Annotated in this window: 47 protein-coding genes and 1 pseudogene (1 of these 48 running past the window's edge); 26 read left to right on the top strand and 22 right to left on the bottom strand. The window is 58.2% G+C overall.

The genetic code is table 11. The features are described 5' to 3' along the window. Positions 1-1,411, bottom strand: the 5' portion of a protein-coding gene (mnmG, locus tag EKD05_RS08900; protein ID WP_129672086.1) for a tRNA uridine-5-carboxymethylaminomethyl(34) synthesis enzyme MnmG. 554 nt of this gene lie to the left of the window's left edge; the window shows 1,411 of its 1,965 coding nt (coding positions 1-1,411); it begins with the start codon at positions 1,409-1,411; the stop codon falls past the left edge of the window. A 72-nt stretch (positions 1,412-1,483) separates the two neighbouring features. On the opposite strand from mnmG, the gene EKD05_RS08895 reads away from it, so the two are divergent. After that, complete coding sequence (locus EKD05_RS08895) at positions 1,484-2,707, top strand: response regulator (RefSeq protein ID WP_165360653.1); 1,224 nt, start codon at positions 1,484-1,486, stop codon at positions 2,705-2,707. A 130-nt stretch (positions 2,708-2,837) separates the two neighbouring features. On the opposite strand, the gene EKD05_RS08890 is transcribed toward EKD05_RS08895, so the two are convergent. From EKD05_RS08890 to EKD05_RS08875, 4 genes are all read right to left on the bottom strand, one after another. Further along, positions 2,838-4,868 (bottom strand): PP2C family protein-serine/threonine phosphatase, encoded by a 2,031-nt coding sequence (locus EKD05_RS08890; protein ID WP_129672084.1) that lies wholly within the window; start codon positions 4,866-4,868, stop codon positions 2,838-2,840. A gap of 11 nt (positions 4,869-4,879) precedes the next feature. Next, positions 4,880-6,190: a GTPase ObgE gene (gene obgE / locus EKD05_RS08885; RefSeq protein WP_129672083.1), complete on the bottom strand. Its 1,311-nt coding sequence runs from the start codon at positions 6,188-6,190 to the stop codon at positions 4,880-4,882. A gap of 152 nt (positions 6,191-6,342) precedes the next feature. Then, positions 6,343-6,567, bottom strand: a complete 225-nt coding sequence (gene tatA / locus EKD05_RS08880) for a twin-arginine translocase TatA/TatE family subunit (RefSeq protein WP_129672082.1) — start codon at positions 6,565-6,567, stop codon at positions 6,343-6,345. A 114-nt stretch (positions 6,568-6,681) separates the two neighbouring features. Then, complete coding sequence (locus EKD05_RS08875) at positions 6,682-7,365, bottom strand: CoA pyrophosphatase (protein WP_240695698.1); 684 nt, start codon at positions 7,363-7,365, stop codon at positions 6,682-6,684. A gap of 374 nt (positions 7,366-7,739) precedes the next feature. Between EKD05_RS08875 and EKD05_RS08870 the strand changes: the two genes are divergently transcribed. From EKD05_RS08870 to EKD05_RS08860, 3 genes are all read left to right on the top strand, one after another. After that, on the top strand, positions 7,740-10,322 hold the full coding sequence (locus EKD05_RS08870; protein WP_129672081.1) for an MBL fold metallo-hydrolase: 2,583 nt from the start codon (positions 7,740-7,742) through the stop codon (positions 10,320-10,322). Between the two features lie 180 nt (positions 10,323-10,502). Next, positions 10,503-13,748 carry a PAS domain S-box protein gene (locus EKD05_RS08865; protein ID WP_129672080.1) on the top strand — a complete coding sequence of 1,082 codons (3,246 nt, stop codon included), beginning with the start codon at positions 10,503-10,505 and terminating at the stop codon, positions 13,746-13,748. Then, positions 13,745-14,683 (top strand): diguanylate cyclase, encoded by a 939-nt coding sequence (locus EKD05_RS08860; protein ID WP_129672079.1) that lies wholly within the window; start codon positions 13,745-13,747, stop codon positions 14,681-14,683. Before EKD05_RS08865 ends, EKD05_RS08860 begins: the two co-directional genes overlap by 4 nt. Before the next feature lie 339 nt (positions 14,684-15,022). Here the strand turns inward: EKD05_RS08860 and EKD05_RS08855 are convergent, their stop codons facing one another. Together EKD05_RS08855 and EKD05_RS08850 are read right to left on the bottom strand one after the other, a co-directional pair. Next, on the bottom strand, positions 15,023-16,201 hold the full coding sequence (locus tag EKD05_RS08855; protein ID WP_129672078.1) for an MFS transporter: 1,179 nt from the start codon (positions 16,199-16,201) through the stop codon (positions 15,023-15,025). A 1-nt stretch (position 16,202) separates the two neighbouring features. Continuing rightward, positions 16,203-17,444: a cysteine desulfurase-like protein gene (locus EKD05_RS08850; protein ID WP_129672077.1), complete on the bottom strand. Its 1,242-nt coding sequence runs from the start codon at positions 17,442-17,444 to the stop codon at positions 16,203-16,205. Between the two features lie 140 nt (positions 17,445-17,584). Between EKD05_RS08850 and EKD05_RS08845 the strand changes: the two genes are divergently transcribed. Beyond that, entirely contained in the window at positions 17,585-17,779 is a 195-nt protein-coding gene (locus tag EKD05_RS08845) for a hypothetical protein (RefSeq protein WP_129672076.1), read from the top strand. A gap of 54 nt (positions 17,780-17,833) precedes the next feature. Here EKD05_RS08845 and pknB read toward each other — a convergent pair whose 3' ends face one another. Continuing rightward, positions 17,834-19,645 (bottom strand): Stk1 family PASTA domain-containing Ser/Thr kinase, encoded by a 1,812-nt coding sequence (pknB, locus tag EKD05_RS08840; protein ID WP_129672075.1) that lies wholly within the window; start codon positions 19,643-19,645, stop codon positions 17,834-17,836. 278 nt (positions 19,646-19,923) lie between these two features. Here pknB and EKD05_RS08835 point away from each other — a divergent pair, with 278 nt between their 5' ends. Beyond that, the gene (locus tag EKD05_RS08835; protein WP_240695697.1) at positions 19,924-20,889 is read left to right on the top strand and encodes a nucleoside hydrolase; all 966 of its coding nucleotides are present in this window, start codon (positions 19,924-19,926) and stop codon (positions 20,887-20,889) included. Here EKD05_RS08835 and EKD05_RS08830 read toward each other — a convergent pair. Beyond that, on the bottom strand, positions 20,882-21,250 hold the full coding sequence (locus EKD05_RS08830) for a 2Fe-2S iron-sulfur cluster-binding protein (protein ID WP_129672074.1): 369 nt from the start codon (positions 21,248-21,250) through the stop codon (positions 20,882-20,884). The two genes, EKD05_RS08835 and EKD05_RS08830, sit on opposite strands and share 8 nt — an antisense overlap. A gap of 443 nt (positions 21,251-21,693) precedes the next feature. On the opposite strand from EKD05_RS08830, the gene EKD05_RS08825 reads away from it, so the two are divergent. From EKD05_RS08825 to acs, 3 genes are all read left to right on the top strand, one after another. Next, a complete protein-coding gene (locus tag EKD05_RS08825) occupies positions 21,694-22,644 on the top strand; it encodes a tyrosine-type recombinase/integrase (protein ID WP_240695696.1) in 951 nt (316 codons plus the stop codon). Between the two features lie 448 nt (positions 22,645-23,092). After that, positions 23,093-24,991, top strand: coding sequence for a propionate--CoA ligase (gene prpE / locus EKD05_RS08820; protein ID WP_129672073.1), 1,899 nt, complete (start codon positions 23,093-23,095; stop codon positions 24,989-24,991). A 30-nt stretch (positions 24,992-25,021) separates the two neighbouring features. Further along, a complete protein-coding gene (gene acs, locus EKD05_RS08815) occupies positions 25,022-26,956 on the top strand; it encodes an acetate--CoA ligase (protein ID WP_129672072.1) in 1,935 nt (644 codons plus the stop codon). 82 nt (positions 26,957-27,038) lie between these two features. Here the strand turns inward: acs and EKD05_RS08810 are convergent, their stop codons facing one another. The 6 genes from EKD05_RS08810 to EKD05_RS08785 form a co-directional block, all read right to left on the bottom strand. Further along, positions 27,039-28,619: a CHAD domain-containing protein gene (locus EKD05_RS08810; protein WP_129672071.1), complete on the bottom strand. Its 1,581-nt coding sequence runs from the start codon at positions 28,617-28,619 to the stop codon at positions 27,039-27,041. A 9-nt stretch (positions 28,620-28,628) separates the two neighbouring features. After that, on the bottom strand, positions 28,629-29,243 hold the full coding sequence (locus EKD05_RS08805) for an inorganic triphosphatase (protein ID WP_129672070.1): 615 nt from the start codon (positions 29,241-29,243) through the stop codon (positions 28,629-28,631). Between the two features lie 280 nt (positions 29,244-29,523). Continuing rightward, positions 29,524-30,720: a tRNA guanosine(34) transglycosylase Tgt gene (gene tgt / locus EKD05_RS08800; RefSeq protein WP_370374893.1), complete on the bottom strand. Its 1,197-nt coding sequence runs from the start codon at positions 30,718-30,720 to the stop codon at positions 29,524-29,526. A 16-nt stretch (positions 30,721-30,736) separates the two neighbouring features. Further along, on the bottom strand, positions 30,737-32,170 hold the full coding sequence (locus tag EKD05_RS08795; protein ID WP_129672068.1) for a cellulase family glycosylhydrolase: 1,434 nt from the start codon (positions 32,168-32,170) through the stop codon (positions 30,737-30,739). An 11-nt stretch (positions 32,171-32,181) separates the two neighbouring features. After that, positions 32,182-33,603: a cellulase family glycosylhydrolase gene (locus EKD05_RS08790; protein WP_129672067.1), complete on the bottom strand. Its 1,422-nt coding sequence runs from the start codon at positions 33,601-33,603 to the stop codon at positions 32,182-32,184. Positions 33,604-33,615: 12 nt separating this feature from the next. Continuing rightward, positions 33,616-36,495: a family 78 glycoside hydrolase catalytic domain gene (locus EKD05_RS08785; RefSeq protein ID WP_129672066.1), complete on the bottom strand. Its 2,880-nt coding sequence runs from the start codon at positions 36,493-36,495 to the stop codon at positions 33,616-33,618. Between the two features lie 60 nt (positions 36,496-36,555). On the opposite strand from EKD05_RS08785, the gene EKD05_RS25705 reads away from it, so the two are divergent. The 11 genes and pseudogenes from EKD05_RS25705 to EKD05_RS08745 all read left to right on the top strand — a co-directional run bounded on the left by EKD05_RS25705 (position 36,556) and on the right by EKD05_RS08745 (position 44,996). Further along, on the top strand, positions 36,556-36,723 hold the full coding sequence (locus EKD05_RS25705) for a hypothetical protein (RefSeq protein ID WP_165360652.1): 168 nt from the start codon (positions 36,556-36,558) through the stop codon (positions 36,721-36,723). 118 nt (positions 36,724-36,841) lie between these two features. Further along, on the top strand, positions 36,842-38,080 hold the full coding sequence (locus tag EKD05_RS08780) for a DUF445 domain-containing protein (protein ID WP_129672065.1): 1,239 nt from the start codon (positions 36,842-36,844) through the stop codon (positions 38,078-38,080). An 88-nt stretch (positions 38,081-38,168) separates the two neighbouring features. Next, complete coding sequence (locus tag EKD05_RS08775; protein WP_129672064.1) at positions 38,169-38,396, top strand: GlsB/YeaQ/YmgE family stress response membrane protein; 228 nt, start codon at positions 38,169-38,171, stop codon at positions 38,394-38,396. Between the two features lie 193 nt (positions 38,397-38,589). Next, positions 38,590-39,864, top strand: coding sequence for a cystathionine gamma-synthase family protein (locus EKD05_RS08770; protein ID WP_129672063.1), 1,275 nt, complete (start codon positions 38,590-38,592; stop codon positions 39,862-39,864). Between the two features lie 242 nt (positions 39,865-40,106). Further along, complete coding sequence (locus EKD05_RS25700; RefSeq protein WP_165360651.1) at positions 40,107-40,250, top strand: hypothetical protein; 144 nt, start codon at positions 40,107-40,109, stop codon at positions 40,248-40,250. Positions 40,251-40,262: 12 nt separating this feature from the next. Next, complete coding sequence (locus tag EKD05_RS08765; RefSeq protein WP_129672062.1) at positions 40,263-41,420, top strand: glycosyltransferase family protein; 1,158 nt, start codon at positions 40,263-40,265, stop codon at positions 41,418-41,420. Further along, positions 41,410-42,528, top strand: a complete 1,119-nt coding sequence (locus tag EKD05_RS08760; RefSeq protein ID WP_205703899.1) for a glycosyltransferase family 4 protein — start codon at positions 41,410-41,412, stop codon at positions 42,526-42,528. The genes EKD05_RS08765 and EKD05_RS08760 overlap by 11 nt, the downstream gene beginning before the upstream one ends. Beyond that, positions 42,521-43,855: an ABC transporter transmembrane domain-containing protein gene (locus EKD05_RS08755; protein WP_129672061.1), complete on the top strand. Its 1,335-nt coding sequence runs from the start codon at positions 42,521-42,523 to the stop codon at positions 43,853-43,855. The genes EKD05_RS08760 and EKD05_RS08755 overlap by 8 nt, the downstream gene beginning before the upstream one ends. Before the next feature lie 3 nt (positions 43,856-43,858). Further along, positions 43,859-43,930 (top strand): annotated as a pseudogene (locus tag EKD05_RS27165) (hypothetical protein); the annotation flags it as partial. 102 nt (positions 43,931-44,032) lie between these two features. After that, positions 44,033-44,275 carry a hypothetical protein gene (locus EKD05_RS26665; protein ID WP_240695695.1) on the top strand — a complete coding sequence of 81 codons (243 nt, stop codon included), beginning with the start codon at positions 44,033-44,035 and terminating at the stop codon, positions 44,273-44,275. Beyond that, positions 44,265-44,996 carry a hypothetical protein gene (locus EKD05_RS08745; protein WP_129672060.1) on the top strand — a complete coding sequence of 244 codons (732 nt, stop codon included), beginning with the start codon at positions 44,265-44,267 and terminating at the stop codon, positions 44,994-44,996. Before EKD05_RS26665 ends, EKD05_RS08745 begins: the two co-directional genes overlap by 11 nt. A gap of 392 nt (positions 44,997-45,388) precedes the next feature. Here the strand turns inward: EKD05_RS08745 and EKD05_RS08740 are convergent, their stop codons facing one another. Beyond that, positions 45,389-46,042, bottom strand: coding sequence for a peroxiredoxin-like family protein (locus EKD05_RS08740; RefSeq protein WP_129672059.1), 654 nt, complete (start codon positions 46,040-46,042; stop codon positions 45,389-45,391). A gap of 171 nt (positions 46,043-46,213) precedes the next feature. Next, entirely contained in the window at positions 46,214-47,593 is a 1,380-nt protein-coding gene (locus tag EKD05_RS08735; RefSeq protein ID WP_129672058.1) for a mercuric reductase, read from the bottom strand. A gap of 258 nt (positions 47,594-47,851) precedes the next feature. Between EKD05_RS08735 and EKD05_RS08730 the strand changes: the two genes are divergently transcribed. Then, positions 47,852-48,034 (top strand): hypothetical protein, encoded by a 183-nt coding sequence (locus EKD05_RS08730; protein WP_129672057.1) that lies wholly within the window; start codon positions 47,852-47,854, stop codon positions 48,032-48,034. A gap of 131 nt (positions 48,035-48,165) precedes the next feature. Here the strand turns inward: EKD05_RS08730 and EKD05_RS08725 are convergent, their stop codons facing one another. Continuing rightward, positions 48,166-48,615: a hypothetical protein gene (locus EKD05_RS08725; RefSeq protein ID WP_129672056.1), complete on the bottom strand. Its 450-nt coding sequence runs from the start codon at positions 48,613-48,615 to the stop codon at positions 48,166-48,168. 479 nt (positions 48,616-49,094) lie between these two features. Here EKD05_RS08725 and EKD05_RS08715 point away from each other — a divergent pair, with 479 nt between their 5' ends. Next, entirely contained in the window at positions 49,095-49,427 is a 333-nt protein-coding gene (locus EKD05_RS08715) for a TfoX/Sxy family protein (RefSeq protein ID WP_129672055.1), read from the top strand. A gap of 132 nt (positions 49,428-49,559) precedes the next feature. On the opposite strand, the gene EKD05_RS08710 is transcribed toward EKD05_RS08715, so the two are convergent. Continuing rightward, on the bottom strand, positions 49,560-49,847 hold the full coding sequence (locus tag EKD05_RS08710) for a DUF3179 domain-containing (seleno)protein (RefSeq protein ID WP_129672054.1): 288 nt from the start codon (positions 49,845-49,847) through the stop codon (positions 49,560-49,562). A gap of 504 nt (positions 49,848-50,351) precedes the next feature. Here EKD05_RS08710 and EKD05_RS08705 point away from each other — a divergent pair. From EKD05_RS08705 to EKD05_RS08695, 3 genes are all read left to right on the top strand, one after another. Next, positions 50,352-51,221 carry a UbiA family prenyltransferase gene (locus EKD05_RS08705; protein WP_129672053.1) on the top strand — a complete coding sequence of 290 codons (870 nt, stop codon included), beginning with the start codon at positions 50,352-50,354 and terminating at the stop codon, positions 51,219-51,221. A gap of 237 nt (positions 51,222-51,458) precedes the next feature. After that, positions 51,459-52,418, top strand: coding sequence for a GDP-mannose 4,6-dehydratase (locus tag EKD05_RS08700; RefSeq protein WP_129672052.1), 960 nt, complete (start codon positions 51,459-51,461; stop codon positions 52,416-52,418). Between the two features lie 130 nt (positions 52,419-52,548). After that, positions 52,549-53,661, top strand: coding sequence for a sugar phosphate nucleotidyltransferase (locus EKD05_RS08695; RefSeq protein WP_129672051.1), 1,113 nt, complete (start codon positions 52,549-52,551; stop codon positions 53,659-53,661). A gap of 141 nt (positions 53,662-53,802) precedes the next feature. On the opposite strand, the gene EKD05_RS08690 is transcribed toward EKD05_RS08695, so the two are convergent. Further along, positions 53,803-54,426 carry a CvpA family protein gene (locus EKD05_RS08690; RefSeq protein ID WP_129672050.1) on the bottom strand — a complete coding sequence of 208 codons (624 nt, stop codon included), beginning with the start codon at positions 54,424-54,426 and terminating at the stop codon, positions 53,803-53,805. Positions 54,427-54,751: 325 nt separating this feature from the next. On the opposite strand from EKD05_RS08690, the gene gap reads away from it, so the two are divergent. Further along, positions 54,752-55,777, top strand: coding sequence for a type I glyceraldehyde-3-phosphate dehydrogenase (gene gap, locus EKD05_RS08685; protein ID WP_129672049.1), 1,026 nt, complete (start codon positions 54,752-54,754; stop codon positions 55,775-55,777). A gap of 55 nt (positions 55,778-55,832) precedes the next feature. Here gap and EKD05_RS08680 read toward each other — a convergent pair whose 3' ends face one another. Further along, positions 55,833-56,219, bottom strand: coding sequence for a zf-HC2 domain-containing protein (locus tag EKD05_RS08680; RefSeq protein WP_129672048.1), 387 nt, complete (start codon positions 56,217-56,219; stop codon positions 55,833-55,835). Positions 56,220-56,306: 87 nt separating this feature from the next. Then, a complete protein-coding gene (locus tag EKD05_RS08675; protein ID WP_240695694.1) occupies positions 56,307-57,098 on the bottom strand; it encodes a sigma-70 family RNA polymerase sigma factor in 792 nt (263 codons plus the stop codon). Between the last annotated feature and the right edge of the window lie 573 nt (positions 57,099-57,671).

The raw sequence follows: 57,671 nt of genomic DNA, 5'->3' as shown, positions 1-57,671 counted from the left end.
TATCGTGGCGCAACAACAGACGATGTTCGGCACGACTTGTGAACATGCGATAGGGTTCGTGGATCTCTTTGGTGACGAGGTCATCAATGAGCACCCCGATATATGCCTGGTCGCGGCGCAAGATGATCGCCGGGGTCTGCTGGACAAAACGAGCCGCATTGATACCTGCCATCATCCCCTGCGCAGCCGCCTCTTCGTAGCCCGTGGTACCATTGATCTGCCCCGCCAGAAAGAGCCCGGCAAGGCGACGCGTTTGCAGATCGGCCCCGACCTCGCCGGTGCGCACGGCATCATACTCAATTGCATAGCCAATGCGCATCAACTCCACCTTGCGCAGGGCTGGAATGGTGCGCAACATCGCCCACTGCACATCTTCGGGTAACGAGGTATTGCACCCCTGCACATAGACTTCGTGGGTCTTCCAGCCTTCAGGCTCAAGAAAGAAGCCGTGACGTTCTTTGTCGGCAAAGCGGACGATCTTGTCTTCGATGCTTGGGCAATAGCGTGGGCCAACGCCTTCGATCACTCCGCTGAAGAGAGGCGCACGGTCGAGATTCGCGCGGATCAGGCGATGAAAGTCTGCCCCGGTATAGACCTGATAACATGGGAGTTGGGGGCGCCAGCCTTCACGCAGGGCCGCAGGATAGATGGCGGCTGGCTCGCCGTGGTACGCTGGGGCGGGAGGGGCTTCCAGATCGGCATAATAGTACCCAAAATAGGAGGGTACGCGGCTTCCATGCTGGATCTCGGTCTGGCTAAAATCAATGGTGCGGGCATCGATCCGTGGAGGTGTGCCGGTTTTGAGGCGTACCAGCGGAAAGCCGAGTGAGGCGAGATCATTGCCGAGCGCCATGGCCGGTGCTTCGCCTGCCCGCCCGGCCCCCCATGCCGCCTGGCCTGTGACCGCACGGCCACGCAGAAAGGTGCCGGTGGTCAGCACGAGCGCCCGTGCCTGGTACTGCCAGCCAGTGTGGGTGACAACGGTAAAGCGTGCTGCCCTCGGATCGGTCGGGTCAGTGGGCAGCAGGGGGATAATCTGCTCGACCATAGCCTGGCGCAGATCAAGCCCCGGCATGCGTTCAAGCGTCTCTTTCATCACCTGGGCATAGAGCCGCTTGTCGCACTGCGCACGGAGTGACTGCACGGCTGGCCCTTTGCTCTCGTTGAGCAGGCGGATCTGGATGGCCGTCTGGTCGGTCACACGGGCAATCAGCCCGCCCATCGCATCAAGCTCACGCACGAGATGGCCCTTGGCTGGCCCACCGATGCTTGGATTGCACGACATATGGGCTAGTTTATCGAGATCAATCGTGAGGAGCAGGGTGCGGCAGCCGAGGCGTGCCGCTGCATTGGCCGCTTCACACCCGGCGTGACCGGCCCCGATGACAATGACATCATATAAATGTTGCATAGTTACTATGGTATAATCGCCACGACCGGATGAGTGTATCACCGTCTGCTGAAACCGGTGAGGAGCGATGGCTTGCCTTCTATTCTGATTATAGACGATGATGTGACTTTGTTGACGCGCCTGAGCATCCAGCTTGAACTTGCTGATTTTGAAGTTATCAACAGCAGTGATCTAGTTTATGGCGAGCAACTCTTTCATAAACACAAGCCCGATCTGGTGATGATCGAGGTTCGTTCGGGGAACGAGGCTGGCTGGGCGGTACTTGAACGGCTGGCTGGCCGCACCCAAGTGATTGTGCTCAGTGCTGCTTCGCGTGAAGAGGATGTGGTTCGTGCCTTTGCGTTGGGTGCGGTTGATTATGTGAGCAAACCCTACCGTTCCGCCGAACTGGTGGCACGGTTGCGTGCGCGTGTGGCCGCCGTAGCGACGAAGACCCGCTCAGTTGGTATGGCTACCCCTGGTACGGTTGCGCCTGCCCAGGCTCCAGCGCCAGGCGCGACTGGCAAGATGAGCAGTGGCGCAAGTGCGGATGCTCGTCCTGTTGCGACAACCCCGCCTCCTGTCGTTGAGCCGGCGTCTGTTGCTCCGTCAATGCGCGAGCCGTCGCCGATACCCTCAGCGGCTTTGGTCGCGACAACGCCTACTCAACCTGTGGGTGCGCCTGCCTCGGGTGCGCCTGCCTCGGTTCGCCCAGCCTCGCTTGACGCACCGCCGGTGACCCCCGGCCCCCAACGCAACCCTCCTGATGAAGATCGAGTCTTTATGACGGAAGCCGAAGAGATGGCGATGCTCCGCATGCCGCCTGCTGCTTCGGGTGGATCCAAAACGACCCTTGCCCCTGATCTTGATGAGCATGCGGGCATCGGAGCACGGATCCGACACGAGCGTCAGCGTCGGCATTTGACCCTGGTGCAGATCGAGAACGAACTCAAAATCCGGATGTCCTATCTGCAGGCGATGGAAGACGAGAAGTTCACGCTCTTGCCGCGTGGCCCGGCAGCATTGCAGATGTTCCGTTCGTATCTGAGCTACCTGGGGCTTGAGACGCCAGAGATCATGGACGAGTTTCGGCGCTTGCACTATGTTGAAATCAGTGAACCGCCGCCAGCCCTTGGTGGGATCGCGATGCCGCGGATGATCTCGCGTCGCTTCGTTGTCATTCTGGCCATCCTTCTGGCCCTTGTCGTAGGGTTGACGCTGATCTCTGTTTTTGATCCCGGCTTCTTCGCCCGCCTACCCGATTTTTTTGTCTATCTCTGGCAAGAACTGGTAGCTCTTTGGCCGGGCGGCTCATAAGTAGTCTGTCAACAAAGTTTTCTGGTAGCACCGCCGACCACGAATTGGGGCCACGAATGAACGAATAGCGCATGGAGCAGCCCCTATTCGTGGTCGGCGGCGCTACCGGGAAACGTACGTTACACACCACTCAGTGGCGGGCGAGGATCAACAGCGCAATATCATCGGATTGTGCGGCGTTGCCAGCGAAGGTCGTCACTGCATCCAGAATGTGCTCTTGCAGTTGATGGGCGTCGGTGGTGGTGCGGGCAACGGTGAGCAACCGCCTCGTTTCAAACATCTCTTCGTGCTCATTCTGGGCTTCGGTGATGCCATCGGTATAAATGACGAGCACATCACTCTGCGCAAGGGTGATGTCGCGGGTTGCCCAGGTGCGTTCGTGATCAATGCCGAGGGGTACGCCGGTATTGGTCAGGGTGGCAAGTGAGCCATCGTGACGCAGCAAAAAGGGCGGATTGTGGCCGGCATTCGCGTAGCGCAAGGTTCCGGTTGCCGGGTCGAGGATGCCGTAAAAGACCGTCACAAACATGGTGCTGTCAGTATCCATCAGGATGCGTTCGTTGGCGGCACGCAAGACCGACGCGGGATCATCGCGATACTCAAACGCATACGTACGCAGCAGCGTCCGTGAGAGCGCCATAAAGAGGGCGGCCCCGGTGCCTTTATCGGCGACATCAGCGATAATGAGCCCGAGGCCGCCGCCGGGAAGCAGCAGGAGATCGTAGAAGTCGCCGGAGGTCTCGCGGGCAGGGCGGAGGGTTGCGGTGAGTTGCCAGCCGGGGATGGCGGGGATGCTTGTGGGCAAAAAACTGGCCTGGATCTGCCCGGCCATCGCCAGTTCTTGATCAAAGCGATGGAGCCGTAGCGTGCGGCGGTGTTCGTCGACTCGATGAATCGCCGAGACAATTGTTGCGCCCAGGGTTTGTAGGGCGGGCAACATACTTTCGGGATCGCCTTCGAGGGTGCCCAGTTCAAGAAAGATCATACCGATGGCTGGTTCGTTCTCGACGGCACGGATCGGCACGGTGATGCGCACAAAGCGTCCTTCGGCCCCGGGCCAGGGTGGGTTTTCATGCGGTTGCCAGATCCGCTCGCCTGGATGCGCCGCGAGCCAGGCGAGTAGGTGCGTATCAACTGGCTCATCGGCAGGCCGTCGCAGCAAAATCTGACCATCAAAGAGCCCAATGCAGATCCGCCGTTCGCGGAACATACCGGACACGTGCTGCACAAGTAACGTGGGGAGAGCGGCAAGCTCGGGCGGGCTGGTCAAAATGCTGCGACCGAGCGCTTCGAGGCGCGCCAGTTCTTCGCGACGCTGATCACTTGCGGCGACCGATTTGCTGAGCCAGTGGGCGATCAGGTTGATCATCACGACACTTGTACACCAGAAGAGATAGCCGGTCAGGGCATAGGCGCTGTAGACAACCGCCCCGAGCAGCGCAAAGGGCAATGGGGGCATGATCGTCAAGCCAATAAAACGGGTGAGGTACTGCATACCCATGCGCCGTCCGGCGGTCTGCTTGAGCACGATCTGCAGGAGAAAGAGCAGCGCAAAACAACCGAGCAACACCGCGCTAAAGACAAGCAAGGCCCCGAGCATCGCGCCAAGCGTTATCAGCCCAAGATCGTTCGGGGGCAGGCTACCGCCGAGCATCATGAACGCATAGTAGCAACTCAGGTAACTCAGCCCGAGGGTACTTTGCGAGACGAGCGAATTGCGGATCACATTCCAGCGCTGGACAAAGAGACGATACTGCCAGAGGCGGTGGGCGAGCTCGAAGAGATGCGCGAGCAACAGCATCCAGATCAGGCCGGGACCGACAATCAGCAGCGTTGCCAGGCCGATCAAGACACTCAGATTGCCACTGATCATCTCGGTCTCGCCATCAGGCTGGCGGAGAATCCAGAAGAAACTCAACTGATTGATAATGACGATAAAGATGATCCCGCTGAGCATGAGCAGCCAGTTGGCCTGCAAGTCAGCGCGATCAGTGGCGACGGTGAGCCAGCCAAGCATACACGCGAAGAGCACCATCCCATAGAGGGTGCCAACCACCTCGCGTTGCAAGATGGTGAAATCGCGGACTGGCAGGTTGCCGGCCTGTGGCCAGAGACGAACGATTATCCTGGACAGGCGGTTGGGTGAGTCTGCCTGTGTCATCGTGTGTGAGCTCACTCAAAGCGTTGGCTATCCCATTCGAGTTCGATATCGCCAATATAGACCATATCGCCCTCGTGGAGGCCAGCCTCAAGGAGGGCTTGACTGATCCCGGTTGCCTCAAAGACGCGTTGGACGCGGTCAACGGCCTCGATCTGGTCAAAATTAGTCATCTTGAGTAGCCGTTCGATCTTGATGCCGCGCACGCGCCAGCCAGTGCCTTCAGGTTCAACCGAGAAGGCATTCTCTTCGACCTCAGGTACCGGCCAAGTGAGGGGTGGCTCATCGGGTTCAACCGGTGCGAGATGGGAGACAGGCATGGCCCGCAGGTGGGTCGCCACGCGGCGTAAGAGGTGCTCAACGCCCTGCTGTGTTGCCGCCGAGATCGCAAAACAATCTTCGGGGTCAAGGCCAAGCTCGTGCTGCAGACGGGCGAGGTTTGCGCGGGCTTCGGGCAGATCAATTTTATTGAAGGCAACGACCTGGGGACGTTGGGCCAGTTCAGGCTCATAGAGGCGCAGTTCTTCGTTGATCTGATGGAAATCGGTGACTGGATCGCGCCCATCGACCCCGGCGGCATCAATAATATGAATGAGCACGCGGGTACGCTCGACGTGGCGCAAAAAAGCGTGTCCCAGGCCGACACCCGCGTGGGCTCCCTCGATCAAACCGGGGATATCGGCCACCACAAAACGATCATATTCACCCACATCAACCATGCCGAGGTTGGGTTGGAGCGTGGTAAAAGGGTAATTCGCAATCTTGGGGCGGGCGGCACTGATGACCGAGAGCAGCGTTGACTTGCCGGCATTGGGAAAGCCAACCAGACCAACATCGGCAATGAGCTTCAATTCAAGTTCAACCATAAACGCCTGGCCTGGCTCACCGAGTTCAGCGATGCGCGGTGCCTGCCGCACCGATGAGGTAAAGTGAACATTGCCAAGGCCCCCGCGCCCACCACGTGCAACAAGCAAGCGCTGCCCAGGGCGTGCGAGGTCAACCTCGTAGGTTTGGCCATCGATTACGGCACGGACAACAGTTCCTGGCGGGACATTGACCACCAGATCATTGCCTTGACGCCCATACATCTTATTCTTCTGCCCATTGCCACCCGACTCGGCGCGAAAAGAGCGCTCGTAACGAAAACTGAGCAACGTATTGAGATTGGGGTCGGCGAGCAGATAGATGTGCCCGCCACGGCCACCATCGCCGCCATTGGGCCCACCGCGGGGGACGAATTTTTCACGGCGAAAGGTTGCTGCGCCAGATCCGCCTGTGCCGGCCTGTACCTGGATGGTCGCCTGGTCAAAATAATCAACTGCCATATTTTTCTTCCACAAAGCGGAAAGCTGTCTTAGTTCTGGTGTGTAACTTAGTGTTACAGCAAAAAGGCGACAGAGAAGTGATCAGATCACACCTCTCTGACGCCCTAGGCTGTGCAACGCATCTTTCAAGCTAGCAGCCCGTAGGTAGGGCATTACACCTTTGTTTCGCCCTCGGTTTTGGTCGCAGGAGCTGTGATTGCTGCTTTGGGCTCACTCGTTGTCATTGTTGCTCCATCATCGTCTTTCACGGCGTTCTTGAACTCACGGATGCTGCCCCCAAGGGCGCTCCCGAGGCCAGCAAGGCGTCCGGCACCAAATATGGCAATCACAATCACCAGAATAACAATTAATTCGCCCCATCCGAGTCCTAACATGATTCACTCCTTTTGCTATCTTTGCCTGAACAACCCTCTGATGAGTGCGCACGGCATAGCAAGGTACCTTGTAGAGATCCTTGATGTAGGTTCATTATACCCTAGCCAGGGGGCGTGTCAACTGAAACCGACGCGCCGCATGCGGGCTAATAATTCGCTTAACAAGAGTGCGGTGGCCCCCCAGACTTTATAGCCTTCGAGGGCAAAAAAGGGCACTCGCATGCGTACTGCCCCACGCTCCCAGATCTCCTCCTGGATAATCGCCGGGTCAAAGAGGCACCTCAGCGGCACACTGAAGGCCGCCTCAACCTCGTCGGGGTTAGGGTTGAGGTCAGGTTCAACGAGGCTGAGGCCGACCACCGGGGTGAGACGGCTATTGCTTGGTGGGATATAAAAAGGCGTCAGTGTACCAAGTGGCTCGACATAACTTGTCTTGATGCCCAATTCCTCCCAGGCTTCGCGGAGGGCGGTGCCGATAGGTCCATCGTCCTGCGGGTCGGTGCGTCCTCCTGGCAGCGAGACCTCGCCGCGATGGGTGGTGAGGCGGGCCGAGCGTACGGTCAGGGGCAGCCAGAGTTCACCCTCGCTCGGATAGAGCAGGAGCAGGGCCGCTGAGTCGCGGGGCGTGACACCGGGCGGTGGTTGCATTGGGCGCATTGGTTGCCCATCGAGGTCGCGGAGAATCAGCAGTTCGTCCACGGTCAACGCAAACGACCGGTTCATGGCCTGGCGTACCGCCTCACGTTGCATCGTCAGCAGAGGTGTTGCAGGGGCAACACCCTGGGGTAATTCTGGGCTCACAGCTTCCTCAGCCTAGGCGTGAATATCTTCTTATGGTATTGTAACATGCTTGCAGCGGGCTTTTCTGCTAGAGCGGCGTCGCTCTTAGGACTCATGCAACGTCCACCTGACCGGAGCACCGTCGGGTTGAAGCCCTCGGCTACGGGTTGTGAAGGCCGCCTGCGCGGCCTCATCTAGCCGGCGAAGGTCGGCTTTGCAGACCGTCGCCGAGGCGTTCTGGGTTTTACCCATTCCATCGGGCGTACCGGAGTGCCGACTTCAGTCGGCTGAGCCGGAAGCCGACTGAAGTCGGCACTCCCTCCTGGTTGCTTCCGCGAAGGAACGACTCTTTTGCTGGCACACGCTGCCAGCGTAGCTGACAGCAGGTGAATGATATGCAGATCCAGTTTCTTGGTGGTGCGAGTGGCGTGGGTGCGACCTGCCAAGTGGTTGTGCTTGGCGGGCGGCATGTGCTGGTTGATGCCGGGGTGCGCATGGATGGCGGCGATCGTTTGCCTGATCTGGCTGCCCTCGATGGGATTCACCTTGATGCTATTTTGGTGACACACGCCCATGCTGACCATATTGGCGCTTTGCCCCTGGTGGCTGATCGCTTTCCGGGCGTGCCGATCTATGCGACGGGGGCGACCCTGCGCTTGATGGAGGTGATGCTTGGTGATGCCGTGCGGGTGATGGCCCGCCGTGCCGCCGACGAACTTGAGTTGCCTCTGTATGATGATGCGCTGGTCGCCGCGACGCTGCGCCGCCTTCGCCCGCTTGCGGTTGGCGAGCAGCGCTTGCCCGAGTTGCCCGATGTGCTGGTCTATGCGCAGCGTGCCGGCCATATCGCTGGGGCGGTGAGCCTCGGCTTTGAGGCGCAGGATGGGCGTTTGGTGATCAGCGGTGATGTCAGCATCACGCCGCAACGGACGATCCTGGGGGCGGCGACGCCTGCGCCGCTACGCCCGGATTTGCTGGTGCTCGAGAGTACCTATGGGGCGCGGTTGCATCCTAATCGGGCGATCGAAGAGCGGCGTCTGGCCGAGGCGGTGGCCGAGGTGATCGAACGCGGTGGTCACTGCTTGATTCCGGCCTTTGCGCTCGGGCGGGCGCAAGAGGTGATTCTGATTCTGCGCGCCGCTCAACGCGATGGCGTGATTCCGCCGTTTCCCATTGCTGTTGATGGACTGGTTCGTTCCGTCTGTGCGGCCTACGCCGCGTTTCCTGATGCGCTTGGCCCCGCGCTGCGTCGTTATGTGTTGGGCGGTGGGCGGCCCTTTTTTAGCAGCCGTATTCAGCCCGTCGAGAACCAGATCCAGCGTGAACGTGTGCTGACCGGGCCGCCCACTGCGATCATTGCCTCGTCGGGGATGCTCACCGGTGGCCCGTCGGTCTGGTATGCCGAGCGCCTTGCCGAGCAGCCGCAGGCGGCGATCTTCTTTAGCGGCTACCTCGACGAGGAGGCCCCAGGTCGCCGTTTGCTTGATCTGGCTGATGCGCAGCCTGAGCGTCGCCAGATGACGTTTGGAGCGCGTACGGTGCAGGTGGCCTGCCAGATCGGGCGTTATGGGCTCAGTGCGCATGCCGATGGCGACGAACTGGCTGCGCTGGTGCGCACGCTCAAGCCGCGTACGGTTGCACTGGTGCATGGCGATCCCGAGGCGCGTGCGGCGCTGGCGGCCCGTCTCGCTGGCCTGGCCGAGTTGGTCGCCCCTCAGAATGGTCAGACGTTGACCATTGTGCCGGCGGCGCGTGGGGGACGGCGTGTGGTGCTTCCCCCTTCGCCCGAACCTGCCGAGCCTGCCCATGCCCTGGGCAACGGTGAGGTGCTTGAGACCGCCGGACTCGAACGGCTCTGGACGACGCTGCGCGATGGTTCGGGCATGCAGACGATGAGTATACGTGAGCTTGCGCGGGTCTGGTATGGCCCGGAGGTTACCAGTGAGCAGGAAGTGCAGGCCGGGGCGATCCTGGAAGCTGGCAGCGCCTATTTTGTGCCGTTGCCCCTTGCGCCCGGGCTGTGGCGTTTGCCTGCGCCTGCCGAGGTGCGACGGGTATTGGCAGCGGGCGGTGGTCGTCGCACCGGGCCACGGATCAATAGTGCAGGCATCCAGGCGATCATTGATCAGCACCTTGGAGCGGTCCCCGATCTCTACCAGCGCAGCATTGATGCCGAGACCGGGGCGGTCACGCTCCGCTACTTCTTTCCGGTGGTCGCTGCGGAACGTGATGCCGAGGCGCTCAAGCGCATCGCTGCCCAAGCAGACGTACCCGTGACGGTCTGGCCGCATCCGCATCAGGCGCAACTGACTGCGTTGGCGCTCGAACTGCTCCCCGAGGGTCTGCAAGCCGAGCGGAGTCCGGCGATCTACCATGATGAAGGACGGGTTGAAGTGCGTTGCCAGGGTCGTGTCGATCCGGCAACCATTGCCGCGGTTGACGCGACCTTTCAGCAGCGGACGGGGCTACGTCTGACGCTCAGAGTGCCTGGGGTGCCGCAGGAGGCGGCGGTGGCGGTGGATGAAGCGAGTTTTGCGCCGCCTGAAGGGGCCATGCCAAGCGAACTCAACTTTGCCCTGAGCACCGCACGTTCCTGGTTTGGACCCGAGAGCGGATGCTACAAAGCGAGTGCGGATCAGCAAACGCGGGTTGTAACCCTACGTTTCCATTTTCCCCTGATTGCTCGTTCATCCTATGCAGCACAACTGGCTGAGTTGGCGGCGTTCATTGGCTGGACTGTACGCCTCTGGCCGCAGCCGCACCAGGAGGCGCTGATGCGAGCGGCGCGGGAAGCCTTGCCACCTGGCTTGACGGCGCAGAGTTCGCCGGCTTTGCAGAACGCCACCCGCGAGGTGGTTGTGCGGGTACAGGGCGCGTGCAGCAGGGCTGCCTTGACCGAGGCCGTCACGCGTGTACGTGAACAGACAGGATGGACACTGACCGTACGCGGCGCGAATCATACAGATGCATCCGTATGAGTACTGATGGACAACGTGCGTACATATATTTATACTTAATCTTAATTATATGACTTCATCATGGCATATAAGTGGTGTGTAACGTGCATTTTCTGATTCATGCTCAGGGTGACTCATCGCTCAGAGTGACCACACCCGGAAAACTTTGTTCAGAGAGTAACAAGTAGTTTGTATACGTTTATGAATATTGATGCACTCACCCTCTCGATCACCTTGATCATTGCCAACCTGCTGCAAGTGGTGGCGCTTACTGGCCTTGCCTGGGTCAACCAGAGCCGCCCTGGCGTGGGTTGGTGGGCACCGGGTATGGGGGCGATCACCCTGGGTTTTGTGACCTACGCCTTGCTTCAGCAGCGCATTCTTGGCACGGTGGTCATTTTTGCCAACAACATCTTTTTTCTGGCAGGTATGACGGCGATCTATGTTGGTATCGTGCGGTTTTTTGGTGGGCGCGAGCAGCGTGGTTTTCTGATCGCTTTTTGGGCGAGCTTTCTGCTGGCCCTTGTCGCCCTGAGCTATGGTCTTGACAGCCTGGCTGCCCGTCGCATGCTCTTCTCGTTCAGCGTAGCGCTCTTCTCGGGTTTGATCGCGTGGACGTTGTGGCGCAACAAAGGGTCTTTGGTACCGAGCGCATCCTCTTTTCTGGCGCTGGTCTTTCTGATCAATGGCGTCTTCTTTAGCTTGCGTGGCTTCGAGCCGCTGGTGTATAGCCTGGATGCGGCGATGCTTCAGCTTTCGCCGATGGAAACCGTGACCTATTTGCTCTCGCTTGGCACGACCACCCTCTGGACCTTCGGCTTTATTCTACTGGTCAACCAGCAGTTGCATAGTGAAAGCCGTGAAGCACGCGAAAACCTAGAAGCCATTTTTAATGCACGCTTTGATGCCGTGATCATTACCCAGCTAGAGGGGGGGCATGTTGTCAAGCTCAATGAAGGTTTTACGCTGCTGACTGGGTTTACCCCCGAGGATGTTATTGGGAAGAACGCGGCTGTGATCAAGATCTGGAAAAACCCGGAAGATCGCTACCCGATGCTCGATCTGATGCGGACGCAAGGTTTTTGTCAGGACATTGAGGTGGATTTTTTGCGTAAAGATGGCACGGAACTCACGGCGATGGTTTCGGTCAAAGTTATTTCGTTGCAAGGGGTGCCCCACATGATCACGGTGATGCATGATATCACCGAGCGTAAGCGGATCGAGCAAGCGCTACGACAGAGTGAGGCACGTTATCGGCTGATCTCAGAAAATACCCAAGATGTGATCTGGCTGATGGATCCATTGAGTGGCCGTTTTACCTATGTGAGTCCGTCGGTGCAGAAGCTACGTGGCTACACCCCCGAAGAGATCATGGCTGAACCGGTGACGGCAGCCCTGACCGAGGAGTCGCGGCGTGTGGTGGAGGAGGAACTGCGCCAGCATCTGAGCGCATTTCTTGCTTTGACTGAAGGAACGATCGCGCGCATCAACGAGATTGATCAACCGCACAAAGACGGCCATATCATCCATACGGAAGTAATTACAACCTATGTATGGAACGAACAGCGTGAGGTCGAAATTCTGGGCGTGACGCGGGATGTCACCGAGCGTAAACAGACTGAAATGACGTTACGTGAGACCAACGCCTACCTCGAGAACCTGATCAACTATGCCAATGCGCCGATCATCGTCTGGGATCCGCAGTTTCGCATTACGCGCTTTAATCGTGCGTTTGAACACCTGACTGGTTGGCGTGAGGCCGAGGTTAAAGATCAACTCTTGAAGCTGCTCTTTCCACCGGAACTTGCCGAGCAATCAATGACGCTCATTCACAAAACGCTGACGGGTGAACGGTGGGAAACCGTAGAGATCAAGATCCAGCATCGTGATGGTTCGGTGCGGACGGTGCTCTGGAACTCGGCGACGCTGTTTGAGGCCGACGGGGTAACGCCGCTGGCGACGATTGCCCAGGGCCAGGATATTACCGGGCGCAAGCGCGTTGAAGAGGCGTTGCTGGTTGCCAAGCAGCAGGCCGAAGCGGCCAATCATGCCAAGAGCGTCTTTCTTGCTAATATGAGTCACGAATTGCGCACGCCACTCAATGCGATTCTCGGTTTTTCGCAATTAATGGCACGTGATCCCAACCTGACCCCGGCGCAACACGAGAATCTTGATACGATTAACCGGAGTGGCGAGCACCTACTGCACATTATCAACGACGTGCTCGATATGGCGAAGATCGAGGCGGGCCGGCACACGTTCCTGGCTGGCCCGGTTGACCTGCAGCGGCTGCTTGACGACCTGCGCATCCTCTTTCGGCTGCGTGCTGAGAGCAAAGGGCTGGCCCTGAACATCGAGGCGGCACCGACTGTCCCACCGTGGGTGACCACCGACGAGGCCAAACTGCGGCAAATCTTGATCAACCTGTTGGGCAATGCGATCAAATTTACCACCGTTGGTCAGGTGGCCCTGCGGGTACGCGCCGAGATCTTACCTGTCCCGCAACTGATCTTCGAGGTGCAGGATACAGGGACTGGCATTGAGCCTGATGATCTAGAGTCGATCTTCAACCCGTTCATTCAATCATCGATGCCTGATAGAATGCGTGAAGGTACCGGCCTTGGCTTGACGATTAGTTATGAGTTTGCGCAGTTGCTTGACGGGAGTCTGGTTGCGGCGAGTAGGGGCATTCCGGGTGAAGGCTCGGTCTTTACCCTGACACTGCCGTTGCAGGTGGAAAGCTCGGCAACCGGGCAACTGGCACCTCTGCCGAGCTATGCGCGGGCAATTGGGCTTGAGCCAGGCCAACCCAACTACCGCATGCTGGTCGCCGATGATCGCCCTGAAAATGCACGCTTGCTGGTGACACTGCTGCAGCAGCTTGGCTTTGAAGCGGAGGGTGTGCCAAATGGCGCTGAAGCCGTCGAGCGGTGGCGCACCTGGCAGCCTCACGTTGTCTGGATGGATCTACGGATGCCGGTGATGGATGGCATTGATGCCACTCACCATATCCTCCGGGCGTGTGATGATGATCCGGCGCTGTTGCGTCCGGTGATTATTGCCCTCTCGGCGAGTGTCTTTGGCGAGGCTCAGGCACATATTTTAGCTTCTGGTTGCGATGCTTTCATTGCCAAACCATTTCGTGAGCACGAAATTGTGTTGAAGCTCGAACAGTATCTGGGTGCCCACTTTTGTTATGAAGCCCAGCCAGCGAACGGCACGCATCCGTCTGCGGGCGATCGCGCAATGTATAGCCTTGATCCGATCTGGCGTGATCAATTACGTCAGGCAGCCGTTGAAGCCAATGTTACCCAGATGTATGCGCTGATCGATCAGATAAAGGTAAGCTATCCTGATTTAGCTACTCAGATGGCAACCTGGATAGATGACTTTGCGTATGAAACCTTGCTTGCCTGGCTGGAGATACCAGGGTCAGAATCACTATGACAACACCAAAGTTACCAACGATTTTGATCGTTGATGATACCCCTGCGAATTTGCGCTTGCTTGCACAACTGCTTGCTGACCATCAGTATGAAGTTCGCCCTGTGACCAAGGGAACCGCCGCTCTGGCGGCAGTGCGGGCAGCAGCACCTGATCTTATTTTGCTTGACATTCGCATGCCTGATCTTGATGGTTACAGCGTGTGTGAGCAACTGAAAGCCGACGAGGCGACGCGCAGCATTCCGATTATTTTCCTGAGTGCCCTTGGCGATACGGATGATAAGCTCAAAGCGTTTCAGGTGGGTGGGGTTGACTATATTACCAAGCCGTTTCACCCCGAAGAGGTGCTGGCACGGGTACGCACCCACCTGGCGCTGGAACAGGCGCGCTCAGCCCTTGAAGTTGCCAATCGCGAATTGAAAGAGGCCCTGGTACGGCAGGAGTATCTTGCGCGCACGGACTGGCTGACGGGGGTGCTCAACCGGAGTCATTTTTTTGCGCTGGGGGTACACAATTTTAACAACGCAGTCCGTTATCATCGTCCGCTCGCGTTGATGATGTTTGATATTGATCACTTCAAACAGGTGAACGACCGTTTTGGGCATCCTGCGGGTGATCTGGTCTTGCAAGAGGTGGCGCGGGTGACGATTGAACAAATGCGGTCGGCTGATGTGATTGGGCGTTATGGCGGTGAAGAGTTCATTGTGCTGTTGCCCAATACGGGGCTTGACGCAGCAATGACGACGGCCGAGCGGTTACGTGAGCAGATCAGCCAACTTGAGGTGGTGACCGAGCGTGGCGTGATCACGGTGACGGTGAGCATCGGGGTTGCTGAGCATCTGCCGAGTGACGAGTCGATTGAACGCCTGATTGATCGTGTCGATCAGGCGTTGTACGCGGCCAAGGCGCAGGGGCGCAATTGCGTGGTGAGTTGGTAGGAAGACCGGTGACGCAAAGGCGCAGAGGCGCGAAGTAGGGGCACCCCTTGCGGGTGCCCTGATAGACGGGGCACCCCTTGCGGGTGCCCTGATAGACGGGGCACCCCTCGCGGGTGCCCTACCCAGCCCCCGGCCCCTGGCCCCCGGCTCGGGCACCCCTTGCGGGTGCCCTGATAGACGGGGCCCCCGTCAAAGGGTTTGACCAGAGGGCGTCTGGATGGCGGGCGGCTTCGTCGCGCCATAGGAAACCTGCCAGGTGTGCGCCGGCGCGCTCTGTGGGGGCACGGAGCGGTGTCCCGGCGCACACCTGGCAGGTTTGATGGGGTTAGAGCCAGCGGCTCAGATGGCCTGGGAGAGGACGGGACGCCGACGGTAGACGCCGTAGGCCGCGACCCCCGCGAGCGCGGCGAGCACGCCGCCGAGCAACAGCGGGGCCCCCGGAGCAACGGCGCCGAGCATCCACGTCGCGGGAATAGGCGCAACCATGCGGGCCAGGCTATCGAGTGACGTGTAGACCCCCAGTACCTGGCCGCGTTCGTCGGCTTCGCTGGTGCGGATCAAGAGGCTCTGCAGGCTTGGCCCAATCAAGCCCGAGCCGAGGGCCACCAGCATCAATGAGAGAAGCAGAATGGGCCAGATCCAGGCGATCGCTGTGATCATCAACGATGCATAGAGCAGGATTGTTCCGGTGATGATGAGGCGTTCTTCGCCAAAGTGTTTGACAAGGCGCCCGGTAAAGCCTGCTTGCAAAATGACGGTAACCACGCCGACATAGGCGAGCAACAGGCCGGTTTCACGTGGGCCAAAGCTGTAGCGACGTTCACCGTAGAGGGCGAAACAGCTCTGGAAACAGATGAGGGCCAGCGCACTCAGGAAACCAGTCAGGTAGAGGGGCTTTAACAAAGGGCGTTGGCTGAGCCTGAAGATTGCCTTGAAGGTTGCGATGGGGCCGCCCTGGCCACTGCGTCGGCGCTGGGGTGGTTCCGGCAAGACCGTAATGGTGACGAGCAGAGATAGGAACGCAACGGCCGCAGCAGCAAAAGCGGGCAGAGCAAAATTGAACGTGGCAAGTAGCCCACCAAAGACTGGCCCGAGGATGAAGCCCAGGCCAAACGCCGCCCCGATCAGCGCCAGGCCACGGGCGCGATTGCTCTCGTCGGTGACGTCGCTGATGTAGGCTTGGGCGACCGTGATATTGCTGGCCATGATGCCGCCGACAAAACGGGCCAGAAAGAGCATCGGCAGCGAGGTTGCCAGGCCAAGCAGCGCAAAGCCCAGAACGGTACCAACCTGGCTCAGGACAAGAATGCGGCGGCGTCCAAACCGATCCGACAGGCTCCCGATGATCGGTGCGCCAACAAACTGCGCGGCGGCATAGGTGACCAGCAGCAAACCAACCTGCACCTCACTTGCCCCGAGGTGTTCGGCATAAAATGGCAGAAGGGGCAGAATAATGCCAAAGCCGAGCAGGTCAATAAAGACGACCAGAAAGATCGCCAGCAGGGGTGATTTTTGCATATCAGTGGGTTGTCGCTAACTGTTTGAGCTCGGCAAGCAGGTACTCGACTTCTTCGATCGTGTGATAGTGGGCCAGACCGATGCGCACCATGCCCCCGTGGGCTTCGACGCCGAGGCGCTCACTGAGGCTCAGCGCATAGTAGTTGCCGTCCCAGGCAAAAATGCCGCGGGCGGCTAGTGCCTCGGTGATGGCCCGCGGGGTATAGCCTTCTAGCCGGAAAGAGACAGTGGGTGTGCGTGTGGCAAAGCGCTCGGGTTCGCGCAGGCCATAGAAGGTGAGCCCGGGAATCTGGAGCAACCCGCTGACCAGGCGCTCGCTCAGGGTGCGTTCGTAGGCCTGGATGGTCTGCATCGCCGCTTGCAAGGCAGCGCGGCGATTGGGGGCACCTGGTTGGGCGAGACTAGCGAGGTAAGCAACGGCTGCCACGGTGCCGGCCAGCCCCTCGTGGTTCTGGGTACCGGTCATCCAGCGTTCGGGCGAGGTATTTGCGGCGGGGCGGACTTTGTAGGGCTGCAGGCGTTCGAGGTGTTCGGCTTTGCCATAGAGGACACCGACGTGGGGGCCAAAGAATTTATAGACACTACAGGCGAGGAAATCGCAGTCAAGCGCCTGCACATCAATGGGGCCGTGGGGGGCATAATGCACGGCATCAACAAACGAGAGTGCCCCGACCTGGCGCGCCTGGCGTATGATCGTGGCGACATCATTGATTGTTCCAACGGCATTCGAGGCATAGCCCACAGCGACCAACCTGGTACGTGGTGAGAGCAAGGCCGCGAAGCTTGCCATATCGAGGGTGCAATCTTCGACATCAACATCGACTTCACGGATCGTCACGCCGCGCTCTTCGAGGGCACGCCAGGGTGCCACATTGGCATCATGGTCGAGGCGGGTCACAATGATCTCATCACCTGGCCCCCAAGTACGCCCGAGGGCGCGACTCAGGGCAAACGTCAGACTCGTCATATTGGCCCCAAAGACCGTCTCGTGGGGGGCACAGCCGAGCAGATCGGCCATGGCTGCGTGGGCTGCGGCAAGGGTCTCATCGGTACGCTGGCTGGTCAGAAACGCCCCGTGGGTATTGGCATTGCGCCGGGTCAAATAGTCACTGATGGCCTCAATCACCATCTGGGGCACCTGGGTACCACCGGGAGCATCAAAGAAGACGGCCTGGCGACCGGCAACGAGCTCGGACAGGGCAGGAAACAAAGGGCGTACGTGGTGGGGATCAAAAGGGTACATAAGACTTTTGTTACCTCGCGAGCACATTCCTGCAAACACCTTGTTATCAAGCAATGGTATACTTGATTCTACACTACTGTAACTGTTTCAGCTACAATCGGGTAGAATGAGCAACAAGACATTGTTAAGGAGATCCGTTCATGTCATCATCCCTGGAACTACGACGTTATAAGGCTCCTCGCTGGATCAGCACACCGGCTGGTCAGTGGGCGTATGAAGTTAACGCAGAATGGCGCAAGCAGGCTGATGGCACATTTGCTGTTTCTGAGCGCCGCCTTTTGCTCGAAGAGGCTGAAAAACTGCAGAAGGTGGCTGCTGAGGCGCAGCAAGATTAAACCTATCTCTCATTGATACGACGAAGAAACCGCCAGCTTTGCTGGCGGTTTCTTTTAGCCACCGGGAGCTTTGACCCCAAGGATCACCTGGCTGCCGCGAGGAACCATGTCGCCATTGCGCACCGGTGGCCCATCGGCAATCTGGGCACTCACGACTTCGTTGTCGCGGAAGCGATCATAATCAATGAGCCGATCACGCCCTTGTTCATCGACGTAGATCAGCGTGATGCCCGGTGTATCAGCGAGGATCTGCTCGGCCTGGTCGCGTTGCAACCCGATCACATTGGGGAAACGCACGACATCGCCCTGACTCACGGTGAGCACGACCACCTGGCCTTGTGGTATACGGAGGCCCGGCCCCGGGGTCTGTCCAATCACAAAACCTGCGTCAATCGTGGTGCTTGGTGTTTCAACGACTTCGACGCCGAGGCCGACCCCGGTCAGGCGTGAACGAGCAATGGCAGCGGGCGTACGGATAAGATCAGGCACTTCAACGAGTTGCGGGCCAAGACTGACGGTAAACGTCACCCGCTCGCCTGGCAAGACCAGGGTGCCTGGGGCGATTTCCTGGCTCATAACCTGCCCGGCAGCGACGGTGGCATCAAAGGCCTCACGGCGAACGGGTTCAAGTTGCAATTGACGCAGCGATGTTTCGGCAGCTTCGACACTGAGCCCGATCAGATTCGGAATGCCCACGTCGAGTGATACCGTTGGCGTTGGCGCATCCGGCGCGCTCGTTGGCGTGACGGCTGATGGTACCGTCGGCGTTGGGCGATTGCCTCCTGCGCCCCAAAGGCTACCGATGAAACCATTAAACATCCCACTGTTGAAAAGATAGATCATTCCGACGAGCACCCCAAGCACGAGCATACCAACGAGAAAGACTCCACAGCCCGGGCCTTCCTGCCGTGGGGCACGTGCTGGTGTCGAGCGCGGTGCTGGTGGTACCGGGAAACGCCCAGAACTACTGGTGCCTGAGGATGGACGCACTGGCGGGGTGGCGATCGTGGTTTGCGCCAGCGACGGATTCATCGTCGTCGCTTGTTGGGCCAACTGGCTGTAGTTGCTCAGCAGATTGATGAATTCCTGGGCATCGCGGGGGCGTTGGGCGGGATCCTTCGCCAGCGCACGCAAAATGAGGGCCTCAAGCCCAGGCGGGATCGCCGGATTCAAACGACGTGGCGGAACCGGTGCCTCAGAGACATGCTTCATCGCGACGGCCACCGCGTTATCGCCGGTAAAAGGCAGACGTGCGGTCACCATCTCGTAGAGCACAATGCCAAGGGCATAGATATCAGATTGGGCGGTGGCAGGACGCCCCTGGGCCTGTTCAGGTGAAAGGTAATCGACGGTTCCAAACGAGATTCCGGTCTCGGTGAGGGCGGTCGAGAGATGGCTTTTGGCGACGCCAAAATCAGTGACGTGGGCCTGACCATCGTGGGTGACGATCACATTCTGGGGTTTGATATCGCGATGGATCATGCCGGCACGATGCGCGGCCTGGAGACCACGGGCAATCTGGGTTGCGAGATCAATGGCTCTGGCGACTGGCAACGGCCCTTCGCGCAGAATAAGCGTCTTGAGATCCGTGCCATCCACATATTCCATCACAATATAGTGAACATCGCCATCCTGGCCGACATCATAGATGTCCACAATATTGGGGTGGGCGAGCATCGCTGCTGCTTGCGCCTCGTGGCGAAAGCGTTCAAGAAAATCTTTTTCACTGAGAAAATGGCGATGCGGGATCTTGATCGCTACGCGCCGATTGAGACGCCGATCAAGGCCCAGATAGATGCGGGCCATTCCTCCTTCACCGATCTTCTGCTCAAGCTCGTAGCGTCCATCAAGGACTTGTGTATGCATATATAGTCGTTATTACAACACCCTGAATCCATGTCGAAGCAACAAAATCGGCCTGAGACCTCACAGGTCTTCAAGACCTGTGAGGTCTGAAGGCCATGTAGTACTCAGGGTGATACAACCCCAGGAAACTTACTTCACAAACTACTGATGCGGGACGCGAAAGTATTGCCATGTGCAGGGTCATTATGACACTTTGCGCCAGAGGCGTCAATGCAGATCGCTGAAGGCGCTATGCTCTATAATGGGCGGCAGAGTGGCGAAGATAGAGAGGAAGCGCTATGGATATGGTCTCTTCACGTCCGCGCCGGGTGGTTCTTGATACTGATCCCGGGATTGATGATGCGCTGGCGATTTTGCTGGCGCTTGCTTCGCCAGAAATAGAGCTTGCCGGGTTAAGTGTCGTGCATGGGAATTGCCCGTTGTCAGATGCGGTGGCAAATGCGCTGGCCGTCTTGCAGCTTGCCGGGCACCTACATCTTCCGGTGGCGGCTGGGTGCGAGCGTCCGCTGCTACGTGAGCCGGTGACGGCACGGAAGACGCATGGCGGGCGCGGCCTTGGTTATGCCAGTTTGCCAGCTAGCCCGGCGGTGCCCGTGGCCGAGCATGGCGTGGATATGATCATCCGCGAGATCCTGGCTGCCCCAGGCGAGGTAACGCTGGTGGCGGTCGGTCCGCTCACGAATGTCGCCTTGGCGCTGCGCAAAGCGCCGCAGATCGCCAAAGCAGTACACGAATGCATCATCATGGGTGGGGCTTTGCACGATCAAGGCAATACGACCCCGCTTGCCGAGTTCAATATCTATGCCGACCCCCACGCAGCGCAGATTGTCTTTAGTAGCGGAATGCCGGTCACCATCATGCCGTGGGACATCACCAAGCAGGTGCGGGTCACAGAGGAGCAGGTGCAAGCCCTGCGTGTGCATGGTGGGCCTGTGCCCCAGTTTATTGCTGACGCAACCCGGTTTTATATGGACTTTCACCGCGAACATTTTGGGTGGGCGGGCTGTGCCATCAACGACCCCGCGGCCCTTGCCCTGGTCTGGTGGCCCGAACTCGCCGAACTGGCCGAACTCTATGTCACGGTAGAGACAGTGAGTGAGCTGACCATGGGCAAGACCGTCGGTGATTTTCGGGGGGTAACCGGGCAACCTGCGAATGTTCGCTATGTGGCCCGGTTTGACAGCGCGGCCTTCGTTGAACGGTTTCTGGCTCGTATGGCGGCCTTGAGCCAGTTGATCAGGTGAGTTGATCAAGCGGGAAGAAGACGGCTTCGGGGGTCACTTCAGCTTCGAGGGCGGGGCCAGTATCGGTCCAGTTCTGGCTCGCTTTCGTCATCGGAACCTCGGCGATGATCATATCGTGGTCACAGGTAATCTGGCAGGCGAGGCGATACTGGCCCAGGAGGTCTCGTTCGCTCAGTTTGGCGTATTCAGCGTGGGTCATCGTTGTCGGCTCACCATCGGCAAAGGTCACACGACAGGTGGTACAACGCGCGTGCCCGCCACAACGATGCCCAATTTCGACCCCGGCCTGTTCAATTGCCACCGCGAGACGTGTGCCTTGGGCAACCTCGACGGTTGCCTCGCCAACCTTCAACATCGGCATACAAAAACCTCCAGCAAAGCAGTAATTATACAGTTTCAGGAATATGAGTAATATGGTTACGATATATTTACCGTACCACAGGACATCTTCAGCGTCAACCTCGTTGGGAACGGCTTGTCGCGTAGGCCTTGTGCCAGCACGGGTGACAAGGCGTAGAATTGATTGCAATGAGCTAAAAAGATGCTTGAGGAGAGCAAGAAACGCCGTGGGTGGGGGGATAGAAAATATGACAACCTCTTTATATATGAGGCTTCAAATATTCAGAGACGTGAACTAGAATTATCACTAACTTTTTGCTATAATGCGCGTGAACGACAGAGCCCCATGGCTCTTAGGTGATAGCCAACTGATGCTCATAGCAGCAGATGGCTAGGTGACGCCAGGAAGAAATAGGGTGCGCAGCAGCAAGACGCGGGCCCGGAGCGTCACACAGGAGGGTGGACATGTCCACGAACGCTAATCTCTCACTCCATTGTCCGCGTACGATCGCAACTGAAATGGAGACATTTCTCAGCGATGTTGTAGACGAGCATGGTCTGAGCACAAACACGATCACATCATACCGGTGCGATCTCCGCACGGCCGCAGCAATGATCGAGGCTCCACTCGAGACGATTACGGCTGACGACATCACGCAGTTTTTAGCCAGCCGCAACGAACAGCCGGGGACAACCAACCGGCGGATTGCGAGTCTGGGGCGGTTTTTTCGTTGGGCGGTCAAGCAAGGTTTAACCTTGCACAACCCGGTTGAGCAGGTGAATGCACGTTATCATACCGAACATCGTCCACAGCCTATTGCCAGTGAAGCCGAGCGGCGGGCGTTAGACAGTGCGATTGCCAGTTCATCGCAGCCGTACCGTTTGATCTTTATTCTTTTGCGCGAAATTGGCATACGTACCGACGAGGTGCTCAACCTCAATGTTGGCGATGTCATTCTTGAGCCCGGACGCGAAGTGCTGCTGGTTCAGGATAGCAAGAGTGGCACCAAACGAATGGTGGTGTTGACGCCTGATGTGATGCCGCGCAGCCTCCGTGGGTTGCGGAGTTGGATGCGTGAAATGGCCGAGACGCTTCCCCCGGAGACACCGCTCTTTCGTTCATCGCGGGGCAACCGTGCATCGTATGACACATTGCATCGCCGCTGGGTACAGGTCTGCAAGCAGGCTCACCTCGTTGACATTGAGGATGGACGCGAAGTACCGCGGTACACATTGCATCACTTGCGTCACACGGCTGCCGCTGAACTGATCGCCTTCTATCCCGAGCAGGTCGTACGGCGGATCCTTGGCCACCGTGATCCGCGCAGCACACGTCGGTACGCCGAAATCGTCCACGCAAACCAGCTTGGTGGCGCAACGCAAGAGGAAGTTCAGCGCGAACAACAGGCTTCCTAGCGTCTGTTTGTACCTTAGTTCAGCCCACGACAAAACTGCCAGCACTGCTGGCAGTTTTGTCGTGGGCCGAGGCATTTTAGCTGGGGCGGACACTCTGGCGGCCTGATTACGCTGTTTCTGTTTATTCCGCTGCCACTTAACCCACCAGGGCAGCGAGAAGAGATAGAGGCCTGTCAGGGCAAAAACAAGAACCATCACCTGCTGAAGGCGTTGAACCACGGTGCGAATGGTGAAATTTTCTTCACCAGAAAGGTAGATGTATTCTCCCTGCGATCGCGTTTTCAGGGATTACAATAGAAAAACAGTCACGCAGACTTGGTATCGAATCTTCACAGTGTTTTGCGAAAGCGCAACTCTTGCAATACCACGCATTGCGTGGTATTGTTCTGCAACACTGTGTACAATTTCCTTGTCCAGGAACCGAATTCCTCAGAGAGGAGGCGTTTGTATGGGCTACGCGGAACTTCACCGCCGCTCGATCGAAGACCCGGAGGGCTTTTGGGGGGAGCTTGCTGCTGAGCTTCATTGGTACAAGCCGTGGGATAAGGTGCTTGATGATAGCAAGGCCCCTTTTTATCGCTGGTTTGTTGGTGGTGAGACCAACATGTGCTACAACGCCGTTGATCGGCACGCACTCGGGCCGCGTCGCGGTCAGGCGGCTTTGATCTGGGAGAGTCCAGAGGTTGGGCAGTCGCGTACGCTTACCTACTTTGAACTCTACCGCGAAGTGAACCGGCTCGCCGGTGTGTTCCATAGCCTGGGCGTGCGTAAGGGTGATCGGGTGATCATCTATATGCCGATGGTGCCCGAGGCGATTTTTTCGATGCTGGCCTGTGCGCGTCTTGGCGCGATCCATTCGGTTGTGTTTGGTGGTTTTTCGATCACGTCGCTGGCGTCGCGCATTGATGATGCGGAGCCGGTTTTGATTGTTACCGCCGATGCCGGGATGCGCAAAGGTATGCCTGTTCCGCTCAAAGAGATTGTTGATCGCTCGATCGAGGCGGCGGATTCGGATAGTGTGCGTGATGTGCTTGTTCTCGATCGTGGGCTTGTGCCAATCGAGATGAAGAAGGGCCGCGATCTTGACTGGGCCGAGCAACTCGAGAAGCGTGGCATGCGCTACATCGAGCCAACCCCCGTGCAGTCGACTGATCCACTCTATATTCTCTATACCTCGGGCACAACCGGCAAGCCCAAGGGTGTCGTGCGTGATACCGGTGGGTATATGGTGGCCTTGCACGCCTCGATGAGCCACATCTATGATTGTGGTGATGGCGATGTCTACTGGTCAACCTCGGACATTGGCTGGGTTGTTGGGCATAGCTATATTGTCTATGCACCGCTGCTCAAGGGTGTGCCGACGGTGGTCTATGAGGGTCGGCCTGACCATCCCGATCCAGGCGTCTGGTGGCGGGTGATCGAGAAGTATGGCGTGACTCACGTCTTTACGGCCCCGACGGCGTTGCGGGCGTTGCGCAAGTTCCCCGATCAGTGGATGAAGAATGCCGACATCAGTTCGATGCGGATTCTCTATGCCGCTGGTGAGCCGCTTGATGCGCCGACCTACGAGTGGGCCAAAGATACCCTTGGTGTGCCGGTGATTGACCACTATTGGCAGACTGAGAGCGGCTGGAGCATGCTCACCAACCCGGTTGGGGTTGAGCAGATGCCCGTCAAGCCTGGTTCGCCCTCGGTGGCGGCCTTTGGGCATAACCTGGAGATTGTTGACACCGATGGCAACTCGATCCCGCGTGGGGAAAAAGGCTTTTTGATCGAGCATGGCCCGTTGCCTCCCGGCATGTTGATGACGCTCTGGAATGATGATGATCGGTACCTGAAGAGCTACTGGGAGCATTTCAAGGGCAAGACGGTCTATATGTCGGGCGACTATGCGATCCAGGATGCAGATGGTTACTACTGGATGCTCGGTCGCGCCGATGAGGTCTTGAATGTGTCGGGGCACCGCCTGGGCACGCGTGAGATCGAAGAGGTTATTTCGAGCCATCCCGCCGTTGCCGAGGCAGCGGTGATTGGCGTCCGTCATGAACTCAAAGGCGAGGGTGTCTTGGTGCTCGCGGTACTCAAGCAGCACATTGCGGCTGCTGACCGTGACAGCATTTCGCGCGGTCTAACCCAACTGGTGCGTGAGAATATCGGGCCGATCGCCACACCTGATGCCATTCACTTTGTCAGTATGTTGCCCAAGACACGCTCGGGCAAGATCATGCGCCGTGTGATGCGAGCCGTCTATCAGGGCGATAATATTGGTGATCTGAGCACGATCGAAGACGATGCCACCGTTGATATGGTGCGCGAGGCGGTTGATCTGCTCAAGGGCGATCTGTAGTTGTGTGTTGTGGAACAAGGAGGTTACCCCATGACCGAGCCCCGCGATGTGGCAACGTACCATCACGATGAGGTTTTTACGCCGGACTCGTCAATCGTCGAACAGTCCAATGTGATGGCCTACGCCCGTTCCAAGGGTCTTTCGAGCTACGATGAACTGTATCAGTGGACACTCGATAACAATGAGCAGTTCTGGGCCGATATGGCCAGTGAGTTGGAGTGGTTTGAGCCGTGGGAGAAGGTGCTTGATGATAGTGACAAGCCCTTCTTCAAATGGTTCACCGGTGCCAAGACGAATATTGTGCATAATGCACTTGATCGCCATGCCCGTTCGTGGCGCAAGAACAAGTTGGCGATCGTGTGGGAAGGTGAAGATGGTACCCAGCGCACCTTTTCGTACCATGCGCTGAACCGCGAAGTCAACAAAATGGCGAATGTGCTCAAGAGCGTGGGTGTGAAGAAGGGTGATATTGTCACCATCTATCTGCCACGTATTCCTGAGTTGCCGATGTTTATGCTTGCCTGTGCGAAGATCGGGGCCGCCCACAGCGTGGTGTATGGCGGTTTCTCGGAAGCGGCCCTGGCCGACCGCCTGGCTGATGCGCATAGCAAGGTACTGGTGACTGCCGATGGCGGCTTTATGCGCGCCAAGGTGATCGAACTCAAGCAGATTGCCGATGAGGCGATGGCGCGTACGCCCACCGTGCAGACGTGTCTGGTCGTGAAGCGCACCGGCCACGAGGTCAATATGGAACTTGGCCGTGATCTGTGGCTGCACGAGTTGATGAGCCTGCCGATTGCCGGGGCCGAGTGCCCGACCGAAGTGCTTGATGCCGAGACCCCGCTCTTTATTCTGTATACCTCGGGGACAACCGGCAAGCCCAAGGGTGTGGTGCATACCCACGGCGGCTATATGGTCGGTACCTATGCGACGCTCAAGATGGTCTTTGACCTGAAAGAAGAGGATCGCTACTGGTGTGCTGCTGATCCGGGCTGGATCACCGGCCATAGCTATATTGTCTATAGCCCGTTGTTGAATGGCGCAACGTCGTTTATGTACGAAGGTGCCCCCAACTATCCCTTCCCCGACCGCTGGTGGTCGCTCGTCAATCGTCACTCGATCAGCATTCTCTACACGGCGCCAACGGCCATCCGTGGCCTGATGCGCTTTGGGGAGGCCTGGCCTTCCCGCCACGACTTGAGCAGCCTGCGTCTGCTTGGCTCGGTCGGTGAGCCGATCAACCCCGAGGCGTGGAAGTGGTTCTATAATGTGATCGGTGGGGGCCGCTGTCCGATTATGGATACGTGGTGGCAGACCGAGACGGGCCACTTTATGATTACGCCAACACCTGCGGTGCCGCTCAAGCCGGGGAGTGCAACGCGGCCGTTCCTGGGGGTCGAGGTTGATGTTATCCACGAGGACGGCTCTTCGTGTGGGCCAGATGAGGATGGGTTGCTGGTGATCAAGCGCCCCTGGCCTGGTATGATGCGGACGATCCTGAATGATCCGCAGCGCTATGTTGATACCTACTGGACGAAGGTTCCCGGCATGTATGCTGCTGGCGATAGCGCCCGCAAAGACACCGATGGCTATATCTGGGTCATTGGCCGTCTCGATGATGTGATCAAGGTCTCGGGGTATCGGCTTGGCACGGCAGAAGTCGAGAGTGCGCTGGTCAGCCACCCGGCGGTGGCCGAGGCCGCGGCGATTGGTTTGCCGCACGAGGTCAAGGGCAATGCGATCCATGCCTTTGTCATTCTGCGGGCGGCCTTTGAGGGTAGTCCCAAGCTCGAAGATGAACTGCGGAGCCACGTTGGTCACGAGCTCGGGCCGATTGCGCGCCCCGATCAAATTACGTTCGTCACTGTGCTGCCCAAGACACGCTCGGGCAAGATTATGCGGCGTGTGCTCAAGGCACGTGCCCAGGGCCTGCCTGAGGGTGATGTGAGTACGTTAGAGGAATAGAGTTCTTTCTCGCCCATGCAAAAAAGCCAGCGTCGCTGGCTTTTTTGCATGGGCGAGAGTTTTGTACGCCAGCGTCGCTGGTTTACAGGTTGAGCAGCAAATCGATCAGGATCTGACGATACGCGGGGCTGTTGAGTTGCGTCCAGCGCTCGGGGAGTTCGGCGATGAGTTGGTGGCCGTGCTCTTCGCGTAGGGTCATATAGGCGGCGACGGCGGCCCCGGTGGTGGCATCGCGGCGATGCGGTGCGAGCAGGGCGCGGGCGACATCGAGGTCGTTGAGTTCACCGAGATGATCCTGGAAACCGACGAGCGCGTTCACCGCTGTTTCAGCGTGTTCACCGAGCGTATCACTGAAGAGCTCGAGCACATAACGCATGCGTTTGCCCTCGATGCGCATCATGTGAAGTTGGGCAATGTCGGCTGGCAAGCCACCCCGGTCGTAGGCGCGGAGGGCTTCGTAGTGCCGCCAGATCGTACTCCCACCCAGGTCGCACACGCGGGGTTGGTCGTCCCACTGGGTATGATCATTCATCATACGGGCGCAACGTTGGACAAACGCCGCGTGATCGTCACGGTTAAGGTGCTTGATCAGGGCGGCATAGGCTGCCTTGCGTTCGCTACCGAGACGTTCGATCAGCGTAGCAAGGCCGGGTTGCAACTCGAGAGGGAGTGACGCGGCCTGTCGGGTGAGATCGTCGAGCAAGACATCGCGGTCGCGGACAGCGCTTGCTTCGCGGGCAATGCGCCCGATGCCTTTGTTGTACTTGCGCAGGTCGCTGCCACTATAGACCGGGGCAAGCAGGCGCAGAATCGCACGCAGGCGTCGCGTTGCCACACGGAGGGCATGGACGGCCTCGATGTCGGTATCGGCGCGGACATCGCGTTCAGCGAGCAACATCCGGCGAAGTTGACGCCGCAGCAAGACGCGGCCCAGTTCGGCCAGCGGCGTTGTCGCCTGCGCATACCATGGTTGGAGCATGCCAGTTTCGCTTGCCTCGGGATCGTCGGGTTGCGTGATCGGCGCATCCAGAGCCTGGGCTTGCTCGGGTTGGGCTGCTTCTTTGCCCCATTGAAACCCGTGCGGTGCTTCTTCCCCAGCATTTTCAACCACCATAGCGAGCGACTCACCAAAGACCCTGGCCCAGAGATCTGCTTTCACCATGGCCCGTTCGCCATCCTCTTGGGCATAGGGGCCGGTGAGATGCAGACAAAAGCCACTGGTAGTGCGGCTTACGGTGTGCAGCACGGTGGTTTGTGACTGGCTATGATCCAGGCCATCGGCGACACGTAAGATGGCTGCGTAGTGCAGCGTCTCGATGCGGGCTTTGTTGCCTAGGGCAAGATAGGCTGGTTCGACCTGGGGGCGCACCTTCTTGCGATGAAAGGCGACTTGTGCGGCCACGATCGCCCGTTCGCGTGGGGCAAAGCCGTCGGTCAATTGACCAAGGACAAGATCGCGACCCACGAGGTGATGCTCGGCAGGATTGGTGGTCAAGCCAACATTATGGAGCAGTGCGCCAACTTCGAGCAGATACCGTCCATCAGCATTGAGCGAATACGGTTCGGCGGTGGCATCAAAAAGCGCGAGGGCCAGATCGGCAACCCGACGAGCGTGAGCTTGATCAACGTAATAGGTTGTCAACAGTGCATCAATGTTCATCATCGCTTTCCCTTACGCGTGGGCTCGCAACTCGAGCGCACGCTGAAGCTTGGTGCGTGGTTCAGGTATAAGCGTAATATGCAAACTGAGGGCTGACGCAAGGGCGACGAGGTCTTCGTGGACACCTTCGCTGAGCAATTCAATTTCAAGCTCGCTAAAGGGTTGCTCATACGCGCCAACACCGAGCATCCCGTGATCGAGGCAAATTTCGGCAACTGGCACACCCTCGCGCTGGGCATAGAGCACCTGGCGTTGGGTCGTAATGGTCACCGTTGGCACCAGCGTGGCTCCCCCGGTCAAGGCGAGGGCCAATTCACGCGCCACCCCGGCGGGCCAGGTTGAGGGTTGGGGATTGGTGCCAGGGAACTCGAATTCAGAGCGACGATGCACGCCATCGGCGGCTACTTCGGCGGGGCCTTTGAGCGTAATCAGCGAACGCGAGCCAATCCGTCGCACACGCAGGCCATAGCGGGCTGTGGTGAGGCGGGCATCAACGGTATCATAGTATACATTCTCTTGTTGTTCGGGGGCGGGGGCCGGGTCGAGACGATAAACACCTAGGCTTTGCAACGTGGCGACGATGCCAAGATCAGTGGTCTCTACACGATATTTTGCTTCAATTTCCATAGTTGTTCCATTGCGCTGGTGGGGTACAGATTGCAACAGGCCACGCTGGCTGTTGCTGTGCTGTCTGTGCTTAGGATACCATACCTTGAGGGCGGTCGCCTATGCGCGATTCGGGGGGCGAAGGCTCACCCGATAAAGTTTTCCGCCAGCACCGCCGACCACGAATACTAATCACGAATAAACGAATATGGGCGTTGCGGAGCGGTATTCGTGGTCGGCGACGCTACCGGGAAACTCCGTTCACAGACTAGTAAGCACCGCTTTTAGAGCCTGCCCGACTTCACAATGTAAGCGCCTTGCCCATCCAGGCAGCATAGAGGTCAGCGAAGCTTCCGGCGGCAATGGCGGCGCGTACCTCGGCCATGAGGTCGAGCAAGAAGGCGACGTTGTGCAGGCTGACCAGGCGGAGGCCGAGGATCTCTTTGGCACGGTAGAGGTAATGAATATAGGCGCGTGAGAAGTGTTGGCAGGCGTAACAACGGCATCCCTCTTGCAGGGGCGCATCGTCTTCACGGAGGGGCGCATTGAGCACATTGAGTTTCCAGCGGCGGCTGGGATCGCGGATCAGCGCGGTGCCGTGGCGCCCGAGGCGGGTAGGGCTCACGCAGTCGAACATATCAATGCCACGGGCGACCCCTTCAAAGAGGTCGTCGACATCGCCAATACCGAGCAAATGGCGGGCAAGACCGTCGGGCATGTGGGGCACGGTCATCGCGACGACTTCGTAGATCTGGCTTTTATCGGCCCCGAGGGAACCGCCGATGCAGAGGCCATCGAAGCCCATCGCGCCAATATACTCGGCGCTAGCCTGGCGAAGATCGGGGAAGACGCCCCCGTGGACAATGCCAAAGAGACGCTGGTCGGGGTTGGGCAAGGCTGCCGGATCGCGCTCGCGATGCGTCGTGAGGCAGCGCTCGGCCCAACGATGGGTGCGGGCCAGGCTCTCGCGGGTATAGTCATAGCCAGCGCGGAAGGGCGGCAGTTCATCAAAGGCGAGGATGATATCGCCGCCAATGCCGTGTTGCACCTGAATCGATCGTTCGGGTGTAAAGACATGGCGCGAGCCATCGAGATAGCTCTTGAAGATGACCGCATCTTCGGTCACCTTGACCATCTCGGGTAGGCGTTGGGTGTGTTGAGGGCGGCGGCCCTTGACTTCATCGGCGATGCCGCCATAGATGAGCGAGAAGACCTGAAAGCCCCCGCTATCAGTAAGAATCGGGCCATCCCAGCCCATAAAACGGTGCAAGCCCCCGCGACGGGCCAGCAACTCGTGACCTGGCTGGAGATAGAGATGGTAGGTATTGCCCAGGATAATGCTGGCCCCGTGGTCGTGCAACTCGTGGGGGGTCAACGCCTTGACGGTGCCACGGGTACCGACCGGCATAAAGACAGGCGTTGCCACCTGCCCATGCGCGGTGGTGAGCATGCCACAACGCGCCTGCGACGTTGGGTCACGATGCGTAATCGTAAAGATGACGGGCCTCCGTTTGCTACTTCCGACGCTCGATAAAGATAGGGGTAAAGCCGACGGTAACTTGAAACTCGTCACCCACCCGTTGCATAAGTGACTCGTCTAATTCCACCCCATCGAGTGATGTTGCCTTGACGAACTGGTCGGCAGGGATGCGAATAGTCTGGGTTTCGTCCGAGCGTGACCAGAGCACATCAATCTCGCGGGGGCCATTGGTGAAGCGATAGCCTTCGAGCACCTCGGGTTGGCCGTAATCAATGATCGCTACCTGTTGATAGCCGCGGGTCAACTGGATCATATGTTGCATCGCAATAAAGACGGGCCGGGGCTGATTTTGCGCATCAAGCAAGCCGGAATTGCGCCAACCGGGGCCATTGAGGGTATACCAGGCGACCATATCGATCTGATTGCCCGCAGCACGTGCCATCACACGCACGACGTGGTCGGCCTGGGCAATCGAGAAGGTTGGGAACAAGAAATCGGAGCAGTTGGTACAGAGCAGACTCGTTTCGTTGAGCCAGAGCGGCTTATCCACGCCATAGCGACTCATCACCTCGCGTAGAAAGCGCGCTTTGCCCAAGGTAACCCCGCCCAGCGGTGTCCAGACCGAATTAGCCTGTATGTCGTGGTCGAGGGGATAACGGCCTGTGAAGGATGGATAGCCATGAAAGGCCACGATGTCAAACGCATCGGCGGCACCGGCCCGCAGCACCCCTTCAAAGAAGCGTTCAGGCTTGCCACGGGTGGGGTCGGTTGTATCGGGGCGATCAAGCAAGAGGCCGCCGAGGATAATTTGGGCCTGTGGATTGGCCCGACGTACGGCCGGTGCGACGGCCTTGAGCATCCGTCCATAGCGATCACCGCCATAATAGGGATCGCGAATATCGCCCCAGCAGCCAAAAATCTGGTCGGGTGCGAGCAAGATGGGGTCAATATCTGGCTCGTTGCCGAATTCCCAGTATTGCACCTGATCGCGGTAACGAGTGACGAGGGCTTCGACAAAGGCCGCGTAGGCCGGGAAATACTCATCTTTAATGGCTGCGCAGTTGGAAGGAACGATGGTAGCCCAGCGTGGTGAACCACGGATGATAACGGTTGGAGTCAACCCGGCCTGACGGGCCGCCGCGAGATCGCGTTCAAAGCTTTGCAACGCTGCCCAGTTGTAGGGTCCGTTCTCTTCGGGTTGAACGAGATCCCACCGGACGCTGTTGAGGCGTATCCAGGTCGCCCCGAGATTGGCAGCCTGGGTGCGCAACTCGCTTGAACTGCCAAGCGCATTGGCCCAGGTTTCAATCCCAAAGATCGGGGTTGCCCCGCTGCGCCCCATCACCGGGAAATAGAGCGTATAAGGCGCTTGGGCCGGAGTAGGCGGTTGGGCCAAGGTTGCTGCGGCCCCACCAACGACGATTAACAAAACCAGGCTAACGAGAAGAAGGCGCTGATACCAGGCCATACTCAATCCTTTCAGGGGAGCCGTTCGAGATAGATCGGATCAAATCCGATCGGGAGCTCAATCAAGCCATCGCTTGTGGCAACGAGCGATGGCGACAGTTCCGTTCCGTCTAGCGTGGTGACACTGACCACCTGATCGGCGGGCAGGGTGACCGTCTGGTTCATCGTTGACCGTGACCAGAGCAGATCGACGACGGTCGCGTCTTTGAGAAAACGATAGCCTTCGATCGTGTCAGGCTGACCATAATCAACCGGCTCGATGCGGCGATAGCCTTGCAGCGTGGCAATCATATGACGATAGGCAACAAAGGCCGGGCGTGGTTCCTGGCTACGGTCAAGCAGACCGGCCCCACGCCAGCCAGGGCCATTGAGGGTGTACCATGTTACCATGCGTACGTCATGTGCGGCAGCGCGGGCCACCAAGCGTACAATATGATCGGCTTGCGCTTGAAAGTGTTCTGGCAACTCAGGATCGCACTGGTCATCACGCGAATGGCAGACAAGCCCGGCCTCATTGAGCCAGAGCGGTTTCTCGACGCTGTATCGATCCATGACCTCGCGCAAGAACTTCACTTTGCCGACTGAAAACCCGCCCAGTGAACCCCAACGATCATCGAACACAATAATCTCGGGATCAAAAAGGCCCAGATCGTGGTCGTAGCCCGGGCGGGCAAAGAAGGGATAACTGTGGAAGGCAACAATATCAAATGAGTCGGCGGCACCCGAGCGCAGAATGCCTTCAAAGAAGCGCTCGGGTTTGCCTTTGGTCGGGTCGGTCGTCTCGGGCCGGTCGAGCATCAGGCCGCCGATGACAATCTGGGCGTTCGGGTTGGCTCGCCGTACCGCCGGGGCAACGGCTTGCAACATACGACCGTAGTGCTCGCCTCCATAGTAGGGGTCGTCAATATCGCCCCAGCAGCCGTAGACCTGGTCAATCGCCACAAGACGCGGATCGGCATCTGGTTCATTGCCAAATTCCCAGTACTGTACCTCGTCGCGATAGCGCGTCACGAGGGCCTCGATAAAGGCGGCAAAAGCGGGGAAACTCTCTTCTTTGACGGCAGCGCAATTCGAGGGTACCACCGTGGCCCAGTGAGGTGACCCACGAATAATCACCGTCGGTTCCATGCCAAGTTCGCGGGCCTGCTGCAGATCGGCTTCAAAACCACTCAGGACACTCCAATCATAGTCGCTGTCGGGCGTAGGTTGGACTTCGTCCCACCTGACGCTATTGAGGCGCAACCAGGCGACGCCCAGTTCAGCGGCTCTGGTCTGGACGACCTCTGATCTGCCGAGCACATTGCGGCTTGTTTCGACGCCGAAGACAGGAGGAGTCCTGACGGGTTCATCTGGTTCTGCGGCAGGCTGGGAGGCACAGGCAGTGACCAGGAGGGCCATGATTATAAGGATGATCAGACGCTGAGACCATTGCATAGCTATGTTCTCCTATGGTATGGCACGATCACAGTGCCGATGGGTGTGCAACTGATAGCTTCCCCCGTCAAGCGCGACTTCCAGCGCTGTGTCCACAAGGGTCACGCTGGTACTTGTTGCTGCTGCGTCGCGCACCCAGATGACCTGATCATCAAGGGCGAGGCTCACGATGTGAGCGGCGTCAGGCAAGCGGACGACGCCGGTAGTGCCAACGGGAGCGGTCAGCGTTACGGTCATTTCCTGGCAAGGATTGACGACCCGGTGGACGCTGAGGAGGCCCTCGGCGAGGGGAATGGTGCCGTGCATTTCGCTGAGGCGCGAGTGGTGGAGATCGACCCGCCAGCGCCCCTGGTCGAGCCGTTGCGCACCGAGGGCGTAGGTTGAGAGAAACCAGGTTGGCGAGCCTCCCCAGGCATGCGAGAGACTGGCCTTGTAGGTCTGGTCGGCCCCCAGGTTTTCCCACCAGGTTGTGGCCCCGCGGTCGAGCATAAAGCCAAAGAAGCGTTCGATGACATCCAAGCCATCATCAATCCGTCCGGCCTGCCCGAGACCCTCAAGGACATAGTAGAGGCCGAGCACTTGCACACGGGGTTGGTCGGGCGTACCCAGCATTTCGAGCATCGCATCGGCCACGCGATCAGTGGTGCCGTCGGGCGGCAACCCAAAGGTGAGTGCTGCCGACTGGGCCTGGGGGGTGGCCGGGGTAAGGGTGCCGTTCAGCAAGCCGGCCATATACCGTCCTTCGGCAGGCCGATAGAGCAACTGATTGACGCGGGTACGCAAGGCAAGGGCACGTGCTTGCCAGCGTTCAGCTTCGTCGTCGCGGCCCAGGGCCTGGTTGATGGCGGCCATATTGTGCAAGGCCCGATAATAGAAGGCATTGATCGCAGTGCTTTGGCCCATGCGATCCCAGTAACTGATCGAATCAAAATAGGCAATCCGGATCGGACTATCGATCCGACTGAGATCGAGCAGGTTTGTTTGAGGATCTTCATTGGCCGCCAGGAAGTGCATAAACGTCACCATCCTGGGATAGAGGGACGCAACAAAAGCCCAATCGCCGGTGAGTGTTCCATACTCGTAGGCACTCTGGATCCAGAGCATCCCATAGTCGAGCAGAAATTCGGTGCCGTTGGGGGCAAACGCCGTTGGCGGACCGTCGGTAACAGAATCTGCGATCTGTTGGAGACCGCGCCGCAACAGGGCTGTTTCGCCAAAGGTGACCTGATTGACGCGGTCGGCAATATGGGCATCACCCCACCACTGGCCGCGTTCGCGCCAGGGGTCGGCATAGGCATCCTGCATTGAAGGATAGAGCGTCGTTGGCCCAAGCATCCAGATCTGATCGAGACGCGCATTGGAACTGGTAAAACTTCCCTGCAACGTGACCGGGTAGCGTTCTTCGTAGACCTGAACATTCCGCAACGTGACTGGTTCTTCGCCCCAGACCGCAATTAGCACATAGCGTCCTGCGCGTGTATCAAGCGTGGTTAACGTATGGGTGTCTTCGGCCAGCACCCAGGTATCGACCTGATTCCATTCCGGATGGAGCGAACCGGGATGCGGCAACGGGCGAACATCGTTCCAGAGGCGCTCGTCCCACCCGAGATCAACGACGGTTCCTGCTGGTCCTTCCACCTCGGCCACGAGACGCCCGTGGATCGTCCGCCCGAGATCAAGCACCACATAGGCTGGCCCCTGTTGAAAGAAAAGGTCGAGTTGTGATCCTGGGCGTATCTCAACGACCCCTTCAGCGGGAACGAGATCGGCGAGCAAGAGGCGTCGTCCGGGGTGGTTTGTTTGGCTCGGTGGCGGCGTCAGTTGGGTTGCGGCCTGACTGATGGCAAAAGCCCAGGGCTCATCGCCGGGGTTGAGTCCGTTCACTTGCAGCAGATGTTGCCCTGGATCGAGTTGAGTCTGAGTCTGACGCAGATCCGGGGGAGCATTGGGCACAGGTGACCAGACAAGGGGCACGGCATTCAGGTTGACCGACGATGGCGGCTGGGTATAGCCAGGGTTAGCGAGCATCATCAGCGTGATCGGCGTTGTCTGGGTGAGGGTAAACCGATACTGGGCCGACCCATCGTTCTGGGGAGGCAAGGCCCCAATGCGCAAACCGGGGGCCAGATACCCGGCGGTGTGAACACGGGCGGTTATAGGAACATCAACAAGTTGCGGGATCGAGCGCGGCTGGTACACTGTTGTTGCGTTAGGGCCGGGACGGAGAACTGCCGGTGACCAGGCCCGATCATCAAAAGCTGGTGCTTGCCAGGCTACAGGCAACAACCGGAGATCGAGTTGTTCGGAAGGCCCAAGGATGCCCCAGGCGTGAACATGGGCTGGATGAGGGTTCCAGGCCGTGCTTCGCCAGGCACGGCACTCTTCAGGCGTGAGTACCTGCGTAAAACCAGGTGCTACCAGCCGCATCTGGACATGCGGATCGACCGACTCAGAGCGACGCAGATTGGGTGCCCACTGGGCCTGTACGGCCAGCACGAGTGGGCCTGCTGCCAACTTAGCCAGGAGCAAGCGATCATACTCACGGCGCACACGGGAAAACCGAGCTGGCCCGCGGCCTGCGACCACTCCATTCACCCAGGCTTGATAGCGCGTATCAGCAAACACCTGAAGCTCGGCCTCGTTCAACGGAGTTGAGAGATGCAACGTACAGCGCAACAATGTCACCTCGTGTCGTGCCGGAGGATCAGTATGTGACCAGAGTTTTGGTGTCTGGGTAAAAGCATCAGCCTGAGTAACGTGGGGTAGGTAGACCACAAAGGGATGGGATCGCCCATCCTGCGCCAGGATCGCCCGGGGTGCGAGGATGAGCGCCAGAGCGAGCCCGCCTAACAGAAGCTGCAAGAAGGTCAACCGGATAACCTGATAGTGCATGGCGTTAATATACCATAAGGCGAAGTTTCTTTTTGTTCACAAGGGCTGTTGCCTCGGGTGATGACAGTTTCTTCCGTCACCGTAAACGGCTCGGCGCTTGGGCAGCGAAGGCCACCTGCGTGGCCTGATTCCGCCGCTGAAGCCCTCGAAGGTGGGCTTCAGCGGCTTAATTTCTGGAAGACCATTACGCCGACGGTCTGGACGCATGGGCGCGTTCGCCCGGTCTGACGGGGTGCATGCTTGGGATCATGCTACAGCGAATCCTCAAGGTGCTGTACAATCACAGAGGAAGATGAATCTTGTTGAATGAGACCAACCCTGGTTTGAGTGAGAAATAGACAGAGCTATGGATGAAGCTCAACGCGCAGTTGCGCTGCGCAAGATGCAACGTATTGCCACCGGCTTGCTCATTGCCATGAGCATCCTTTTCGTCATCACGTCGTTTTACCGCGAGATGGCCCCGTGGATTGGTTTTGTGCGCGCTTTTGCTGAAGCGGCGATGATTGGGGCGATTGCTGACTGGTTTGCGGTGACCGCCCTTTTTCGGCACCCGCTTGGCATTCCCATTCCGCATACCGCTATCGTCCCTCGGCGCAAAGATCGCATTGCCGAGAGTTTCGGTCGGTTTATCGAGCGCAACTTTCTTGATCCTGACAAAATCGCTTTGCGGTTGCGGCGACAGAATGTTGCCAGTCGTCTGGCGCGCTGGTTGCGTCAGCCCGAGCGGAGTAACCAGCTTGCTGATCTGGCCGCCGAGAGTCTGACCGGCTTGCTGCGGGTGGCGAATGATGACGAAGTCGGTGCCGCGATCCAACGTACCCTCAGTGATCGGGTTGCCGGGGTTCCGGTAACGCCACTGATTGCACAACTGCTTGGGGTGGTTGTGGTCGAACAGCGCCAGCGCGATGTCTTGCTGCAGCTTGCCCGGGTCTTGACCCAGTGGGTCGAAGCGAATCAGGAGGCAATTCGCAAGCGCATTGCCGGCGAATTGCCAGCCTGGATGCCGCGCATTGTTGACCAGAAGATCTATGAGCGTCTGCTCGATGGGGCCCGTCGTACCCTGGCCGAACTGAGCGAAGATCCTGACCATCCGCTCTATGAGCAGTTTACCCAGACGCTCGACCGGTGGATCGTGAATCTCCAGTATGATACCGAGGTACGCGCACAGGGCGAGGCGTTGAAGCAAGAGTTGCTGCAACATCCGATGTTTCGCGAGGTGGCCGGCAAGCTCTGGCAAGATCTGAAGACGAGTCTGTTGACCCAGAGCACAATGGCTGGCTCGCCGCTCCGTGAGTCGATTGCGCGTGGCCTCGCAAACCTCGGTGATCTCCTGGAAAATGATCCGGAATGGAGCGCTCGCATTGATGGATGGACTGAAGATTTGTCGCGCTATATTATTAAGCGTTACGGGCGTACGGCTGGCGAATTTGTCACCCAGACGGTCAATGCCTGGGGAACCGATGAAGTGACGCGGAAAATCGAGCTTCAATTCGGACGCGATCTTCAATTTATTCGCATTAACGGGACGATTGTGGGGGGGTTAGTCGGTCTGCTTATTTATACGGTATCGCTCTGGTTGTTATAGGGACAGATTCGGTTATACTGAAAAGCGTTCGAATCTTCGCAAGCTTTGCTGGGTATCGGACGTAGCGACACAAGGAGCATGGATTGTCATGGGCATCATTGTTGGCAGTGTGGCAGGGCTTGTGATGAAGTCGAGCTATCCCTGGTATGTGGATTTCTTGTTGGGGATTGCCGGCGCAGCTGTTGGGGGTACGTTGAGTAGCCTGTTGCTTGGGATCGATCTGACTTCGGGGTTTAACCTCACGAGTCTGATTGTTTCGGTGCTTGGTGCCATGCTGGTCATCTGGATCGCACGACTTGTTTTGCGTCGCCGGTAGGTGGCAACGCATTGCTTGCCCAGACGTGAGCGCGGGCGGCAAGCCACAGGCTTGCCCCGCGCTCGTTTGTGTATCTGGGCATAGGGTAACCAGAGGTTGTGTTTTTACAACTAGAGCCGCTTGTGGGTGAAGCGTACCATGAGATCGACAGCAGAGCGTTGAGGCTCTGTTTTAGCTGCAAGGAGGCCGCAGAATGGCTGAACGTAAGCCGGAGGGGTATCTTGAGGGGCGTCCGTTGCACCCCGAGAGTCTGATGATGAGTTATGGCTACAAGCCATCGCTTTCGCAGGGTGCCGTGAAGTGTCCAATTTTTCAGACGTCGACCTTTGTGTTCAAGACGGCTGAGGAGGGCAAATCGTTTTTTGAATTGGCGTATGGGTTGCGTCGTCAGCGGCCCGATGAAGAGATGGGCCTAATCTATAGTCGCTTGAATAATCCTGATCTTGAGATTCTTGAAGATCGCCTGACGCTTTGGGATGATGCTGAGGATGCGGCGACGTTTGCCAGTGGCATGGCGGCCATCAGTACGACGTTGCTCTCTTTTCTGCGCCCGGGCGATGTGCTTCTGCATAGTGAGCCGGTCTATGGGGGCACCGATTTTCTGCTCAAGCATGTGTTGCCGCAGTTTGAGATTCGGGTCGTAGGCTTTGCCGCTGGTGCACCGCCCGAGGAGGCCGAGATGCGGTTGCGTCAGCTTGGCTTGGCCGACCGCCTCAAGATGATCCTGATCGAGACGCCCGCGAACCCGACCAATGCGCTGGTCGATATTGCCGCGTATGCGGCTTTTGCGCAGCGTCTCGGGGGCGATCAGCGTGTGATTACGGCGGTCGACAATACTTTCCTCGGCCCGCTCTGGCAACAGCCGCTCAAGCACGGGGCCGATCTGGTGCTCTATTCGGCGACCAAGTATATCGGCGGCCATAGCGATGTGATTGCCGGCGTCTGTCTTGGTTCCAACGAGTTGATGACCCAGGTCAAGTTGATGCGAACAATTATGGGCACGATGGCTGGGCCGCAGACGGGCTGGCTCTTGATGCGCAGTCTCGAGACCCTGAAATTGCGGATGACGGCGCAGATGAAGACGGCGCGCCATGTGGCGGCTTTTCTCAGTGAACATCCCGCTGTTGAGCGCGTCCATTATTTGGGCTGCTTGAAGCCTGGCGATCTTCAATATGACGTGTTCCAGCGTCAGTGCAGTGGGCCTGGCGGCATGATCTCGTTTGAAGTTAGGGGTGGCGAGCGTGAAGCCTTCCGCGTGCTTGATGAACTCAAGCTCTTCCATCTGGCGGTCAGCCTCGGTGGCACCGAGTCGCTTGCCGAGCATCCTGCCACGATGACGCACGCCGATGTTGATCCTGAAGAACGCATCGAAATGGGCATCACCCCGGCGATGATCCGGCTCTCGATTGGCGTCGAAAACCCTGAGGATCTGATCGATGATCTGAAGCTGGCCCTTGATCTAATCTGAGTGCTTTGCGGGCCTACGGCCCCCAGGCATCTCGTTGGTGGTGGCGCACCTGACCAGCAAAACTGGTCAGGTGCGCCACCACTTTATTATCTATCCTCCGCGTGCATGTGATCCGTGACGCCGAGGATGTATTTTTTGCTGTTCGGGCGCCTCTGTTTGGGCATACCACCTGATCAAAGCCCATGTCCAGTGCAGTTGTTCACACGTTCTTCGCCACTGGTTACCAATGTGAGGAGGCCCATGTGATTGATAGGCATGCTCATCTGCTCAATGCGAGCAATCCGCTGATCCCTCAGCCGCACCTTGAGCCGGGCTATGTTCCAACAGATTGGCTCACCAGTGCAACGCGTCCTCGCCGGATTGTGCTCTACTCGCACGATACCTAGGGACTCGGCCATATGCGCCGTAATCTGTTGCTTGCACGAGCACTGCTGCGTCTGACGCCGTGCCCCAATATTTTGTTGATTGGTGGTGCGCGTGAGATGGGGGCTTTTGCGATCCCTGAGGGCATTGATTGCCTGACGCTGCCGGCTCTGCACAAAGAGGCGGATGGGTTGTACCGTCCCCGTTCGCTTTCTATTTCGTTGCGGCGGATGCTTGAGATGCGGGCCAGTTCGATCAAAGCGGCGGTCGCTTCGTATGATCCCGATCTGTTGTTGACCGATAAAGTGCCGCTGGGGGCGTTTGGCGAATTGCGTCCGACGCTCGACTGGTTACGGGCGCGGAAGAAGGCTCGTTGCGTGCTTGGCTTGCGTGAGATTCTTGATGAGCCTGCCGTTGCTCGTCGCGAATGGGCGGCTGAGGGCAATAATGCCGCTGTGGAAACCTATTATGACCAGGTCTGGATCTATGGCGATCGACGCATCGCTGATCCTGTCCGTGAATATGGCTTCAGTGCTGCTGTTGCAGCCAGGCTGATCTATGCCGGCTATCTCAATCGGGCCGCCTTTCTTGATGATGATCCGCAGGCGGAAGCGGCGCTATGCGCGAAGATCGACTTGCCCGAAGATGCACGTATGGCGCTCTGTTGTGTTGGCGGCGGTCAGGATGGCTTTGCGCTGGCCCGCTCTTTCGCCAGGGCGGCTTTGCCCGAGGGCATGGTTGGGGTCATCCTGACCGGGCCGTTGATGGCAGCCAGCGAGCAAGCGGTGTTACAGCGTATGGTCGCCGAACGCCCCTGGTTGCGTTTGGTGACGTTTCTGGAAGAACCGACCCCGTTGATGCGACGTGCTGATGCGGTGATTGCAATGGCTGGCTATAACACGGTCTGCGAAATCCTGACGCTTGCTCGCCGTGCGTTGCTGGTGCCACGGGTCGTCCCCCGCCGTGAGCAGTTGATCCGGGCGCAACGCCTGCGCGATCTGGGGTTGGTTGATATGCTGCATCCTCGCCGGGTCTCGCCTGCGTCCCTTACGAGTTGGCTTGCCCGTACGCCCGATCCTGCACTCCAACCGCGCCTCCAACTCGATATGGGTGCGCTCGATCACGTTGCTGAACTGGTACAAGCCCTGGTTTTTCATCAGATTGATATCAAGGAGAGCCCCTGTGCTGATTGAATCTGCGCCACGCATTGGGTATGTGTTGAAAGTTTATCCGCGTTTTTCCGAGACCTTTATTGTGAGCGAGATCCTGGCGCACGAGGCTGCCGGTACCGAGCTTGAGATTTTCGCGTTGCCCCGTCCTCCAAAGGGCGCTACGCACATCCGTGAAGCCGCGCTGCTCGCCGCGAACGAAGATCTGGCCGCTGCGCTGGAGCGCTCAGGGCCGTTTGATCTGGTCTATGAGCGCTATAGCCTCTGGAGCTATGCCGCTATGGGGTATGCGCAGCGCACGGGTGTGCCAGGGTTGCTTGAGGTCAATGCTCCCCTCATTGACGAGCAGATCCGTCACCGCGAGCTGATCAATCGTGCCGGAGCGATGCAGGTTGCCCAACGGCTGTTTCGTACGGCAACGGCGCTGCTGGCCGTTTCTCAAGAGGTGGCCGCGTATCTGCGTACCTTTGCCAGCGAGTCGTCGATTGTTGTGGTGCCCAACGGCGTTGATCCCGACCGCTTTCCAATGGGGCCGCATCCAGCGTTGCGTGCGACCTATACCGTCGGCTTTGTTGGCACGTTGAAACCCTGGCATGGCCTGGAGGTGCTGCTGGCCGCGTTTGCCCAACTGCACCATCGCCTGCCTTCGGCGCGCCTGCTGCTTGTTGGCGATGGCCCGGAACGGGACAAACTGGAGGCTCAGGTCAACGCCTCCGGCCTTGTCCAGGTTGTCGAGTTCACCGGGGCTGTCTCGCCCGAGGCGATTCCGGGCTTGCTGGCGCGCATGGATGTGGCGACTGCGCCGTACCCGTCGCGTGAGCGCTGCTACTTTTCGCCCCTCAAACTCTTTGAGTATCTGGCCGCCGGTCTGCCCGTTGTGGCAAGCGAGGTTGGGCAGGTGGCCGACATCCTTACCCATGGTGAAACCGGTCTGCTCTGTCCGCCGGGTGATCCTGAGGCACTGATGGATGCGCTGGTCGCGTTGCACGACAGCCCTGCGCTACGGGTCAAGCTTGGCGCAGCCGGACGGCACTTGGTGCTCGGTCAGTACACCTGGGATTCCGTCGCCGGGCGTATTCTCGCGATTGCCCAGGGGCAACTGGTAGCGCAGGAGTGGGCCAGCTATGCGTAATGTTGCTCAGCATCCCCGTGTGCAGGCCGTCGTCGAACGATGGTCAACGCTGCGGCAGCATATAGAATCGCGTGTCGCCGCGCTACTCGCGCAGTTTCTGGTGATCTGGGCGCGTCTTGTGGCGACTGGTCAGCAACGGGTGCGACGCCTCGGTTTCGATTCCCGTGTTGCGATGCTTCAAGACCGTATCGCCAATGGCGTGCGGCTTGTCCGTCGCTTCCAGCCCTACCTGCGCCCTCAGGCGTCCTTGATTGCAGGCGGCAGTCTCGCCTTGCTTGGTGAGATTGCGATGCGCTTGCTGGAACCCTGGCCGCTCAAGTTGCTGGTGGACTATGTGCTTGTACCGCAGGTCAGCGGTCTGGCCGAGCGTCCGTTGCAACTCGATCCGCCGCTGCTCATCGCGGTGGCCGCATTGATGGTGCTTGTTGTCGCGGGTAGCCGTGCGCTGCTGGCCTATCTCAGCACGGTTGCGCTTGCCCTGGCCGGCAACCGCGTGATGATTGAAGTGCGGGCCGATCTCTACCGTCACATCCAGCGGCTCTCGTTGAGTTATCACAGCAAAGCGCGCACGGGCGATCTGATCAATCGGCTCACCCTTTGCCTCAACATTGCGCCGGGAACACGCGTGGCTCTGGTCGGCCCTTCAGGCCAGGCCAAACTTGCCCGTGCATCCCAACTGGCCGCTCAACCGGGGGCGCTTGGCGTTGGCGGGCTTGTTTTTGACCAAGAGCAGATTGCGCTCTATAGCTGGCCGCATGACCAGGCTTTGCCTGTGCTTACGCGGTTGAATAGGCCACGTAGACGGGCACGCCTGTTGAGCGAGCTCTGCCCAGCGCGGACGGATCTCCACCATGCCGCTCTGGTGCATCTACGCTACCGCCCTGAGCGCCGTTATGTTGGGCGGCTCGTTGGGGCCGCCGGGGGTGACGCGCTGCTCAAGCTCTATGCGGCCAATGATTATCATCTGGCGCACAGGGCCGCCGAGTCCTTCCAGAGCGAAGGGCCGCTTGCGATTGTGCAGCCATGCGGGGCGAGCGAACGCGTGCGTGGCCTCATCTTCCCGTGGCGTCCCGATGAACCACTCGATACGCTCGTGCGTGATGAACGCGACGATCTGCGCGCGGTTCGTCTTGCGGGGGCCGCGCTCGCAACCCTGCATTGCCAGCCAGCCCCCGGCTTGCCGCAGACAGCCCTGGCAACGCCCTTGGTGGCACTTGACGCGAATGCGCGCACGTTGATCGCCCTCTGTCCTGAGCTTCAGCAGCAGATCGGGCGCCTCTGCCAGGTCTTTGCCGCGCAACTGCCGCAGAGTCTGCGCCATCCGTAGTCACTGCATGGCGACTTTTATGCCGATCAGATCCTAATTGATCCCGCCAGAAGTACGGCGACGCTGCTTGACCTTGACAATGCCCACTGGGGCGATCCGGCTGCCGATCTCGGCAATTTTGCGGCGCACCTGCAGCGCCAGGTCGCCCTTGGCCGCATGCCAAGCGACCGGGCGTCCATGCTTACCGAGGTTCTTTGCGAAGGCTACGCCGAAGTTGCGCCTCCGCCGAGTCACCAGCGCATCAGCCTCTACACAGCCCTGGGCCTGCTGCGGCTTGCACCTGAACCCTTTCGTTATCGCGAACCAGACTGGCCGATGCGCATTCATGCCATCGTTGCCACGGCTGAAGCGATCCTTGCGCGTGCGTTTGTTGCCCAAACGACGCCATACCAGATCAAAGAGGATGCCTATGTCGGCTAACCCTATCGCGAACCTTGCGACCCTGACCGTGCCATACGACCTTGCGGCACATGCTGGCCTTGCCGAGCGCACGCTGCATCTACGGCGCGCCTGGCCGCGTTCGTCTGAGCATCTTTTGTTGGAGTATGAAGCCCCCGGTAGCGGCATGATCGTCCCTGGTCAATGGCATGCCCTGGCCCCATCTGCCGAGTCGCTGCCTCAGGGTATGAAGGCGGAAAATATGGTGACAATGGACTCAGGCACGACTGGGGGTCGCATCAGCTTGCATCTACACGGGGCTGATCGCCGTCTTGTTGGCTTAGCCGCGCTGGGACGACAACCGGGCGCACGCCTGTTTGTGCATCAACCCGAGCGGCGCGCCGTCGTCCGTCTCATCGAAGCAGAGCGCCCCGTCTTTGCCAGGGTCGTCAGGCCTGCCCGCACCGCGAAGCTGGCAGCCCTGGGCGAGGCTGTGGCGAACCTGCGCCCACGCCATTTTGTCACCCCGCGTCTGCTCAGCGTCGACGAAGCAAACGGCGTCATGCGCTGGCAAGCGCTGCCCGGCGTCGCCCTCCACCAACTTGCTGGCGGGGCTGCCCTTGAAGCCGGGGCGCACGCGGCAGGGCAGGCCCTGCGCGAATGGCATGCGACCCCGCCACCGACCGCCTTTCTGCTCTCGGGCTTGGCTTCGACAAGCTCAGCCAACGGCGGACGATGGGCGTTGCGAACGGACGGAGGCTGAGCCTGCCGAAGCCCCCGTTGGTATCAAGAAACGTACGTCACACACTACTTCGTCTTTTCAGACAGCCTCTCATCCCAATAGCGTGCAAAGAAGCTCACGCAAAGGCGCGAAGGGTTCGCTCACCGACGCGAAAACCTTTGCGCCTTCGCGCCTTTGCGTCAAACCAACCTTTGCGCCTTTGCGTCAAAAAAACGCCTTCTTGGCAAGGCAGTGCCGCAATCCAAAAGCTGCAATCTAAAATGTTATAACACTGCGTTCGGAATGACATGGATGGCGTTGGCTCCCCTTGGTGCGGGAACTGAACCAGCAACCCATCCCCATGCCGCGACGCTTGTGCCCCGAACCTTGGCCAACGACACCGCCACCTTCGTACGAAAAAAACGAACGCCATGTTATAACGCAGCGAGGATCGCGGCTGGTTCAAGGCGCTGCGTATAGTCAGGGTGAACAAAAGCCAGGTGAATGATACCGTCGCGCCCAATGACAAAAGTTCCCGGCATAGGCAATTGCCAACTCGTATCGCCATTGCTCTGCTCAAGATCAATCTTCATCGCGAGATAGCGTTCGCGCACGTCGTCATCGAGTTGAAAGACCAGCCCATACTGTTGCGCTACCTTGTTGCCAACATCGCTGAGCACCGGAAAAGCGAGTTCATTCTGTTCAACTGTGGTCAGCGAGCCATCGGGCAACTGGGGCGAGATAGCGACCAGCGTTGCGTGACGAGCCTGGATCTGCGGAAGTGCCCGCTGATAGGCACGGAGTTGCAGGTTGCAGTAGGGACACCAGGCCCCTCGGTAGAAAGCGAGCACTACCGGGCCTTCCGCCAGCAGCGTACTGAGCTGAACCAGTGACCCGTTGGCATCTGGGAGCAGAAAATCCGGGGCGACTGCTCCGACGCCAAGGGCATTGCGTTCGATATGCGCCTCGACCAGCTTTGCACTCACGGCCTGCGAACGCGCCAGACGCTCAGGCGCAATTGTCGCCGCTAGATCGGCTGCGTATGACGGTAGCGTCTCGTTCACCAACGCATCGGATTGATTATTCATCGCAGAGACTCCTTCTTTTATGCACTTGTGCTCTTGTTATGTTTGGGGAACGAGGCCTGCAAAGCTGGCCTCGTTCTCCAGCCGCCGAAGCCCAATATCATCGCTAGCAACGTTGCGCCGTTGCGTCAAAAAAACGCCTTCTTTGCAAGGTACTGCGCCGGAGCCTAGCCTTTAGCTTTGGGCAAAGAGCGTATTCAGCAACTCGGCGAGCGTTGGATGGGCAAAGATGGTATCGCGCAGGGCGCTGGCGGTCAAGCCCCCTTGCATTGCCAGTTGCACGGCACTCATGATTTCGCCGCCCTCGATGCCCAGCATCGTAAAGCCGAGGATCTGATCAGTCTCGGCGTCGATGACAGCCTTGACGAGGCCACGGGTTTCGGCGACCTCAATGGCGCGGGCGACGTAATTCATTGGCATCGTGGCGATTTTCACTGTGCGCCCCTGTGCCCGTGCTTCTTCTTCACCCAAACCTACCCGGCCTAACTGTGGATCAATAAAGACGGTGTAGGGCACCAGTCGTCCGCGGGTGCTTTTGTTCCCTCCTTCAAGCAGATTCGCCTTTAGGATGCGGAAGTCGTCGTAGGCAATATGGGTAAAAGCCGGCCCACCAGTAATGTCGCCGACTGCATAGATGCCAGGAACATTCGTTGCCAGGCGTTCGTCCACGATGATGTTGCCGCGCTGATTGGTGGCAATGCCTGCCGCTGCAAGATTCAATCGGTCGCTGTTGGGCGTACGGCCTACCGCAACGAGCAGGTGCGACCCCTCGATCGTCTGCTCGCCAGCGGGGCTCGCCACTGTCAAGTGAATTGTACCATCGTTACTGCGGCTCACCCGACGGGCTGTCGTGTTGAGCAAGACCTCGGCCCCATCTTCGCGTAACAGTGCGGCAACAGCGTCGGCAACAGCGCCATCCTCACGCGCCAACAGACGTGCACCGCGCTGCACAATCGTCACACGGCTGCCAAAACGACGGAACATCTGCCCAAATTCAAGGCCAATATAACCGCCCCCCAGTACAAGGAGATGCTCGGGAACCGCATCAAGCTCCATGATCGAGGTCGAGTCGAGAAACGGCACTTCGGCGAGACCAGGCAGATCAGGGGTTGATGAGCGAGCGCCGGCATTGATCACAATCGTATCGGCGGTGAATTGCCGCGTCCCACCTGCATTCAGTGTGACCGTAACTGTTTTGGGACCACTCAGCTGCGCTATCCCCATCAGCAAGGTGACGCCATCATGGTGCAACCGCTGTTCGCTACCCGTCCGCCAACTGGTGACAAGCTCGCGCTTGCGCTGGCGCACGGACTTCAGATCGACCTGGATCGCACCAGTCTGCACCCCATACTGCCCAGCGTGACGGGCGAGATACGCGATGCGGGCACTGGCAACCATTGTTTTGGTCGGCGTGCAACCCTCATTGATGCACGTACCGCCCACGTGCGACGCCTCGATCAGCGCCGTTCGGCGTCCAGCGCGGGCAAAAGCCCCCGCAAGCGGCACACCAGCCTGTCCCGCACCAATGATGATCACATCAAATTGCTCGGCCATTATCTTGTTCCTCTCAAACTCTGGGTTTGCTCCAGGGGCATACCAATGAAACTTATTTTTTCTGCCAGCGTACCCATCCCCTGGGAGCCACTATGATGTTCCGTCGCGCAACGTGTCGCTCGGTTGCTCGCAGTGTACACCCTGAGGTGTGGCAAGGACTGTGAGCGGGCCTACATACGGGGGACGGCACCGTTGCCCGGCGGTGCAGCGCTACGGCAATGCTGCCTTCGCATCGTTGATCTATCATGGAGCACGAAGGTGTCAAATGCAACCGGGCGCGTGGATAAGGTTAATAGAGTATCCGCAGATTACGCAGATGTGAAATATCCGCAGATTACGCAGATTTTCGCAGATTATGATCTGAATCGTAATCTGCGGACAGTTCAGCAGATGCGTAACATAGGGCCAACCAATGCAAAGGAGCACGATGATGGCGTTTGATGACAATCTGGCGCGACGGGTGCGGGATATGCGACGTCATTGCCCCTTTGACGTTGACAAGTGGGCGAAAGAGTTTGTAGAAAATAAGGCGCGACGGGTGCGGGATATGCAACGTCATTGCCGCCGCGAGGCTAAGGGAGGTTGGCCAAGTCATTTAAATCTTTCAGACGCCCGCTTGCTTGCTTATTCTGTTTTAAGTCGTCGAGCGCAATAATTGGCACTTCGACACCGTCAATGATTTCCAAAATGCGCTTCGCATAACACACGGAAAAATCCACCCCTGACGCACTCGTTAAGACTTCTATGCGCAGTGGTGGATTTCCCATCCGAATAATCTTATTGGCTTCCAAAAAGAGCGTTGAGGTGACATCCGGTGCCGCAAATCCGAACGCATGTAGCGCCGCCACCACCCGATTCGCATTATCAAGATGCATGGCGATCCAAATATCCATATCGCCCGTCGCCCGCGGGTAACCATGGTACCCAACCGCATAGCCACCAAGCAGTAGATACTCAACTTGATGGTCGTTCAGCAATTGTAAGAACGCTTTGAAGTCGGGCGGTAGTAATATCGTAGCCATACATCACCTGACGCATCAATTCCAGAGCAGCAATTCGGTCGAGCGGGTGCTGTTGCTGCCAATACGCTTGATCGCCCGATTCCTCAGTCAATGAGACGATCGAGAAGTGGCGCTTATCCATCCTGGTCGTCATACGAAGATCCATCCGTGATTCTCCTTGGCAGGTATCCGGTGTCTATTGTAGCACGCCGCACTCACTCCACGCAGTTCTTTATGCCCGACCGAAATAATGATGACCGGCGTCGCATCATCCGGTCCCACCGTATCATCGTGTTCAATTTTAGATTGCAGATTGCCGCGTTGATCTATCATGGAGCACGAAGGTGCCAAATGCAATCGGGCGCGTGGATAAGGTTAGTGGAGGATCCGCAGATGACGCAGATTTCCGCAGATTATGATCTGAATCGTAATCTGCGGAAATCTGCGGATAGTTCAGCATATGCCTAACATAGGGCCACCCAGGTCAAAGGAGCACGACAATGGCGTTTGATGACGATCTGGCGCGACGGGTGCGGGAGATGCTAGCGGAACAGCCTGCATTGCGTGAACGCAAGATGTTTGGTGGGTTGGCGTTTTTGCTGGCCGGCAACATGTGCTGCGCGATCCTCGGTGACGAGTTGCTGGTACGGGTTGGCCCCGAGCGCTATCCCGCGGCGCTGGCGCAACCCTATGCGCGCATCCGCTCGCTCGCCGGGCGCACGATGACCGGCGTTGTTGTCGTAGCCCCCGCAGGGCTCGCGTCGGACGAAGCCCTGCAGTCGTGGGTGATGCAGGGCGTGGCCTATGCAATGTCATTGCCACCAAAAGCCTAAATGCTCCCAGGGAGACGTTGCGGTAGGGAGGGTCTCAGGGAGACGTTGCGGTAGGGAGGGTCTCAGGGAGGGCTTGCCCTCCCTGAAAAAACTCCTTACCTCTGCAATGCTGCAAGCGCAGCTTGCAAGCATTTAGCGATAGATCCTCGTGTCAGGTCGAAAAGCTGCCCACGAGAACCAGAAATGGTTGACGGCAACCACGGGATCTAAGTGGGCACCGGCAAGGGGGCCATCAACAGCGCGCCCAAGCACATCCCAGCTACTTCCCGTTTCCTGGTCTCTCAGGCGTTCGCCGTCGAACGCAAAGGTCAGACGCTGCCCTTCAAGCACCCGGTGATACGCAGCGGCAGTGCCTACGTCACGTCCTCCCGCCACCGAGTCAGCATCCAGCGCCGAGGCCGTTCCCGCTTGCCAGAGCACAACTCCACTCTAGCTGATCAACCCCACCCTGTTTGTGGGCAAGCTTACAGAAGCCTGGTGGATCGCCCTCGCTTCTGTTGCCTCGATAGTACTTCTCAGTTTTTCCTTGTGAGGTCTCATAAACCCTCTGTAACTCGCGTCCCCGCGCCCCCGTGCCCGGGAAAGACCCTTCGCGTGCGCTCCTAAGCAACAGACGCTCCGTGCGCCATAGTAGCGCGGGCTGCCAGCCCGCAACCCCACGCTGGCTGGCAGCCCGCGCTCCCATGGGCGTCTGTTGCTCACGGCATCACTGGCCCGCGGGCCATTTCGTACTCAGGGTGACACACCGCCGGGTGAGATGGCTCCTGTTCGCCCATCCCGGCACATATAGGGCTGATTGCAACGTCATCCTGATTGTCCGCAGATTACGCAGATGCGGAAGCTATAATCTGCGTAATCTGCGTAATCTGCGGACGCTATATAGTGAAGGTGTGAATTTGGTATCATACCGGTCAAGGAGGGCCTATGCAACAGTCAGTAACACTAGGGCAAAAATTCAAGGGCGCACTGCAATTGTTTCGCCCTGAACTCCCGCTGGCGGCGGGGTTGTGTGTGGTCATTGGGCAGGTCGTTGCCCTGGGGCACCTACCTGCTCTGTCGCTTGTTGGTCTTGGTTTTGGGTGCGGCTTCTTGCTCTCAGCTTCGGCGTTGATCACCAATGACTACTTTGATCGCGAAGTTGATTGCATCAATGCGCCCCAGCGTCCGCTGCCGTCCGGTCTGCTCACCCCGTTTGAGGTGATGGCGCTTGGCCTTGCGACGGCTCTGCTGGGCCTTGGCGCAGCGTGGATTTTGGGCCCGGTGGCGTTTGGCGTAAGTGTCTTGATCTGGTTGCTTGGCTTTGCGTATAACGCCAAGTTTAAGGCGACCGGGTTGTGGGGCAATCTGATGGTTAGTACGTCAGTGGGTAGTACGTTTCTCCTTGGCGGGATCAGCGTCGGTCAGTTCTGGCATCCAGCGATCTGGTTGCTCGCGGGCATCACGTTTTGCTTTGATCTCGCCGAAGAGATCGCTGGTGATGCGATGGATGCCGAGGGCGATCAGTACCTCGGTTCACGTTCGCTGGCCCTGATCTATGGCCGCGCCACTGCGCTGCGCGTTGCGGCAGTGCTCTTCGGTGTTGTCGTGGTAGTGACCTTGCTCGTCGTTGTGCTCGGCAATCTGCTGCTCCAGCAAGTGCTGACTATCCTTGTCACGAATCTGCTGATCATCTTTTTTGTCGTCAGACTCTTGCGCAGTCAAACCCCTGCCGACGGGCGTCAGGCCATGCGCGGGCTCTATCTCAGTGGCTCGCTCGGCTTGCTCGGCTTTTTACTCGCGATGGTGTTTGTCTGAGGCCGCCTGGTGCTTTTCAGCTTCTACCGTTGCCGTGATGGTTTTCCAGAAATGCATCGACTGTAAGCGGTGCATCAGTTCAAGCGAAATGTTCGCTCCTTTGCGCCGTTGCGTCAAAAAAACCCGCCGCTGCGCCTGCTGGGCAAAAGATCGAACACCTTTGCGCCGTTGCGCCTTTGCGTCAAAAAAACCGCCGCTTCCGCTTGTCAACTGCCAAAAATCGGCTATAGTAGTGTCATGAATGTGCTTATTACCGGCATCAATGGCTTCGTTGGCAGTTATCTGGCTGAACACTTGCTCGCCCAGGGCAAGGTGCAGATCTGGGGCGTCACCCGTGCGCCCGGTCGCCTGCCGCCCTTTCTCGCTGGGCAGGTTCACGAGATCCATGCCGACCTCACTGATGCTGCGGCGACCCTTCGCGCCGTTGAACAGGCCGAGCCAGCGGTGATCTATCATCTCGCGGGGCAGCCTTTTGTGCCCGAGTCGTTCCGCGATCCTGCGGCGACCCTTCAAACCAATACGCTTGGTGCGTTGCATATCTTTCTGGCCCTGATCGCGCTCCAAGCTTCGCCCCGTGTACTGGTGGTGGGTACCAATGAAGAGTATGGCTTCATTACCCAGGCCGATCTGCCTCTGACCGAGCAGACGCCCCTGCGCCCGACCAATCCGTATGGTGTCAGCAAAGCCGCCCAGGGTTTGCTCGCCTATCAGTATCATCTGAGCCATGGCCTCGATACGATCAGGTTGCGTCCTTTTACGCATATTGGCCCGCGCCAGAACGAGCGTTTTGTCACTGCCGCCTTTGCGCGCCAGATCGCCCGCATTGAGCGCGGCCTTCAACCTCCCACGCTCCAGGTAGGCAATCTCAGTGCCCGCCGTGATTTCACTGATGTCCGTGACGTCGTTCGTGCGTATGCACTCGCTGCTGAAAAGGGTGAAGCCGGGGCGGTTTACAATGTAGGTTCAGGTCAGGCCGTCATGATCCACGACCTGCTTGATATGTTGCTCGACGCCAGTGGCCTTGCCATCGAAGTGTGCCAAAATCCCGCGTTAATGCGCCCGATCGATATTCCTCTGGTGGTTGGTGATGCCTCCCGTTTGCAAGAGGCTACGGGTTGGCACCCTCAGATCCCTTTGCGCCAGACGCTCGGTGATATTCTTGACTTCTGGCGTGCTCAGGTCGTGGCGTCATTATGATGCATGTGTACCCTCAGCTATGCCTCAAAAATGTGAACCGTCGGAGGAATGTCTTCTTCGCCTCGTTCTATTTTTATGTAAGTCGGTTCTCTCAGACAACATCAGTCTGCAATGACGCTAAGGAGCACGTATGAAAGCCGTCATCCTCGTTGGTGGTCTTGGCACTCGTCTGCGACCCTTGACCTGCAATACGCCTAAACCGATGATACCTCTCGTGAATCAGCCCTTTATCGAGTGGATGCTCTTGCGTCTGCGTGACCAGGGCATTTCTGAAGTCGTTCTGGCCGTGCAGTATCTGGCCGAACGCTTTCGGCATGCCTTTGGTGATGGCTCGCGTCTTGAGATGAAACTGCATATTGTGGAAGAGCCCGAACCCCGTGGCACGGCAGGGGCTGTGAAAAATGTTGAACATCTGCTCGATGGGCCAACCTTTATCTTCAATGGCGATGTGATGACCGATCTTGATCTGCGGGCGATGCTCGCCTACCATCAAGAAAAGCAGAGCAAAGTGACGATTGCCCTGACGCCAGTGGAAGATCCGACCCAGTTTGGCCTGGTTGAGACCGAGCGTGATGATCGGGTCAAGCGCTTTCTCGAGAAGCCGCGGGTTGAGGATATTACCACCAATCTGATCAATGCCGGTACGTATGTGATCGATCCCGAGGTGCTGCGCTATGTGCCACCCGATCAGTTCTATATGTTTGAGCGTGGCCTCTTCCCCGTCATCATGCAGATCGGCGATCCTATGTATGGCTATTCAACCCGCGCCTACTGGACGGATATTGGCAAACCGCAGACCTATATTGATGTTCACCATGATATTCTCATTGGCAAAGTCAAGTATGATTTTCGTGGCGAACAGATTGCCGATCGTATCTGGGTCGAAGGTGACGCAACGATTCACCCGTCCGCGCAGATGGTTGGCCCGGTGGTCATCGGCAATGGCACGGTGATCGGGCGCGGCGCACGCATTATTGGCCCGACCGTCATCGGGCCTGGCTGCCAACTGGGCATGGATGTCTCGCTCGAAGGGGCGATTCTGTGGGAGAAAAACATCGTCGAAGAGGGGGTCACGATTCGCAATAGTGTGCTGGGGGCCAATAATACCATTGGGGCCAAAACCTATCTCACCGATGGGGCTATCATCGGTGACGATTGCTCGTTTGGGGCCGAAAATCGCCTCGAGCGCGGTATTCGCATCTGGCCTGGTACCATCCTTGGCGATAAAGCGATCTCTTTTTAATTCTAAACATGTTCTAACGCAAAGACGCAAAGACGCAGAGCGCATAAAGTAAAAATACTTCTTGCTCCCCTCTGCGTCTCTGCGCCTCTGCGTTAAACCCCCCGCGCCTCTGCGTTAAAAAAACGCGCCTCTGCCCACACGCTAGCGCTTGCCAATCGTGCGCTCGATCTTCTCACTCAACCGGCGATCAGCCTCCGAGAGGCTTGGTGCCTCGGCGACCGAGGTCTTTCGTGCAGCCTGATGCTCAAGCCCATTGCGGATAAGCTGCACGACAATGAACAGGATCGTGCTCGCGACCAGGCCCAAGACAAACCAAGGCAACCCGCGTACCAGAAAATCAGCCGGGGCCGAGTCCGCAATCAGTTGGGTTGCGCTGACACCCCAGATCTGTTCGGCATAACGCAGCAGGTAGGCAAGCAGCAACCCACCATTCACAACGCCCAGTACGACCCCAAAGACACGGCTGAAGAGACTTAGTGATTGCACCCGTGTTCGCTTGGGACGGAGCAAACTGCTGCCTCCATAGCCAATCACCCCCGTAATGGTGAGAAACCCCAGCGTAATCAGCAAAAAGAGGGGCCATTCAGTCTGGGTGGCTTGAAAGGTTGCACTAAACCATTCGCCGAGCCGTATATGCCATAGGTCAAAGACGATCGCGGCCAGCAATGTCCCCGCCAGGGTGGGCATCGTTCGCCGGATTCCCTGCAACCCACCAACTATCCCGGTTATAGCCAGTAACACCAGAACCGTTATGCTCAGAGCCATGGGGTGCTCCTTACCCGATAATTACTACCAATTATAGCATATTTTTTACTCTGGAGACAAACACACACGTGTTTGTTTCCAGGGGCCGCAGGCCCTCAAAGCGCTTACCAGCGGCTTCACTTCATTCGTATGGGAACCCTGCCCGGCGTGCGGACAGGGTTCCCATACGAAAAACCAAAACTCCCTGATCTCAGCCCATAAAGCATGCTATAATAGCCCCTATGCCTGATCCCTCACTGATTGTCAAAGTAGACAGCTACAAAAAGAGTGGCATCAGTTGGATGAAAGGCACTGAATAACCGCGAATGGGAAGGAGGCTCTCTCCATGGTGCGTATTGCGATCAATGGCTTCGGCCGGATCGGTCGGCAGAGCTTCAAAGCAATGCTGGAAAATCATCCCGATGAGTTCGAGATCGTCGCGATCAATGATTTGACCGACAACGAGACCCTTGCACATCTGCTTCGTTACGACTCGACCTATGGCCCGTTTGATGGCGAGGTGACAGTGACCGAAGATCAGCTCATCGTGGAGTATGACGATACTCGCTATGAGATTGCAACGCTCGCTGAGCGTGACCCCGCTGCCCTCCCTTGGGGCAAGATGGGTGTCGATATTGTCATCGAGTCGACCGGGCGCTTTACCGAGGCCGAAAAGGCCAAAGCCCACCTCGCAGCAGGGGCCAAAAAGGTGATTATCACCGCGCCTGCCAAGGGTGAGGATATTACGATCTGCCTGGGCGTCAATGAAACCTCATACGACCACGACAATCATCATATCATTTCGAATGCTTCTTGTACGACCAACTGTCTCGCCCCGGTGGCCAAGGTGCTCAATGATCGGTTTGGTATTCAGCGTGGTTTGATGACCACGATCCATGCCTATACGATGGATCAGAACCTGCAGGATAATGTCCATAAGGATCTGCGCCGTGCCCGTGCCGCCGCTGTCAATATGGTGCCCACCACGACCGGTGCCGCCAAGGCTGTTGCGCTGGTCATCCCCGAGCTCAAGGGCAAGTTCCACGGCTATGCGATCCGTGTGCCTACGGCTACCGTTTCGGTGGTTGACTTTGCCGTGATGCTTAATCGCCCGACGAGCGTTGAAGAGATCAATGCTGCCTTCCGTGAGGCCGCCGAGAGCGAAGAGCTCGAAGGCATTCTTGGCGTCAGCGATCAAGAGCTTGTCAGTAGCGACTTTATCGGTACGACCTTCAGTACCGTCGTTGACTTGCCCCTTACCCATAACATGGGCGATGATTTCTTCAAGGTCATCTGCTGGTATGATAACGAGTGGGGCTACTCGGTGCGCATTGCCAACCTCACGGCCTATATTGCCGATCACTTCGCCTAAACTAGCTCTGTCGGTACAACAAAAAACTGCCAGCAAGGCTGGCAGTTTTTGTTGTTCAAGGCAGTAGTGTCCAGCGGTAAAATGATGGTTGCCCAGTCAGTTCATTCGGCATGAGCGATGACTCTAATAGGTTGACTTCGGCGTGACAGTGTGGACAGTACTTGAGATGCTGTCTGATGGCACTTGCTTCTTCCGGGTCAAGTAATCCCTGACAGTAGTCAACAAGCATCTCGGTTGAAGGGCACTCGAGTCGGTAGAGCCGCTGGCGTAAGAGGGTTTGCATCCTGCGCAAGCGTGTGACCCACTGGCTACAGTGCGGACATGTGCGTACGTGGGCGAGCGTCTCTTCGTCTGCTTCCCCGTCAGCTACCGCAAGCAGGGCGATGCCACTCAGTGCTGGCGAGTCGATGCAGCCTTCGTTCCCATACTCCTCAATGCTCATACCTCTGCGCTCCTGGCATTCATGGCCGGTCTTGCCATCTGTCCCGCATGGTATGAAACGTAACTTGAACCTGGATTTTACCGATTTTCACTCGCTGATGAGTTGACGTAGTTGCTGGTTGCGACTCAAGCGCCCTAACACATTGCGCTTGACGTTGTAGACGTCGTTGACCGAGTTGAAGAGTTCGCGGTGTTGCCCATAGAGTGCTCGTGGGGTAAGACCAAGCACGAACGAGCTATAGATAACAATGCGTTCGACGTCGCTCTGCAGTTGCTCGTCGATGAAACGCCAGAATTCCTGCCGGTCAACGCGATTGACGGCCTCTTCATCAGGCGACGTCAGGCTTTCATGATGGTAGATCAGAGTCTCTTCGGGTAGCATCTCTGACCAGGATTGAGCGCGTACGCTATCAATCACGACGCTCGTTGCACAGAGTTGCAGGTATTGCAGCAGGGCAGCCAGGGTGGGAAATGAGGGGAAGCGCTCGGGCCCAATCGCCCGCCAGAATTTGGTAAAGGCACCGACGACAAAATACTCGCTGCTCTCGCCACTGCTGACGAAGGCTCCACTCCGTCGAATCCACCCTTCAACAAGGACGCTATAGTGGTGATACAGCTGTGCCCAGGCTTGTTCGTCACGCTCAACTAGCGCCCGCCGGAAGAGCTCGTAGCTGTACCATGTATTGTGGGCTTGACCCCGATAGAAACGCTCGCTTTCGATTGCACAGCAGCGTACCAGCGTTATCAAGTCCATCTCGGCCAGCAGGGTTGCATCGACCACCGACGGGGTGTTGTGCGGGTGACGCTGCTTTGATGGGGTGGGTGGGTGGATGGCACCAGTCTGTGGGTGAGCGCACCTCTCGATCGTCTGCGTAATCATGATCTCCTCAACTCTTGCGCTGTGGCTGGCAGTAACCGCAGGTCCTTGCCAGCTCCATCGGCTCTATGCAAGGGGTGCCTATAGTGGCACCACTGTCGTTCTGCTTCCGATTCTAGAGGCTTGCAGAAAGGCTGAGAAGATCGTGCGATGATCAAATGATGACAAACGCGCCCAACACGGTATTGTGTCAGACACGTCTCATTGTTCTGTCATTCAGTGGCCTGGAACGTACGTTACACCCTAATCAGGGTGGTCTCGGTGAGGCGCAAAGCCAGCTTTGCTAGCTGTGGGTCGCGCCCGCCTGGCAGGGCGATTGCATCTTCCGTGTATGCATCCCGCCAGGGCACCCGCAAGGGGTGCCTGTACACCGAGCCCCGCCCCCGGCCCTGTAGGGGCACCCCTCTCAAAGGGTTTCACCTGCTCGGTCACGGGCGTTCCCGTGCGGTTCACCGCCGTGGGCAAACCTGCCAAGTGTGCGCCAGGATACCGCTCCGTCAAACCTTGTGTGAAACGCCGCGCCCCGATTCGCGCAGGCGGGGCAACGAAAGTCCCTTGAGGTTGCACCAGACCGCC

The sequence above is a fragment of the Candidatus Chloroploca sp. Khr17 genome, assembly GCF_004138165.1.
Taxonomy (GTDB): Bacteria; Chloroflexota; Chloroflexia; order Chloroflexales; family Chloroflexaceae; genus Chloroploca.
Note: the sequence above shows the minus strand (reverse complement) of the source record. Positions and strands in the feature narration are given on the sequence as shown.

What these genes read in the sequence shown, in the direction of transcription:
- EKD05_RS08890 (WP_129672084.1), bottom strand. Translation starts at nt 4,868, where the DNA reads ATGACACAGGCAGACTCACCCAACCGCCTGTCCAGGATAATCGTTCGT.
- obgE (WP_129672083.1), bottom strand. Translation starts at nt 6,190, where the DNA reads ATGGCAGTTGATTATTTTGACCAGGCGACCATCCAGGTACAGGCCGGC.
- EKD05_RS08870 (WP_129672081.1), top strand. Translation starts at nt 7,740, where the DNA reads ATGCAGATCCAGTTTCTTGGTGGTGCGAGTGGCGTGGGTGCGACCTGC.
- EKD05_RS08865 (WP_129672080.1), top strand. Translation starts at nt 10,503, where the DNA reads ATGAATATTGATGCACTCACCCTCTCGATCACCTTGATCATTGCCAAC.
- EKD05_RS08860 (WP_129672079.1), top strand. Translation starts at nt 13,745, where the DNA reads ATGACAACACCAAAGTTACCAACGATTTTGATCGTTGATGATACCCCT.
- EKD05_RS08855 (WP_129672078.1), bottom strand. Translation starts at nt 16,201, where the DNA reads ATGCAAAAATCACCCCTGCTGGCGATCTTTCTGGTCGTCTTTATTGAC.
- EKD05_RS08850 (WP_129672077.1), bottom strand. Translation starts at nt 17,444, where the DNA reads ATGTACCCTTTTGATCCCCACCACGTACGCCCTTTGTTTCCTGCCCTG.
- EKD05_RS08845 (WP_129672076.1), top strand. Translation starts at nt 17,585, where the DNA reads ATGTCATCATCCCTGGAACTACGACGTTATAAGGCTCCTCGCTGGATC.
- pknB (WP_129672075.1), bottom strand. Translation starts at nt 19,645, where the DNA reads ATGCATACACAAGTCCTTGATGGACGCTACGAGCTTGAGCAGAAGATC.
- EKD05_RS08835 (WP_240695697.1), top strand. Translation starts at nt 19,924, where the DNA reads ATGGATATGGTCTCTTCACGTCCGCGCCGGGTGGTTCTTGATACTGAT.
- EKD05_RS08830 (WP_129672074.1), bottom strand. Translation starts at nt 21,250, where the DNA reads ATGCCGATGTTGAAGGTTGGCGAGGCAACCGTCGAGGTTGCCCAAGGC.
- EKD05_RS08825 (WP_240695696.1), top strand. Translation starts at nt 21,694, where the DNA reads ATGTCCACGAACGCTAATCTCTCACTCCATTGTCCGCGTACGATCGCA.
- prpE (WP_129672073.1), top strand. Translation starts at nt 23,093, where the DNA reads ATGGGCTACGCGGAACTTCACCGCCGCTCGATCGAAGACCCGGAGGGC.
- acs (WP_129672072.1), top strand. Translation starts at nt 25,022, where the DNA reads ATGACCGAGCCCCGCGATGTGGCAACGTACCATCACGATGAGGTTTTT.
- EKD05_RS08810 (WP_129672071.1), bottom strand. Translation starts at nt 28,619, where the DNA reads ATGATGAACATTGATGCACTGTTGACAACCTATTACGTTGATCAAGCT.
- EKD05_RS08805 (WP_129672070.1), bottom strand. Translation starts at nt 29,243, where the DNA reads ATGGAAATTGAAGCAAAATATCGTGTAGAGACCACTGATCTTGGCATC.
- EKD05_RS08795 (WP_129672068.1), bottom strand. Translation starts at nt 32,170, where the DNA reads ATGGCCTGGTATCAGCGCCTTCTTCTCGTTAGCCTGGTTTTGTTAATC.
- EKD05_RS08790 (WP_129672067.1), bottom strand. Translation starts at nt 33,603, where the DNA reads ATGCAATGGTCTCAGCGTCTGATCATCCTTATAATCATGGCCCTCCTG.
- EKD05_RS08785 (WP_129672066.1), bottom strand. Translation starts at nt 36,495, where the DNA reads ATGCACTATCAGGTTATCCGGTTGACCTTCTTGCAGCTTCTGTTAGGC.
- EKD05_RS25705 (WP_165360652.1), top strand. Translation starts at nt 36,556, where the DNA reads ATGACAGTTTCTTCCGTCACCGTAAACGGCTCGGCGCTTGGGCAGCGA.
- EKD05_RS08780 (WP_129672065.1), top strand. Translation starts at nt 36,842, where the DNA reads ATGGATGAAGCTCAACGCGCAGTTGCGCTGCGCAAGATGCAACGTATT.
- EKD05_RS08775 (WP_129672064.1), top strand. Translation starts at nt 38,169, where the DNA reads ATGGGCATCATTGTTGGCAGTGTGGCAGGGCTTGTGATGAAGTCGAGC.
- EKD05_RS08770 (WP_129672063.1), top strand. Translation starts at nt 38,590, where the DNA reads ATGGCTGAACGTAAGCCGGAGGGGTATCTTGAGGGGCGTCCGTTGCAC.
- EKD05_RS08765 (WP_129672062.1), top strand. Translation starts at nt 40,263, where the DNA reads ATGCGCCGTAATCTGTTGCTTGCACGAGCACTGCTGCGTCTGACGCCG.
- EKD05_RS08755 (WP_129672061.1), top strand. Translation starts at nt 42,521, where the DNA reads ATGCGTAATGTTGCTCAGCATCCCCGTGTGCAGGCCGTCGTCGAACGA.
- EKD05_RS26665 (WP_240695695.1), top strand. Translation starts at nt 44,033, where the DNA reads ATGCTTACCGAGGTTCTTTGCGAAGGCTACGCCGAAGTTGCGCCTCCG.
- EKD05_RS08745 (WP_129672060.1), top strand. Translation starts at nt 44,265, where the DNA reads ATGTCGGCTAACCCTATCGCGAACCTTGCGACCCTGACCGTGCCATAC.
- EKD05_RS08740 (WP_129672059.1), bottom strand. Translation starts at nt 46,042, where the DNA reads ATGAATAATCAATCCGATGCGTTGGTGAACGAGACGCTACCGTCATAC.
- EKD05_RS08735 (WP_129672058.1), bottom strand. Translation starts at nt 47,593, where the DNA reads ATGGCCGAGCAATTTGATGTGATCATCATTGGTGCGGGACAGGCTGGT.
- EKD05_RS08725 (WP_129672056.1), bottom strand. Translation starts at nt 48,615, where the DNA reads ATGGCTACGATATTACTACCGCCCGACTTCAAAGCGTTCTTACAATTG.
- EKD05_RS08715 (WP_129672055.1), top strand. Translation starts at nt 49,095, where the DNA reads ATGGCGTTTGATGACGATCTGGCGCGACGGGTGCGGGAGATGCTAGCG.
- EKD05_RS08705 (WP_129672053.1), top strand. Translation starts at nt 50,352, where the DNA reads ATGCAACAGTCAGTAACACTAGGGCAAAAATTCAAGGGCGCACTGCAA.
- EKD05_RS08700 (WP_129672052.1), top strand. Translation starts at nt 51,459, where the DNA reads ATGAATGTGCTTATTACCGGCATCAATGGCTTCGTTGGCAGTTATCTG.
- EKD05_RS08695 (WP_129672051.1), top strand. Translation starts at nt 52,549, where the DNA reads ATGAAAGCCGTCATCCTCGTTGGTGGTCTTGGCACTCGTCTGCGACCC.
- EKD05_RS08690 (WP_129672050.1), bottom strand. Translation starts at nt 54,426, where the DNA reads ATGGCTCTGAGCATAACGGTTCTGGTGTTACTGGCTATAACCGGGATA.
- gap (WP_129672049.1), top strand. Translation starts at nt 54,752, where the DNA reads ATGGTGCGTATTGCGATCAATGGCTTCGGCCGGATCGGTCGGCAGAGC.
- EKD05_RS08680 (WP_129672048.1), bottom strand. Translation starts at nt 56,219, where the DNA reads ATGAGCATTGAGGAGTATGGGAACGAAGGCTGCATCGACTCGCCAGCA.
- EKD05_RS08675 (WP_240695694.1), bottom strand. Translation starts at nt 57,098, where the DNA reads ATGATTACGCAGACGATCGAGAGGTGCGCTCACCCACAGACTGGTGCC.